At 71.0% G+C, this 56,208-nt stretch carries 53 protein-coding genes (2 of these 53 cut by a window edge); 39 read left to right on the forward strand and 14 right to left on the reverse strand.

The features are described 5' to 3' along the window. Positions 1–2,743, forward strand: partial view of a nitrate- and nitrite sensing domain-containing protein gene (locus K4B79_RS06110; protein WP_374208427.1) — the 3' portion only. It extends 26 nt beyond the left edge of the window; only the last 2,743 of its 2,769 coding nucleotides appear in the window; its start codon lies off the left edge, out of view; its stop codon occupies positions 2,741–2,743. Positions 2,744–2,891: 148 nt separating this feature from the next. Here K4B79_RS06110 and K4B79_RS06115 read toward each other — a convergent pair whose 3' ends face one another. Next, positions 2,892–3,050: a hypothetical protein gene (locus tag K4B79_RS06115; RefSeq protein ID WP_232025215.1), complete on the reverse strand. Its 159-nt coding sequence runs from the start codon at positions 3,048–3,050 to the stop codon at positions 2,892–2,894. A gap of 196 nt (positions 3,051–3,246) precedes the next feature. On the opposite strand from K4B79_RS06115, the gene K4B79_RS06120 reads away from it, so the two are divergent. The 13 genes from K4B79_RS06120 (at position 3,247) to pgi (ending at position 19,758) form a co-directional block, all read left to right on the forward strand. Continuing rightward, positions 3,247–3,918, forward strand: a complete 672-nt coding sequence (locus tag K4B79_RS06120; protein ID WP_232025216.1) for a response regulator transcription factor — start codon at positions 3,247–3,249, stop codon at positions 3,916–3,918. Between the two features lie 75 nt (positions 3,919–3,993). Then, the gene (uvrC, locus tag K4B79_RS06125; RefSeq protein WP_232025217.1) at positions 3,994–6,168 is read left to right on the forward strand and encodes an excinuclease ABC subunit UvrC; all 2,175 of its coding nucleotides are present in this window, start codon (positions 3,994–3,996) and stop codon (positions 6,166–6,168) included. Beyond that, positions 6,165–7,169: an RNase adapter RapZ gene (rapZ, locus tag K4B79_RS06130; protein ID WP_232025218.1), complete on the forward strand. Its 1,005-nt coding sequence runs from the start codon at positions 6,165–6,167 to the stop codon at positions 7,167–7,169. The genes uvrC and rapZ overlap by 4 nt, the downstream gene beginning before the upstream one ends. Beyond that, a complete protein-coding gene (locus K4B79_RS06135) occupies positions 7,166–8,233 on the forward strand; it encodes a gluconeogenesis factor YvcK family protein (protein ID WP_232025219.1) in 1,068 nt (355 codons plus the stop codon). The genes rapZ and K4B79_RS06135 overlap by 4 nt, the downstream gene beginning before the upstream one ends. Continuing rightward, positions 8,224–9,213, forward strand: a complete 990-nt coding sequence (whiA, locus tag K4B79_RS06140; RefSeq protein WP_232025220.1) for a DNA-binding protein WhiA — start codon at positions 8,224–8,226, stop codon at positions 9,211–9,213. Before K4B79_RS06135 ends, whiA begins: the two co-directional genes overlap by 10 nt. A 149-nt stretch (positions 9,214–9,362) precedes the next feature. Beyond that, the gene (locus K4B79_RS06145; protein ID WP_232025221.1) at positions 9,363–12,314 is read left to right on the forward strand and encodes a M14 family metallopeptidase; all 2,952 of its coding nucleotides are present in this window, start codon (positions 9,363–9,365) and stop codon (positions 12,312–12,314) included. A 251-nt stretch (positions 12,315–12,565) separates the two neighbouring features. After that, positions 12,566–13,573 carry a type I glyceraldehyde-3-phosphate dehydrogenase gene (gap, locus tag K4B79_RS06150; protein ID WP_067430529.1) on the forward strand — a complete coding sequence of 336 codons (1,008 nt, stop codon included), beginning with the start codon at positions 12,566–12,568 and terminating at the stop codon, positions 13,571–13,573. Between the two features lie 134 nt (positions 13,574–13,707). Continuing rightward, the gene (locus K4B79_RS06155; protein WP_232025222.1) at positions 13,708–14,919 is read left to right on the forward strand and encodes a phosphoglycerate kinase; all 1,212 of its coding nucleotides are present in this window, start codon (positions 13,708–13,710) and stop codon (positions 14,917–14,919) included. A 5-nt stretch (positions 14,920–14,924) separates the two neighbouring features. Next, on the forward strand, positions 14,925–15,701 hold the full coding sequence (gene tpiA, locus K4B79_RS06160) for a triose-phosphate isomerase (RefSeq protein WP_232025223.1): 777 nt from the start codon (positions 14,925–14,927) through the stop codon (positions 15,699–15,701). A 101-nt stretch (positions 15,702–15,802) separates the two neighbouring features. Then, positions 15,803–16,033 (forward strand): preprotein translocase subunit SecG, encoded by a 231-nt coding sequence (gene secG, locus K4B79_RS06165; protein WP_067430519.1) that lies wholly within the window; start codon positions 15,803–15,805, stop codon positions 16,031–16,033. A 213-nt stretch (positions 16,034–16,246) separates the two neighbouring features. Beyond that, positions 16,247–16,582, forward strand: a complete 336-nt coding sequence (locus K4B79_RS06170; RefSeq protein WP_003976875.1) for an RNA polymerase-binding protein RbpA — start codon at positions 16,247–16,249, stop codon at positions 16,580–16,582. Positions 16,583–16,769: 187 nt separating this feature from the next. Continuing rightward, complete coding sequence (locus tag K4B79_RS06175) at positions 16,770–18,038, forward strand: MFS transporter (protein ID WP_232025224.1); 1,269 nt, start codon at positions 16,770–16,772, stop codon at positions 18,036–18,038. A 64-nt stretch (positions 18,039–18,102) separates the two neighbouring features. Then, positions 18,103–19,758, forward strand: a complete 1,656-nt coding sequence (pgi, locus tag K4B79_RS06180) for a glucose-6-phosphate isomerase (RefSeq protein ID WP_232025225.1) — start codon at positions 18,103–18,105, stop codon at positions 19,756–19,758. Positions 19,759–19,816: 58 nt separating this feature from the next. Here the strand turns inward: pgi and pgl are convergent, their stop codons facing one another. From pgl to tkt, 5 genes are read right to left on the reverse strand one after another with little or no spacing between them, the layout of a single operon-like run. Then, positions 19,817–20,599: a 6-phosphogluconolactonase gene (gene pgl / locus K4B79_RS06185; RefSeq protein ID WP_232025226.1), complete on the reverse strand. Its 783-nt coding sequence runs from the start codon at positions 20,597–20,599 to the stop codon at positions 19,817–19,819. Next, positions 20,596–21,774, reverse strand: coding sequence for a glucose-6-phosphate dehydrogenase assembly protein OpcA (opcA, locus tag K4B79_RS06190; protein WP_232025227.1), 1,179 nt, complete (start codon positions 21,772–21,774; stop codon positions 20,596–20,598). Before opcA ends, pgl begins: the two co-directional genes overlap by 4 nt. Next, complete coding sequence (gene zwf / locus K4B79_RS06195; RefSeq protein ID WP_232025228.1) at positions 21,771–23,309, reverse strand: glucose-6-phosphate dehydrogenase; 1,539 nt, start codon at positions 23,307–23,309, stop codon at positions 21,771–21,773. Before zwf ends, opcA begins: the two co-directional genes overlap by 4 nt. 4 nt (positions 23,310–23,313) lie before the next feature. Then, a complete protein-coding gene (gene tal / locus K4B79_RS06200; protein WP_232025229.1) occupies positions 23,314–24,432 on the reverse strand; it encodes a transaldolase in 1,119 nt (372 codons plus the stop codon). Positions 24,433–24,466: 34 nt separating this feature from the next. Then, positions 24,467–26,554: a transketolase gene (gene tkt / locus K4B79_RS06205; RefSeq protein ID WP_232025230.1), complete on the reverse strand. Its 2,088-nt coding sequence runs from the start codon at positions 26,552–26,554 to the stop codon at positions 24,467–24,469. Between the two features lie 354 nt (positions 26,555–26,908). Here tkt and K4B79_RS06210 point away from each other — a divergent pair, with 354 nt between their 5' ends. From K4B79_RS06210 to K4B79_RS06220, 3 genes are all read left to right on the forward strand, one after another. Further along, positions 26,909–27,865, forward strand: coding sequence for a heme o synthase (locus K4B79_RS06210; RefSeq protein ID WP_232025231.1), 957 nt, complete (start codon positions 26,909–26,911; stop codon positions 27,863–27,865). A 93-nt stretch (positions 27,866–27,958) separates the two neighbouring features. After that, on the forward strand, positions 27,959–28,315 hold the full coding sequence (locus K4B79_RS06215; protein WP_232025232.1) for a hypothetical protein: 357 nt from the start codon (positions 27,959–27,961) through the stop codon (positions 28,313–28,315). Between the two features lie 82 nt (positions 28,316–28,397). Continuing rightward, a complete protein-coding gene (locus K4B79_RS06220) occupies positions 28,398–29,504 on the forward strand; it encodes an amidohydrolase family protein (protein ID WP_232025233.1) in 1,107 nt (368 codons plus the stop codon). Between the two features lie 16 nt (positions 29,505–29,520). Here K4B79_RS06220 and K4B79_RS06225 read toward each other — a convergent pair whose 3' ends face one another. Next, complete coding sequence (locus K4B79_RS06225; RefSeq protein WP_232025234.1) at positions 29,521–30,528, reverse strand: COX15/CtaA family protein; 1,008 nt, start codon at positions 30,526–30,528, stop codon at positions 29,521–29,523. Between the two features lie 103 nt (positions 30,529–30,631). After that, entirely contained in the window at positions 30,632–31,531 is a 900-nt protein-coding gene (locus K4B79_RS06230; RefSeq protein ID WP_232025235.1) for a hypothetical protein, read from the reverse strand. A 147-nt stretch (positions 31,532–31,678) separates the two neighbouring features. Here K4B79_RS06230 and K4B79_RS47675 point away from each other — a divergent pair, with 147 nt between their 5' ends. Beyond that, positions 31,679–35,041 (forward strand): ABC transporter substrate-binding protein, encoded by a 3,363-nt coding sequence (locus tag K4B79_RS47675; RefSeq protein ID WP_269463102.1) that lies wholly within the window; start codon positions 31,679–31,681, stop codon positions 35,039–35,041. On the opposite strand, the gene K4B79_RS06250 is transcribed toward K4B79_RS47675, so the two are convergent. The 3 genes from K4B79_RS06250 to K4B79_RS06260 are packed head-to-tail and all read right to left on the reverse strand — an operon-like array spanning position 35,042 to position 37,572. Then, on the reverse strand, positions 35,042–35,758 hold the full coding sequence (locus tag K4B79_RS06250; protein WP_232025442.1) for an ABC transporter permease: 717 nt from the start codon (positions 35,756–35,758) through the stop codon (positions 35,042–35,044). A 47-nt stretch (positions 35,759–35,805) separates the two neighbouring features. Beyond that, the gene (locus K4B79_RS06255; protein ID WP_232025236.1) at positions 35,806–36,729 is read right to left on the reverse strand and encodes an ABC transporter ATP-binding protein; all 924 of its coding nucleotides are present in this window, start codon (positions 36,727–36,729) and stop codon (positions 35,806–35,808) included. A 30-nt stretch (positions 36,730–36,759) separates the two neighbouring features. Continuing rightward, the gene (locus K4B79_RS06260; protein WP_232025237.1) at positions 36,760–37,572 is read right to left on the reverse strand and encodes an aminoglycoside N(3)-acetyltransferase; all 813 of its coding nucleotides are present in this window, start codon (positions 37,570–37,572) and stop codon (positions 36,760–36,762) included. A 161-nt stretch (positions 37,573–37,733) separates the two neighbouring features. Here K4B79_RS06260 and K4B79_RS06265 point away from each other — a divergent pair, with 161 nt between their 5' ends. Genes K4B79_RS06265 through K4B79_RS06300 form a run of 8 tightly spaced genes read left to right on the forward strand, consistent with a single transcriptional unit; the run spans position 37,734 to position 44,360 of the window. After that, a complete protein-coding gene (locus K4B79_RS06265; RefSeq protein WP_232025238.1) occupies positions 37,734–38,486 on the forward strand; it encodes a helix-turn-helix transcriptional regulator in 753 nt (250 codons plus the stop codon). Further along, positions 38,483–39,904, forward strand: a complete 1,422-nt coding sequence (gene sufB / locus K4B79_RS06270; protein ID WP_232025239.1) for a Fe-S cluster assembly protein SufB — start codon at positions 38,483–38,485, stop codon at positions 39,902–39,904. The genes K4B79_RS06265 and sufB overlap by 4 nt, the downstream gene beginning before the upstream one ends. A gap of 56 nt (positions 39,905–39,960) precedes the next feature. Continuing rightward, positions 39,961–41,178, forward strand: coding sequence for a Fe-S cluster assembly protein SufD (gene sufD, locus K4B79_RS06275; RefSeq protein ID WP_232025240.1), 1,218 nt, complete (start codon positions 39,961–39,963; stop codon positions 41,176–41,178). Further along, on the forward strand, positions 41,178–41,495 hold the full coding sequence (locus K4B79_RS06280) for a non-heme iron oxygenase ferredoxin subunit (protein ID WP_123988415.1): 318 nt from the start codon (positions 41,178–41,180) through the stop codon (positions 41,493–41,495). The genes sufD and K4B79_RS06280 overlap by 1 nt, the downstream gene beginning before the upstream one ends. Positions 41,496–41,502: 7 nt before the next feature. Beyond that, on the forward strand, positions 41,503–42,294 hold the full coding sequence (gene sufC / locus K4B79_RS06285; protein WP_232025241.1) for a Fe-S cluster assembly ATPase SufC: 792 nt from the start codon (positions 41,503–41,505) through the stop codon (positions 42,292–42,294). Continuing rightward, complete coding sequence (locus tag K4B79_RS06290) at positions 42,291–43,547, forward strand: cysteine desulfurase (protein ID WP_232025242.1); 1,257 nt, start codon at positions 42,291–42,293, stop codon at positions 43,545–43,547. Before sufC ends, K4B79_RS06290 begins: the two co-directional genes overlap by 4 nt. A 16-nt stretch (positions 43,548–43,563) precedes the next feature. Then, on the forward strand, positions 43,564–44,031 hold the full coding sequence (gene sufU / locus K4B79_RS06295; protein ID WP_232025243.1) for a Fe-S cluster assembly sulfur transfer protein SufU: 468 nt from the start codon (positions 43,564–43,566) through the stop codon (positions 44,029–44,031). Then, a complete protein-coding gene (locus K4B79_RS06300; RefSeq protein WP_232025244.1) occupies positions 44,028–44,360 on the forward strand; it encodes a metal-sulfur cluster assembly factor in 333 nt (110 codons plus the stop codon). Before sufU ends, K4B79_RS06300 begins: the two co-directional genes overlap by 4 nt. A gap of 94 nt (positions 44,361–44,454) precedes the next feature. On the opposite strand, the gene K4B79_RS06305 is transcribed toward K4B79_RS06300, so the two are convergent. Then, entirely contained in the window at positions 44,455–45,288 is an 834-nt protein-coding gene (locus K4B79_RS06305; RefSeq protein WP_232025245.1) for an AbfB domain-containing protein, read from the reverse strand. 226 nt (positions 45,289–45,514) lie between these two features. On the opposite strand from K4B79_RS06305, the gene K4B79_RS06310 reads away from it, so the two are divergent. The 6 genes from K4B79_RS06310 (at position 45,515) to K4B79_RS06335 (ending at position 49,962) form a co-directional block, all read left to right on the forward strand. Beyond that, positions 45,515–45,835 carry a DMT family transporter gene (locus K4B79_RS06310; RefSeq protein WP_232025246.1) on the forward strand — a complete coding sequence of 107 codons (321 nt, stop codon included), beginning with the start codon at positions 45,515–45,517 and terminating at the stop codon, positions 45,833–45,835. Beyond that, positions 45,835–46,380, forward strand: coding sequence for a TetR/AcrR family transcriptional regulator (locus K4B79_RS06315; RefSeq protein WP_232025247.1), 546 nt, complete (start codon positions 45,835–45,837; stop codon positions 46,378–46,380). Before K4B79_RS06310 ends, K4B79_RS06315 begins: the two co-directional genes overlap by 1 nt. Before the next feature lie 284 nt (positions 46,381–46,664). After that, positions 46,665–47,654, forward strand: coding sequence for a 2,3,4,5-tetrahydropyridine-2,6-dicarboxylate N-succinyltransferase (gene dapD / locus K4B79_RS06320; RefSeq protein WP_232025248.1), 990 nt, complete (start codon positions 46,665–46,667; stop codon positions 47,652–47,654). 113 nt (positions 47,655–47,767) lie between these two features. After that, on the forward strand, positions 47,768–47,992 hold the full coding sequence (locus K4B79_RS06325) for a hypothetical protein (RefSeq protein WP_232025249.1): 225 nt from the start codon (positions 47,768–47,770) through the stop codon (positions 47,990–47,992). 186 nt (positions 47,993–48,178) lie between these two features. Continuing rightward, positions 48,179–48,739, forward strand: coding sequence for a SigE family RNA polymerase sigma factor (locus K4B79_RS06330; RefSeq protein ID WP_232025250.1), 561 nt, complete (start codon positions 48,179–48,181; stop codon positions 48,737–48,739). After that, positions 48,736–49,962 (forward strand): WD40 repeat domain-containing protein, encoded by a 1,227-nt coding sequence (locus tag K4B79_RS06335; protein ID WP_232025251.1) that lies wholly within the window; start codon positions 48,736–48,738, stop codon positions 49,960–49,962. Before K4B79_RS06330 ends, K4B79_RS06335 begins: the two co-directional genes overlap by 4 nt. Here K4B79_RS06335 and dapA read toward each other — a convergent pair whose 3' ends face one another. Continuing rightward, positions 49,963–50,889, reverse strand: coding sequence for a 4-hydroxy-tetrahydrodipicolinate synthase (dapA, locus tag K4B79_RS06340; protein ID WP_232025252.1), 927 nt, complete (start codon positions 50,887–50,889; stop codon positions 49,963–49,965). 166 nt (positions 50,890–51,055) lie between these two features. Between dapA and K4B79_RS47680 the strand changes: the two genes are divergently transcribed. The 4 genes from K4B79_RS47680 to K4B79_RS06355 are packed head-to-tail and all read left to right on the forward strand — an operon-like array spanning position 51,056 to position 52,904. Further along, positions 51,056–51,184 carry a hypothetical protein gene (locus K4B79_RS47680; protein WP_269463105.1) on the forward strand — a complete coding sequence of 43 codons (129 nt, stop codon included), beginning with the start codon at positions 51,056–51,058 and terminating at the stop codon, positions 51,182–51,184. Further along, a complete protein-coding gene (locus K4B79_RS06345) occupies positions 51,181–51,867 on the forward strand; it encodes a hypothetical protein (protein ID WP_232025253.1) in 687 nt (228 codons plus the stop codon). The genes K4B79_RS47680 and K4B79_RS06345 overlap by 4 nt, the downstream gene beginning before the upstream one ends. Positions 51,868–51,921: 54 nt before the next feature. After that, positions 51,922–52,347, forward strand: a complete 426-nt coding sequence (locus K4B79_RS06350) for a phage holin family protein (RefSeq protein WP_232025254.1) — start codon at positions 51,922–51,924, stop codon at positions 52,345–52,347. Further along, entirely contained in the window at positions 52,344–52,904 is a 561-nt protein-coding gene (locus K4B79_RS06355) for a DUF3618 domain-containing protein (RefSeq protein WP_232025255.1), read from the forward strand. Before K4B79_RS06350 ends, K4B79_RS06355 begins: the two co-directional genes overlap by 4 nt. Before the next feature lie 484 nt (positions 52,905–53,388). On the opposite strand, the gene K4B79_RS06360 is transcribed toward K4B79_RS06355, so the two are convergent. Continuing rightward, entirely contained in the window at positions 53,389–54,378 is a 990-nt protein-coding gene (locus tag K4B79_RS06360) for a YihY/virulence factor BrkB family protein (RefSeq protein ID WP_232025443.1), read from the reverse strand. A gap of 119 nt (positions 54,379–54,497) precedes the next feature. On the opposite strand from K4B79_RS06360, the gene K4B79_RS06365 reads away from it, so the two are divergent. The 3 genes from K4B79_RS06365 to K4B79_RS06375 all read left to right on the forward strand — a co-directional run. Then, positions 54,498–55,199, forward strand: a complete 702-nt coding sequence (locus K4B79_RS06365; protein ID WP_232025256.1) for an antibiotic biosynthesis monooxygenase — start codon at positions 54,498–54,500, stop codon at positions 55,197–55,199. A gap of 72 nt (positions 55,200–55,271) precedes the next feature. Further along, on the forward strand, positions 55,272–55,889 hold the full coding sequence (locus K4B79_RS06370) for an ArsR/SmtB family transcription factor (RefSeq protein WP_232025257.1): 618 nt from the start codon (positions 55,272–55,274) through the stop codon (positions 55,887–55,889). Positions 55,890–55,892: 3 nt separating this feature from the next. Continuing rightward, positions 55,893–56,208, forward strand: partial view of an SRPBCC family protein gene (locus tag K4B79_RS06375; RefSeq protein WP_232025258.1) — the start only. The gene runs 428 nt beyond the window's last position; the window shows 316 of its 744 coding nt (coding positions 1–316); it begins with the start codon at positions 55,893–55,895; the stop codon falls past the right edge of the window.

The following is a 56,208-nucleotide window of genomic DNA, read 5'->3' on the forward strand; positions in this document are numbered from 1 at the left end:
CGTTCCGGCCCCGCTCCGCTTCCTGACGGGACGCCCGGGGCGTCCCCCGCTCCTGGCCCGGCTGCGGGTCGGCCGGAAGCTGATGCTCCTCGTGCTGCTGCCGGTGACCGGACTGCTGGCCTTCACCGCCTTCAGCGGTGTGGGGCAGTGGCAGGAGGCGCGGACGCTGCGGGAGTTCCACACCGCGACCGAGGTGTCCTTCGCGACGACCGAGGTCTCCGACGCCGTCGCACGGGAGCGGAACGCCGCCGTCCAGGTCCTGCTGCGGCCCGGACCGGCCGCCCTGGCGGAGCGGACCGAGGCCGAACGGGCCACCGGCCGGACGCTGGAGCGTGCCGTCGACCGGGCCGGCGCCCGGACCGGGCCCGATGTCGCCGGCACGCTCGACGCCGTCGGCCGTCGACTGCACGCCCTCCGGGTCCAGACGGGCACCGGCTCGCTCGGCACGCGCGCGGTGACGGACAGGTACGCGACCATCGAGGACACGCTGCTCGACACCGTCGCCGTCCTCGAGTCCGGCCGCCCCACCAGGGCCTCCGGTCGCGCGGCCGACGCCCATGTGGCGCTCCTGCGGGCCGTCGAGGCCGCCGAACGGGAGCGGGTGGAGCTGGCGGTCCTGCTCGACGCCCCCGCCGCCGAGCGGCCCACCGGGGCGGGCCGCTGGCCCGCGCTGGAGGACGCCCAGCTCAGGACGTTCCAGCAGAACACCACGGACGAGCTGCGGGCCGCGGTGTACGCCACGAAGTTCCAGGCTCCGGGGCGGGCCGTCCGCCGGGTCCGCGACATGCTCGCCACCGCGGACCCCGCCACCGCCCACTGGCCCTCGTACGAACGCTGGACGGCCGACTCCGCGGCCCGCGTCGACGCGCTGCGCGGCATCCAGGACCGGGCCGCGCGCGACCTCGCCGACACGGCGGGCAGGGACCGCCGCACCGCCGAGACCCACGCCGAGCGCGACCTCGCCGCCTCCCTGGCCGTCCTGGCCGTCGTCACGGTCCTCGCGCTGACGCTGCGACGGTCGATCACCCGCCCCCTCGGCGAGGTCTCCGCGGGCGCCCGGGCCCTGTCGTCCGGCGATCTCTCGTACGACATCCGGTACGCCGGGCGCGACGAACTCGGCGATGTCGCCGACACCTTCCGCGAGCTGCGGGTGACCACCGAGCGGCTGGCCGGCGAGATCCGCGCCATGAACAAGGCGATCGACGACAACCGGCTCGAACACCGTGCCGACGTGGCCTCCTTCGACGGCACCTGGGCCCAGCTGCTCGGTGGCATGAACGGCACCATGGCGTCCTTCTCGGCGGCGCACGGGCGGCGCCGGAAGGCCGAACAGGAGCTGGAGAGCATCTTCAACCTCTCCCTGGACCTGCTGTGCATCAGCGGACTCGACGGGTACTTCAAGCGGGTCAATCCGGCTTTCCAACGCACCCTGGGGTACCCGGTCGACGCCCTCCTGGCCAAGCCGTTCGTGGCGTTCGTGCACGAGGAGGACCGGGCGGGCACCCGCGAGACCTTCCTGCGCCTGGAGAGCGGCGCCGACGTGATCGAGTTCGAGAACCGCTATCTGCGCGCGGACGGCACCGAGTGCTGGCTCCAGTGGAGCGCGCGGCCGGTCCCCGAGGAGGGCCTCATCTACGCCGCCGCCCGTGACGTCACCGAGAGCCGCCGGACCGCCCGGGAGCAGGCCGCGCTGCGCCGGGTCGCCACCCTGGTCGCCCGTGGCGCCCCGCCGTCCCAGGTGTTCGCGAGGGTGGCGGAGGAGGTCGGCGGCCTGCTGGACACCACCGCCGCCGTCCTCAGGCACGAGCCCGACGGCAGTCGTACGGTGCTCGGGACCGCGCACGGGATCTCCCGGGAGGTCGAGTCGGCCACGCGCGAGGCGCGCCGTGCGGCGGGACAGAAGGTGGTCCAGGAGGTGGCGCGGACCCGGCGCGCGGCCCATGTGGGCCACGCCGTGGGCGCGCCGATCGTCGTGGACGACCGGATCTGGGGCTTCGTCGTCGCGGCCTCCCCGCTCAAGGTCCTGCCGGCCGGGACCGAGGCGAGACTCGCCGACTTCACCGAACTCGTCGCCACCGCCATCGCCAACGCGGACAGCCGTGCCCAGCTGACGGCCTCACGCGCGCGCGTGGTGGCCGCCGCCGACGCCTCCCGCCGGCGCATCGAGCGCGATCTGCACGACGGCGTCCAGCAACGGCTCGTCGCGCTCCAACTGGACCTGCGGCTGGCCGAGTCCCTGGTGCCCGACCCGTCCTCGGAACTCGCCCGGCAGCTCGCCCATGTCGCCAAGGGCCTCGACGACTCCTTCCAGGACCTGCTCCAGGTGGCCCGCGGCATCCACCCGGCCATCCTCTCCAAGGGCGGCCTCGGCCCGGCCCTGCGCTCCCTGGCCCGTCGCTCCGCGATCCCGGTGGCGCTCGATCTGCGGCTTCCCGGGACCCGGTTGCCGGAACAGCTGGAGGTGGCCGCCTACTACGTGACCTCCGAGTCCCTCACCAACGCCGCCAAGCACGCGCACGCGCGCGAGGTGAGCGTCCGGGCCGGGATCCGGGACGGCCACCTGGAGCTGACCATCCACGACGACGGCGGCGGAGGCGCCGAGCCGGGCCGCGGCTCCGGACTGATCGGCCTGATCGACCGCGTCGAGGCGATCGGCGGCAAGCTCGTCGTCAGCAGCCCGCCGGGGGACGGCACGACCCTGGACGTGCGGCTGCCGCTGGAGGGTCCCGGAACACAGAGGTGACCGCCCGGGGTGTACGCCGGGGAGTTGTCCGGACGGGGGAGTTCCGGACGCGGTGACGTGGCGCACACCTCGGGCGGTCGTGGCGGACGGAGAGGCAACCGTCCGGTTCCGGGGGAGGGGCGGAACGCACCGCCGCCTTCCTGTCCTGCTACGGGCAGGCAGTCCCGCTCCGACCCCGGGCCGCGCGCTTGGCGCGCACGATGTCGGAGTCCCGCGGGTCGAGCAGGTCGCGCAGCGTGGACGTCTCGTCGGTGGCCCGGCCGGCCCGCGCCGGTCCGCGTCGCTTCTCGATCCGTGTCCGCCGCATGTCCCGCAGCCCTTCGACCGATGACCACCGCCTCACTGCCGAAGCGCCGGTCCCTTCGTATCCGCAGTGGGTCGAGCATCCCTCGCCCACGTCCCCAAGTCGTCACGGCAGGCCCCCAATTCCGCTTCCGGCTAGCCGTACCCCCGCTCCTCCGGCAGGCTGTTGGGGGCGCACCGCAGGGGACGGGGGCCGGATCATGCAGGCATCGCAGCAGTCCGTACGGGGACGGGTCGTCCTCGCCGACGACGACGTCCTGCTCAGGGAGGGCCTGGCCAGTCTCTGCGAGGGCGTCGGATACGAGGTGGCGGGCCAGGCGGGGGACGCGGCCGGGCTCCTGGCCCTGGTGGCCGAGCAGCACCCGGATCTCGCGATCGTGGACATCAGGATGCCCCCGGACCACTCCACCGAGGGACTGAAGGCGGCCCGCACGATCCGTGAGCGCCATCCGGACACCGGCATCCTCGTGCTGTCGGCGTACGTCGAGGTCGAGGACGCGCTGGAGCTGCTGGCGGGCGGCCGCGGGGTCGGCTACCTCCTCAAGAGCCGGGTCACCGTCGTGGACGAGTTCATCGAGGCCCTGGACCGGATCGGCAGGGGCGGCTCGGTCGTCGACCCCTCGCTGGTGCAGGAGTTGTTCTCGGCCCAGCGGCGCGACGACCCACTGTCCCACCTCAGCGCCCGCGAGCGCGAGGTCCTCGCTCTCATGGCGGAGGGCCGCTCGAACGCGGGCATCGGCCGCCGCCTGTGGGTCACCGAGGGCACCGTCGAGAAGCACGTCCGCAGCATCCTGGGCAAGCTCGGCCTCCAGGAGGACACCGACGCGCACCGCAGGGTGCTCGCCGTGCTCACGTTCCTGGAGTCCCGGTAACGACTCCCGGCGGGCCCTGGGACGGTTGTCCACAGGCTCGCCGCGCTGTCAGCCCTCGCCAGTAGGGTGTGAGACATGGCCGACCCCTCCAGCTACCGCCCCAAGCCGGGACAGATCCCCGACTCTCCCGGGGTGTACAGGTTCCGTGACGAGCACCGCCGGGTGATCTACGTCGGGAAGGCGAAAAGCCTGCGCCAGCGCCTGGCGAACTACTTCCAGGACCTGGCGGGCCTGCACCCGCGCACCCGCTCCATGGTCACCACGGCCGCGTCCGTGGAGTGGACGGTGGTCTCCACCGAGGTCGAGGCCCTCCAACTGGAGTACTCCTGGATCAAGGAGTACGACCCCCGGTTCAACGTCAAGTACCGCGACGACAAGAGCTACCCGTACCTCGCGGTGACGATGAACGAGGAGTATCCGCGCGTCCAGGTGATGCGCGGTCACAAGAAGAAGGGGGTCCGCTACTTCGGGCCGTACGCGCACGCGTGGGCCATCCGCGACACCGTCGACCTGCTGCTGCGGGTCTTCCCGGTCCGCACCTGCTCGGCCGGCGTCTTCAAGAACGCCGCCCGCACCGGACGCCCCTGCCTCCTCGGCTACATCGGCAAGTGCTCGGCACCCTGCGTCGACCGTGTCTCCGCCGAGGAGCACCGCGAACTCGCCGAGGAGTTCAGCGACTTCATGGCCGGCCGCACCGGCACGTATCTGCGCCGCCTGGAGAAGCGGATGACGGAGGCGGCCGAGGAGATGGAGTACGAGCGGGCGGCCCGCCTGCGCGACGACATCGAGGCCCTGAAGAAGGCCATGGAGAAGAACGCGGTCGTGCTCGCCGACGCCACCGACGCCGACCTGATCGCGGTCGCCGAGGATGAGCTGGAAGCGGCCGTGCAGATCTTCCACGTCCGCGGCGGGCGGGTGCGCGGCCAGCGCGGCTGGGTCACCGACAAGGTCGAGGAGATCACCACCGGCGCCCTGGTGGAACACGCCCTCCAGCAGCTCTACGGCGAGGAGACCGGCGACTCGGTCCCCAAGGAGGTGCTCGTCCCGGCCCTGCCCGACCCGGTGGAGCCCGTACAGGAGTGGCTCACCGTCCGCCGCGGCTCGAACGTCTCGCTGCGCATCCCGCAGCGCGGCGACAAGAAGGCCCTCATGGAGACCGTGCAGCGCAACGCCCTCCAGGCGCTCGCCCTGCACAAGACCAAGCGCGCCTCCGACCTGACCACCCGCTCGCGCGCCCTGGAGGAGATCGCCGAGGCCCTCGACCTGGACAGCGCCCCGCTCAGGATCGAGTGCTACGACATCTCCCACCTCCAGGGCGACGACGTGGTGGCCTCCATGGTCGTCTTCGAGGACGGCCTCCAGCGCAAGAGCGAGTACCGCCGCTTCCAGATCAAGGGCTTCGCGGGCCAGGACGACGTGCGGTCCATGCACGAGGTGATCACCCGCCGCTTCCGGCGCTACCTCGCGGAGAAGGAGCGCACGGGGGAGTGGGCCGACGGCGAGACCCCCGTCACCGACGGCACCGGCACCGGCCTCCCCGACGGCAACGGCACCGGCCTCCCCGACGGCAACGGCACCCGCCTCCCCGAGGGCACCGGCACCGGCCTCCCCGACGACTCCGCGGCCGGCCTCGGCGCACTCAAGGACGACGACGGCCGCCCCAGGCGCTTCGCCTACCCGCCCCAGCTCGTCGTGGTCGACGGCGGGCAGCCCCAGGTCGCCGCGGCCAAGAGGGCGCTCGACGAGCTCGGCATCGACGACATCGCCGTGTGCGGTCTGGCCAAGCGCCTGGAGGAGGTCTGGCTGCCCGGCGAGGACGACCCGGTGGTCCTGCCCCGTACCAGTGAGGGCCTCTACCTGCTCCAGCGGGTCCGGGACGAGGCCCACCGCTTCGCGATCACCTACCAGCGCGTCAAGCGCGCCAAGCGCTTCCGGTCGAGCCCCCTGGACGACGTGCCGGGCCTCGGTGAGACTCGGAAGCAGGCGCTGATCAAGCATTTCGGTTCGGTGAAGAAGCTGCGGTCCGCGACGATCGAGCAGATCTGCGAGGTCCCGGGGATAGGCCGCAAGACGGCCGAGACCATCGCCGTGGCCCTCGCCCGGACGGCCCCGCCCGCGCCCGCCGTCAACACGGCGACAGGCGAGATCATGGAAGACGATGAGACAGGGGCACCCGAGACGACGGCGGATGCCCCTGGGGAGCCCGTGTCCGCGGGCGCCCCGGACGAACGACGGGGGCAGGAGAGATGAACGAGCACGACGAGCAACCCACGGCACAGCGAGATCAGACGCACCAGGAAACCGGCGACGATCCCGCCGAGCAGGACGCACACCACGACGACGGAGCACAGGTGAGTACGGGCAGCGAAACAGCCGCGGTCCCCGAGGCGGCCATCCCCGAGCTGGTGATCATCTCCGGCATGTCCGGGGCCGGCCGCTCCACGGCCGCCAAGTGTCTGGAGGACCTCGGCTGGTTCGTGGTCGACAACCTCCCGCCCGCGCTGATCCCCACCATGGTGGAGCTCGGCGCCCGCTCCCAGGGCAACGTGGCGCGGATCGCGGTCGTCGTCGACGTCCGCGGACGCCGCTTCTTCGACAACCTCCGGGAGTCCCTCGCCGACCTCGACAGCCGGCACGTCACCCGGCGGATCGTCTTCCTGGAGTCCTCCGACGACGCCCTGGTGCGCCGCTTCGAGTCGGTGCGCCGCCCGCACCCCCTCCAGGGCGACGGCCGTATCGTCGACGGCATCGCCGCCGAGCGCGAACTGCTGCGCGAGCTGCGCGGCGACGCCGACCTGGTGATCGACACCTCCAGCCTGAACGTGCACGAGCTGCGCGCCAAGATGGACGCCCAGTTCGCCGGCGAGGAGGAGCCCGAGCTGCGGGCCACCGTCATGTCCTTCGGCTTCAAGTACGGCCTCCCGGTCGACGCCGACCTGGTCGTGGACATGCGCTTCCTGCCCAACCCGCACTGGGTCCCGGAGCTGCGCCCCTTCACCGGCCTGAACGAGGAGGTGTCGGCGTACGTCTTCAACCAGCCCGGCGCCAAGGAGTTCATCGACCGCTACTCCGAGCTGCTGCAGCTCATCGCGGCCGGATACCGCCGCGAGGGCAAGCGGTACGTGACCATCGCGGTCGGCTGCACCGGCGGCAAGCACCGCTCCGTCGCCACATCGGAGAAGCTCGCCGCCCGTCTCGCCTCCCAGGGCGTGGAGACGGTGGTCGTGCACCGGGACATGGGACGCGAATGACCGGACGTTCTCCGCGGCTGAGCAGGCTGCGCCGGACGGTGCCCGAGGGCCGGGCGAGCAGGCCCGTCGAGGCCCGCGGCGCCCGGCCGCGCCGCCGGGGCGCCCAGCCCAAGGTGGTCGCCCTCGGCGGCGGCATGGGCCTGTCCGCCTCGCTCGCCGCCCTGCGCCGGATCACCGGCGACCTCACCGCCGTCGTCACCGTGGCCGACGACGGCGGCTCCAGCGGCCGGCTCCGTGACGAGCTGGGGGTGCTGCCGCCCGGTGACCTGCGCAAGGCGCTGGCCGCGCTGTGCGGGGACGACGACTGGGGCCAGACCTGGGCCCGAGTGATCCAGCACCGCTTCGAGTCCAAGGGCGACCTGCACGAACACGCGGTCGGCAACCTGCTGATCGTGGCGCTGTGGGAGCAGCTCGGCGATCATGTCCAGGCCCTGGACCTGGTCGGCAAGCTGCTGGGCGCGCACGGCCGCGTGCTGCCCATGTCCGCCGTACCGCTGGAGCTCCAGGCCCTGGTCAGGGGCCACGACCCGGCGCGGCCCGCGGACGTGGACACCGTGCGGGGGCAGGCGACCGTGGCCCTCACCCCCGGTGAGGTGCAGTCGGTGCACCTGGTGCCGCACGACCCGCCCGCCGTGCCGGAGGCGGTGGCGGCCGTCCTGGACGCGGACTGGGTGGTGCTCGGCCCCGGGTCCTGGTTCTCATCCGTCATCCCGCATCTGCTCGTGCCCGAACTCCTGGACGCCCTCACGCAGACGAAGGCGCGCCGGGTACTCTCCCTGAACCTCGCGCCGCAGCCCGGAGAAACCGAGGGCTTCTCCCCGCAGCGTCATTTGGAGGTTTTGGGACGACACGCCCCTAAACTCGCCCTGGACGTGGTGCTGGCCGACGAGGCCGCCGTGCCCGACCGCGATGTGCTCACCGAGGCCGCCAAGCGGTTCGGTGCCGCGGTCGAGCTGGCCCCGGTCGCCCGGAGGGACGGATCTCCCCGGCATGACCCGGAGCTGCTGGCCGCCGCGTACGACCGTATTTTTCGGATGCATGGAAGGATCGGCCCATGGCGATGACGGCAGCGGTGAAGGACGAGATCTCCCGGCTCCCCGTCACCCGGACCTGCTGCAGAAAGGCGGAGGTCTCCGCCATTCTGCGGTTCGCCGGCGGCCTTCACCTGGTGAGCGGGCGCATCGTGATCGAGGCGGAGCTGGACACCGCGATGGCGGCCCGCCGCCTCAAGCGGGACATCCTGGAGATCTTCGGCCACAGCTCCGAACTGATCGTGATGGCACCGGGCGGACTGCGCCGCGGCTCGCGTTATGTGGTCCGGGTCGTGGCCGGCGGTGACCAGCTGGCCCGCCAGACGGGTCTGGTCGACGGGCGGGGTCGTCCGATCCGTGGTCTGCCCCCGCAGGTCGTCTCCGGGGCCACCTGTGACGCCGAGGCCGCCTGGCGCGGGGCCTTCCTGGCGCATGGCTCGCTGACGGAGCCCGGCCGTTCCTCCTCCCTGGAGGTGACCTGCCCGGGCCCGGAGGCCGCGCTCGCCCTGGTCGGCGCCGCCCGCCGGCTCTCCATCGCCGCCAAGGCCCGCGAGGTGCGCGGCGTGGACCGCGTGGTCGTCCGGGACGGTGACGCGATCGGCGCCCTGTTGACCCGGCTCGGCGCTCATGAGTCCGTGCTGGCCTGGGAGGAGCGGCGGATGCGCCGCGAGGTCCGGGCCACGGCGAACCGTCTCGCCAACTTCGACGACGCCAACCTGCGCCGCTCGGCGCGCGCGGCCGTGGCCGCCGGTGCCCGGGTCCAGCGGGCCCTGGAGATCCTGGGCGACGACGTCCCCGAGCACCTCGCGGCCGCCGGCCGGCTGCGCATGGACCACAAGCAGGCCTCCCTGGAGGAGCTGGGCGCGCTCGCCGACCCGCCGCTGACCAAGGACGCGGTGGCCGGCCGGATCCGCCGGCTGCTGGCGATGGCCGACAAGCGCGCCTCCGACCTGGGCGTCCCGGGCACGGAGGCCAACCTCAGCGAGGAGCTGGCCGACAACCTGGTGGGCTGACCCGCACGGTCCAACACGCCGGTGCCGAGAACCACTTGGGTGATCGGCACCGGCGTTTGCGTGTCGTTGAGGCGCCCTTGACTCGATCATGAACTGTCATGAGCCTGGCATCTGTTCGCCACTGTGGCGAACCCACGCAAGGGGGGTTCATGAGACGAAGAGCGAGACCGATCCTCGCTGTCGGCGCACTCCTGCTGGGCGGAGCGGGCATTGCGCCCCTCGCCCAGGCAGCGGAAGGCCCCGCCTCCACCGATCCGAACGAGGTCAAGGTCTTCCGGGCCGACGTCACGCAGAAGCAGGTACCCCTGCTGCTGGCGGCCGGCCAGGACGCCCACGAACTCGGTGAGCAGGTACCCGAGAAGGGCGAGGCCACGGTCGAGGTGTACCTCACCGACCAGCAGGCCGAGAAGCTGCAGGACCAGGGCGTCGACCTCACCGAACACAAGCTCTCCGCCAAGGCGGAGAACCGTGTCGAGGCCGCCGCCGAGGGCGTCTTCCGCCCGTACAGCGGAAAGGGCGGCCTGAAGGAGGAGATCGTCCGGACGGGGCAGCAGAACCCCGACCTGACCAAGGTCGTCTCCATCGGCAAGACCGTGAACGGGCAGGACATCCTGGCCCTGAAGATGACCAAGGGCGCCAAGAAGTCCAAGGACGGCTCCAAGCCCTCCGTGCTGTACCTGTCCAACCAGCACGCGCGCGAGTGGATCACGCCGGAGATGACCCGCCGGCTGATGCACCACTACCTGGACAACTACAAGACGGACAAGAAGATCAAGAAGCTCGTCGACACGACCGAGCTGTGGTTCGTCCTCTCGGCCAACCCCGACGGCTACGACTACACCTTCCAGAGCACCGACAACCGCCTGTGGCGCAAGAACCTGCGCGACAACAACGGCGACGGCGTCATCGCCACCGGCGACGGCGTCGACCTCAACCGCAACTTCTCCTACAAGTGGGGCTACGACGACGAGGGTTCGTCGCCCAACCCCACCAGCCAGACCTACCGCGGCACCGCGCCCGGCTCCGAGCCCGAGACCCAGGCCCTGGACGCCTTCGAGAAGCGCATCGGCTTCACCTACGGCATCAACTACCACTCCGCCGCCGAACTCATCCTCTACGGGGTCGGCTGGCAGGTCGCCACCGAGACCCCGGACGACGTGCTCTACGAGGCCCTCGCCGGCACTCCGGAGAACCCCGCGGTCCCCGGCTACCACCCACAGGTCTCCTCCGAGCTGTACACCACCAACGGCGAGGCCGACGGCCACGCGGCCAACGTCAACGGCATGGCGATGTTCACCCCGGAGATGTCGACCTGCGAGACCGCCTCGAACGTCGACCCGAACGACGCCTGGAAGCCCGAGGACTGCCTGTCGATCTTCACCTTCCCGGACGACGAGAAGCTGATCCAGCAGGAGTTCGCCAAGAACATCCCCTTCGCGCTCTCCCTCGCCGAGTCCGCCGCCAAGCCCGACCAGCCGAAGTCGGCGGTCGGCCTGAGCGCGGCCGACTTCACCCCGGCCCCCTTCACCACGTCCTACTCGCGCGGCGCCGACCAGGAGGTCTCCGTCGTCGTACGCAAGTCCGTGCGCGACAAGGAGCTCAAGTACCGCGTCAACGGCGGCCGTACGGAGGACATGGCGCTCAAGGCATGGAAGGGCGGCGAGACCTACGGCGGTGAGGACAACATCTACTTCGACGAGTACCGGGCGAAGGTCGCCGACGGCGATCCCGGCGACAAGGTCGAGGTGTGGTTCACCGGCGAGACGAAGGCCGGGAAGCCGGTCTCCAGCAAGCGCTTCACCTACACCGTGGCCCAGCGGCCCCGCGCGGACGTCCTCGTCGTCGCCGAGGAGGGCGCGGCCGCCACACAGGCGCAGACCTACGTCGACGCGCTGAAGGCCAACGGCCGCAGGGCACTCGTCTGGGACGTCGCCACCCAGGGCGCCCCCGACGCGCTCGGCGTGCTGAGCCACTTCGACACGGTCGTCCACTACACCGGGGCGAGCACCCCGGGCATCGCCACCCAGCTCCAGATCCGCGCCTTCCTCAACGAGGGCGGCAAGCTGCTGGAGGCCGGTGAACTGGCAGGCGGCAGCGTCACCCTCGCCGACGGCACCCCGACGAACGACTTCAGCCAGTACTACCTGGGCGCCTACTCGCGTACGTCGACGCCCGGGGCCACCGGCTTCACCGGCTCCGGCGAACTGGCCGGCTTCATCGGAGCGCTCGGCCACGCGGGCGGCAACCCGCTGGACCGGGCGGGGACCTACGGCGTGACGTCCGACGAACTGCCGGTCGAGAAGTTCCCGCAGTTCGCCAGCGCGGGCGCGGGCAAGTTCGCCGGGACCGTCAATCCCTACGGCCCCTACGCGGGCTCCTTCATGGCGGCCGCCGTCCACACCGACGACGCCTACAAGCGGCTCACCCGGACCGTCGACCTCACCGGAGTGACCGCGGCCGACGCGCCCACCCTGCGCAGCCGGCTGCTGTGGGACACCGAGCCCGGCTACGACAACGTGATCGTCGAGGCGCACACCACCGGGGCCGACGACTGGACCACGCTCCCCGAGAAGGGCGGCGCCACCGGCACCGCCGTACCCGCGGAGTGCTCGGCCGGGTACTACGTGAACGAGCACCCGCAGCTCAGGCACTACCTGACCCTGGGCGCCGACGGCTGCACCGCGACCGGCACCACCGGCGCGTGGAACGCCCTCACCGGCGCCTCCAGCGGCTGGGAGCAGGTCGAGTTCGACCTGAGCGCCTACGTCGGCAAGTCCGTCGAGATCTCGATCAGCTACGTCAGCGACCCCGGCACCGGTGGTCACGGCGTCCTCGCCGACGACGCCTCGCTGGTCGTGGGCGGCACCGCCACCCAGGCCGAGGGCTTCGAGACCTCGCTCGGCGCCTGGAGCGTCGCCGGACCGCCCCCGGGCAGCCCGGCCGTCCTCAAGGACTGGGCGCGCACCGGGGCGCTGTTCCAGACCTACGGCGCGGTCACCACGGACGACACCGTGCTGCTGGGCTTCGGCCTGGAGCACGTCACCGCGGCGGCCGACCGGACGGCTCTCATGAAGAAGGCGCTGGCGGCGCTCGAAGAGTGAGGGCTCCGGTGCCGCTCGAAGGGTGATGTCCCTGGTCAACCCGGTCTGACCCTTCGTAGTCATATCGGGTGATCAGGCCTTCGGGTCGGGGCGGTCCGTACCCCTACTGGCGGGTACGGACCGCCCTGCCGTGTATGGGGCATCTCGATGTCACCCCGGCGGCCTCAGGGAGGTAGGGTCGTAGGCGGTCGGGGACATCCCAATACAGCTCGCCGGTCTCACAGCCGGCGTACCAACGAGGAGATCGGTTCGTGACGATCCGCGTAGGCATCAACGGCTTTGGCCGCATCGGTCGTAACTACTTCCGCGCGCTGCTGGAGCAGGGTGCTGACATCGAGATCGTGGCTGTCAACGACCTGGGTGACACCGCGACCACCGCTCATCTGCTCAAGTACGACACCATCCTGGGCCGCCTCAAGGCCGAGGTGTCGAACACCGCCGACACGATCACCGTCGACGGCAAGACGATCAAGGTGCTCTCCGAGCGCAACCCCGCCGACATCCCGTGGGGCGAGCTGGGCGTCGACATCGTCATCGAGTCGACCGGCATCTTCACCAAGAAGGCCGACGCGGAGAAGCACCTGGCCGGCGGCGCCAAGAAGGTCCTCATCTCGGCTCCGGCCAAGGACGAGGACATCACCATCGTGATGGGCGTCAACGAGAACAAGTACGACGCGGCGAACCACCACGTCATCTCGAACGCCTCCTGCACCACCAACTGTGTGGCGCCGATGGCCAAGGTTCTCGACGAGAACTTCGGCATCGTCAAGGGCCTGATGACCACGGTCCACGCCTACACGAACGACCAGCGCATCCTGGACTTCCCGCACTCCGACCTGCGCCGCGCCCGCGCCGCCGCGGAGAACATCATCCCGACCACCACCGGTGCCGCCAAGGCCACCGCCCTGGTGCTCCCGAAGCTCAAGGGCAAGCTCGACGGCATCGCGATGCGCGTCCCGGTCCCCACCGGTTCCGCCACCGACCTGGTCGTGGAGCTGGAGCGCGAGGTCACCAAGGACGAGGTCAACGCCGCGTTCAAGAAGGCCTCCGAGGGCGAGCTCCAGGGCTACCTGTCCTACACGGAGGACCCGATCGTCTCCTCCGACATCGTCGGCGACCCGGCGTCCTGCACCTTCGACTCCTCCCTGACCATGGTCCAGGAGGGCAAGTCGGTGAAGATCCTCGGCTGGTACGACAACGAGTGGGGCTACTCCAACCGCCTCGTCGACCTGACGGTCTTCGTCGGCAACCAGCTCTGATCCACAGAGCAGGCACTTTGATGTGAGAGCAGGGCTCGGGCGGCGCAGCGACGCGCCGACCGGGCCCTGACTCGCGTACAGACCGGCCCTCCTACGATCACGAGCACCACCAGTCCACTCGGGAGTCCCTTCCAATGAAGACGATCGACGAACTGCTCGCCGAAGGCGTCGCGGGCAAGCGGGTCTTCGTCCGCGCCGACCTGAACGTGCCGCTGGACGGCACCACCATCACCGACGACGGCCGTATCCGTGCGGTGCTGCCGACCGTGAAGGCCCTCGCCGAGGCGGGCGCCCGCGTGGTCGTCGCCTCCCACCTGGGCCGCCCCAAGGGCGCCCCGGACCCCGCCTTCTCCCTCGCCCCGGCCGCCGCGCGCCTCGGTGAACTCCTGGACGCCTCCGTGGCGTTCGCTACCGACACGGTGGGCGAGTCCGCCACCGCCACGGTCGCGGGCCTCGCCGACGGCCAGGTCGCGGTCGTCGAGAACCTGCGCTTCAACGCCGGCGAGACCTCCAAGGACGACGCCGAGCGCGGCGCCTTCGCCGACCTGCTCGCCGCCCTCGCCGACGTCTACGTCGGCGACGGCTTCGGCGCGGTGCACCGCAAGCACGCCTCGGTCTTCGACCTCCCGGCCCGGCTGCCGCACTACGCCGGGTACCTCATCGCCACCGAGGTCGGCGTCCTGAAGAAGCTCACCGACGACGTCCAGCGGCCCTATGTGGTCGCGCTCGGCGGTGCCAAGGTCTCCGACAAGCTCGCCGTCATCGACCAGCTGCTCGGCAAGGCCGACCGCATCCTCATCGGCGGCGGCATGGCGTACACCTTCCTCAAGGCGAAGGGTTACGAGGTCGGCGCGTCGCTCCTCCAGGAGGACCAGATCCCGGCGGTCCTGGAGTACATCGAGCGCGCGGAGAAGACCGGCGTCGAGCTGGTCCTGCCGGTCGACGCCGTGGTCGCGCCCGCGTTCCCGGACCTGAAGACCAAGGCCCCGGCCGACGCCACCACCGTCGCCGCGGACGCCATCCCGGCCGACCGGATGGGCCTGGACATCGGCCAGGCGTCCGGCAAGCTGTACGCCTCGAAGATCACCGACGCCGCCACCGTCTTCTGGAACGGCCCGATGGGCGTCTTCGAGCACCCCGATTTCGCCGAGGGCACCAAGGCGGTCGCCCAGGCCCTCCTCGACTCCCCGGCCTTCACGGTCGTCGGCGGTGGCGACTCCGCCGCGGCCGTGCGGATCCTGGGCTTCGACGAGACCGCATTCGGCCACATCTCGACCGGCGGCGGCGCCTCCCTCGAATACCTAGAGGGCAAGACGCTCCCCGGCCTCGCCGCACTGGAGGACTGAACCGCATGACCGTGCGTACGCCGCTGATGGCGGGCAACTGGAAGATGAACCTCAACCACCTCGAGGCCATCGCCCACGTCCAGAAGCTCGCCTTCGCCCTGGCCGACAAGGACTACGACGCCGTAGAGGTCGCCGTCCTGGCGCCCTTCACCGACCTGCGCTCCGTGCAGACCCTGGTCGACGGCGACAAGCTCAAGATCAAGTACGGCGCCCAGGACATCTCGGCGCACGACGGCGGTGCCTACACCGGCGAGATCTCCGGCCCGATGCTGGCCAAGCTGAAGTGCACCTATGTGGCCATCGGCCACTCCGAGCGCCGCCAGTACCACAACGAGACCGACGAACTGGTCAACGCCAAGGTCAAGGCCGCCTACAAGCACGGCCTGACCCCGATCCTGTGCGTCGGCGAGGAGCTGGACGTCCGCGAGGCGGGCAACCACGTCTCCCACACCCTCGCCCAGGTCGAGGGCGGTCTGAAGGACCTCCCGGCCGAGCAGGCCGAGACCGTCGTGATCGCCTACGAGCCCGTCTGGGCCATCGGCACCGGCAAGGTCTGCGGCGCCGAGGACGCCCAGGAGGTCTGCGCCGCCATCCGCGGCAAGGTCGCCGAGCTGTACACCCAGGAGCTGGCCGACCAGGTCCGCATCCAGTACGGCGGCTCCGTGAAGTCCGGCAACGTCGCCGAGATCATGGCGCAGGCCGACATCGACGGTGCTCTCGTGGGCGGTGCGTCCCTCGATGCCGACGAGTTCGTCAAGATCGTGCGCTTCCGCGACCAGTGAGTGTGCGGTAGGCGGGATCCGTCGTACCCTTGCGGGGGCACGGCCCTGAGCTGTGCCCCTGTCGTCCATCCAGATCCGAGGAAGTTGGTCCAGCCGTGGTTATGGGGTTCTCGATCGCCCTGATCGTCTTCAGCGGGCTGATGATGCTGCTGGTGCTCATGCACAAGGGCAAGGGCGGCGGCCTGTCCGACATGTTCGGTGGTGGTATGCAGTCCTCCGTCGGCGGCTCCTCGGTCGCCGAGCGCAACCTCGACCGCATCACCGTGGTGGTCGGTCTGCTGTGGTTCGCGTGCATTGTCGTGCTCGGCCTCCTGATGAAGGTCAACAACTGATCGGCGTCGCACACGCAGCACGTCCATTCCGCACGTAAGGCCCCATGTTCGGTACGCGCAGCTGAGCGCGGCCTATCATGGGGCTTGCGTCTGTGTATGGGGGTTGTAACTCCAATCACTGGACGCGCGTTGGGCCTTACGTAGACTGAGGCGCTCGCAGTGAAGCGAAACGCCGACTCGCTTTGCGGCACCATCACGCAGGGAGTTACGACCGTGGCAAGTGGCAACGCGATCCGAGGAAGCCGGGTCGGGGCGGGGCCGATGGGCGAGGCCGAGCGGGGCGAGTCCGCGCCCCGGCTGCGCATCTCCTTCTGGTGCTCCAACGGGCACGAGACGCAGCCCAGCTTCGCCAGCGACGCGCAGGTTCCCGAAACCTGGGACTGCCCGCGCTGCGGCTTTCCGGCGGGGCAGGACCGGGACAACCCCCCGGACCCGCCACGCACCGAGCCCTACAAGACACACCTCGCCTACGTGCGGGAGCGGCGCAGCGACGCGGACGGCGAGGCGATCCTCGCCGAGGCGCTCGCCAAACTGCGGGGCGAAATCTAGGAGTCGAGACCGGCCGGGCGTCCGCGGATGCCCGGCCGGATCCGTTCCGGCCCTGTGCCGGACTGGTTCGCGACCCGGGCGGCGGACCGCCCCGAGCCCTGTTCCGAGCTGCCCGGCCGCTGCTCGCGGACCGATTGTCAGTGGTGCCCTCTACGGTTTGCACATCGGGGAATCGTGAGGGGGAGCAGTGGCGGCGGTCGAGTCGGTGGACGGGCGTGCGCCCGCGTGGCGCGGGGGATTCGGGCGGTTGTGGGGTGCCGCGGTGCTCTCCAGCTTCGGCGACGCGCTGCGCAACTCCTCGCTGCCCCTGCTCGCCGCAACCCTGACGAACCGCCCGCTGCTCGTCGCCGCGGTCACCGCCTGCGGCTATCTGCCCTGGATCGTCTTCGGGCTGCTCGGCGGAGCCGTCGCCGACCGCGTGGACCAGCGGCGCGCGATGTGGACCGTGGACGCGCTACGAGGGCTGCTGGTCGCCTGCTTCGCAGTGGCCGTCGCCCTCGGACACGCCTCGATCGGCCTGCTGATCGCGCTGGCCTTCGCCCTGACCACCCTGCAGACCCTCTTCGACAACGCCTCCACCGCCCTGCTGCCCGCCCTTGTGGACCGCGCCGTGCTGGGCAGCGCGAACGCCCGCCTGATGACCGGCCAGCAGATCGCGGGCGGCCTGCTGGGCGCCCCCCTCGTGCCGCTGCTGCTGACGGCCGGCGCCGCCATGCCCTTCGTGGCCGACGCGGCGACCTTTCTCGCGGCCGCCGCCCTGATCGCGTCGCTGCGGACCGCCGGACCCGAGCGGAAGCCCCGACCGGCCGGGAGCACCCTGCGCCGCGAGATCGCCGAAGGACTGCGGGTCCTGGGACGGGACCGGGCCCTGCGCGGGCTGTGCGCCGCCACGGCCCTGTGCAATGTCGGCATGGGCGCCCTCATCGCCTGCCTGGTGCTCCTGGTCACCGGCTGGCTGGACGCCGGCACGGCGGGATACGCGGCCGCCCTGACCGCGTACACGAGTGGTGGCCTGGCCGGGGGAGTGGCCGGCGGCCGGCTCGTCGCCCGGCTCGGGCGGGTGCGCGCGGTGCTGTTCGCCGGGACGGTGCAGATCGGTGCGCTGGTGGTCATGGGATCGGTGCGGCACATCGTCGCGCTGGTCGGGGCCATGGCCGTCTTCGGATTCATGGGCATGGTGTGGAACGTCAACACCAGGACGCTGATGCAGGAACGCGGTCCCGCCGAGATGCTGGGCCGGGTCAGCGCCGCCTTCCGGACCCTGGCGGTCGCCGGAGCACCGGTGGGGGCCCTGCTGGGCGGTGTGGTCGCCACCGGCTGGGGGCTGAACACGCCGGCCCTGCTCGCGGCGGTCTTCTTCGTCCTGTCCGTCGCCTCGCTGATACCCGTGCTCCGGGCGGACGTATCTGTGGGTGCGTCCGAAGAGGGCACCACGACAGCTCAGGTCCCGCAGTGATCAACTACGTTGGGAACCGCAGCGGGACAGCAGGCACGGGTACGAAAGAAGGCTGAAGTCCGACATGAACGCAGACGGCCGTACCAGGCTCAACCAGACGCCCGAGTGGACCGCTCTGGCGAAGCACCGTGAGGAACTCGGCGAGGTGCGGCTGCGGGAGCTGTTCGCCGCCGATCCCGGGCGCGGTACCGGATACACCCTGCGGGTCGGCGACCTGCGGATCGACTACTCCAAGAACCTGGTCACCGACGAGACCCTGCGGTTGCTGCGCGAGCTGGCCGCCGCCACCGACGTGTTCGGGCTGCGGGACGCCATGTTCGCCGGCGAGAAGATCAACATCACCGAGGACCGGGCCGTCCTGCACACCGCGCTGCGTGCCCCGGCCAACGCGGTCATCGAGGTCGACGGCGCGAACGTGGTGCCCGAGGTGCACACCGTCCTGGACCGGATGGGCGCCTTCGCCGACCGGGTGCGGTCGGGCGAGTGGACCGGCCACACCGGCCGGCGGATCAGGAACGTCGTCAACATCGGCATCGGCGGTTCCGACCTGGGCCCGGCGATGGCCTACGAGGCCCTGCGGGCCTACACCGCACGGGAGTTGACCTTCCGGTTCGTGTCCAACGTGGACGGCGCCGACCTGCACGAGGCCATCCGCGACCTGGACCCGGCGGAGACCCTGTTCATCGTCGCGTCCAAGACCTTCACCACCATCGAGACCATCACCAACGCGACCTCGGCACGCTCCTGGCTGCTGGACGGGCTCGGCGGCGACGAGAAGGCCGTCGCCCGGCACTTCGTGGCGCTGTCGACCAACGCGCAGAAGGTCACCGGGTTCGGCATCGACGCGGACAACATGTTCGAGTTCTGGGACTGGGTCGGCGGCCGCTACTCCTTCGACTCGGCGATCGGTCTCTCCCTGATGATCGCCATCGGCCCGGACCGCTTCCTGGAGATGCTCGACGGGTTCCGTATCGTCGACGAGCACTTCCTCAACGCCCCCGCCGAGGACAACGCCCCGCTGCTGCTGGGCCTGCTGGGCATCTGGTACGGCAACTTCTTCGGCGCCCAGTCGCACGCGGTGCTGCCCTACAGCCACTACCTGTCCAAGTTCACCGCCTACCTCCAGCAGCTGGACATGGAGTCCAACGGCAAGTCGGTGGACCGGGACGGCAACCCGGTGGAGTGGCAGACCGGCCCGGTGGTGTGGGGCACGCCCGGCACCAACGGCCAGCACGCCTACTACCAGTTGATCCACCAGGGCACCAAGCTCATCCCGGCCGACTTCATCGGCTTCGCCCGCCCCGTCGACGACCTCCAGCCCGCGCTGGTGGCCCAGCACGACCTGCTGATGGCGAACTTCTTCGCCCAGACACAGGCCCTGGCCTTCGGCAAGACACCGGACGAGGTACGCGCCGAGGGTGTCCCGGAGGAACTCGTCCCCCACAAGACGTTCCGGGGCAACCACCCCACGACGACGATTCTGGCCAAGGAACTCACCCCGTCCGTCCTGGGCCAGCTCATCGCCCTCTACGAACACAGGGTCTTCGTCCAGGGCGCCGTGTGGAACATCGACTCCTTCGACCAGTGGGGCGTCGAACTCGGCAAGGTCCTCGCCAAGCGCGTCGAACCCGCCCTCACCCAGGGCGCGGAGGTGCCGGGGCTGGACGCGTCCACCAAGGCGCTGGTCGGTGCCTACCGGGAGCTGCGCGAGCGGCAGTGACGACGGGAGCCCGTACGGTCAAGGACCGTACGGGCTCCGCGGCCGGACATCCGGTGCGTCAGGACGACGCCGGTGGATACAGCGAGCGCGGCAGTTGGGAGGCCGCCGCCGTGTCCAGGAGCCACAGGGTGCGGGCGCGGCCGCGGGCGCCTGCTGCGGGGGCCTGGATCTCGCCCGCGCCGGAGAGGGCGATGGCGGCGGCGTTGGCCTTGTCCTCGCCGGCCGCGAGGAGCCAGACCTCGCGGGCGGCGCGGATCGCCGGGAGGGTGAGGGTGACGCGGGTCGGCGGGGGCTTGGGGGCGCCGTGGACGCCGACCACCGTGCGCTCGGTCTCCCGTACCGCGGGGAGCTCGGGGAAGAGCGAGGCCACGTGGGTGTCGGGGCCGACGCCCAGCATCAGCACGTCGAAGGTCGGCACCGCGCCATGGTTCTCGGGGCCCGCCGCCCGGGCCAGCTCCTCCGCGTAGGCGGCCGCGGCCGCGTCCACGTCGTCGCCGTGGGGACCGTCCGAGGCGGGCATGGCGTGCACGCGCTTGGGGTCCAGGGGCACCGCGTCCAGCAGGGCCTCGCGGGCCTGCGTGACATTGCGGTCCGGGTCGCCCTCCGGGAGGAAGCGCTCGTCGCCCCACCACAGGTCGAGGCGGCTCCAGTCGACGGCGTCCCGGGCGGGCGCAGCGGCCAGGGCGGCCAGCAGGCCGTTGCCGTTGCGGCCGCCCGTGAGGACCACCGACGCCGAGCCCCGGGAGGCCTGCGCGTCCACGATCTTGGTGATCAGACGGGCCGCGGCGGCCTGGGCCATCAGCTCCTTGTCGTGGTGCACGACCAGCTGGGGAGTGTTCACTTCGCCGCCGCCTTCTTCAGCGGGGCCGGCGCCGTCGCTTCCTTCGCGGGAGCTTTCGCAGCGGCTTCGACGGGAGTGTCGACCGCTTCTCCTCCGGCCGCTTCTCCTTTGGCCGGCGGTCCCTCCGGGGCCGGTTCGTCCGACGCCGGTGACTCCTCGGCCCTGGCCACGGCGGCATCGGCCAGGGCGACCGCCTGCGCCGCCTTGGCGATCGCGGCCTCGGCGCCCCGGACCGCCGGAGCGGCACCGCTGGAGTTCAGCCGGTCCACTCCGAAACGCAACGCCGACGCGTACGTGTCGTCCGGGTCCAGCCGCCGCAGCTCCTCCGCGATCAGCTCGGCCGTCTCACGGCGCTTGAGCGCCACCGCACGGTCCGGCTGACCCTGGATGGACAGCGTGGCCAGCGAGCCGTCGGCACGGTCCAGGACGATCGGACCGCAGTCCGTGTCCATGCGGACGGCCGTAAGGCCGGGACCGCCGGACAGGGAGCGCTTGACCGGCACGTCCAGCCGGTCCGCGAGCCACATCGCGAGCAGCTCGCAGCTCGGGTTGAACTCCTCGCCCTCCACCTCGACGGCCTCGACCTCGCAGGTGACCTGGTCGAGAGCGGCCGCCAGCATCGAACGCCAGGGGGTGATCCGGGTCCAGGACAGATCCGTGTCCCCGGGCGTGTACGCGTCCGCGCGGGCACCGAGCTCCCGTACCGGCTGCTCGGAGGCGTAGGTGTCGGTGACCCGGCGCTGGGCCAGCGCGCCCAGCGGATCCTTCGCGGGGTCCAGGGGCGCGTTCACCGGCCACCAGACCACCACCGGGGCGTCCGGCAGCAGCAGCGGCAGGACGACCGACTGGGCGTGGTCGGCGACCTCGCCGTAGAGCCGGAGCACCACCGTCTCGCCGGTGCCCGCGTCCGCGCCGACCCGCACCTCGGCGTCCAGCCGGGACTGCGTACGGTCGCGGGGGGAACGCGAGACCCGCTTGATGACCACGAGCGTGCGCGAGGGGTGCTCGTGCGAGGCGTCGTTCGCGGCCTTCAGGGCGTCGTACGCGTTCTCCTCGTCCGTGACGATGACCAGCGTGAGCACCATGCCGACGGCGGGTGTGCCGATGGCGCGGCGGCCCTTCACCAGCGCCTTGTTGACCTTGCTGGCCGTGGTGTCCGTGAGGTCTATCTTCATGGCCGGCGCCAGCTCCGTCCGTCTCGCTCAAGCATTTCGTCGGCCTCGACGGGACCCCAGGTACCGGACTGGTACTGGGCGGGCCTGCCGTTCTTGTCCCAGTACTCCTCGATCGGGTCGAGGATCTTCCAGGACAGCTCGACCTCCTCCGTGCGCGGGAAGAGGTTCGAGTCGCCGAGCAGCACGTCGAGGATCAGGCGCTCGTACGCCTCGGGCGAGGACTCCGTGAACGACTCGCCGTAGGCGAAGTCCATGGACACGTCCCGGATCTCCATCGAGGTGCCAGGCACCTTGGAGCCGAAGCGGACCGTGACGCCCTCGTCGGGCTGGACGCGGATGACGATCGCGTTCTTGCCCAGCTCCTCCGTCGCCGTGTGGTCGAACGGGGAGTGCGGCGCCCGCTGGAAGACGACCGCGATCTCGGTGACCCGGCGGCCGAGCCGCTTGCCGGTGCGCAGGTAGAAGGGGACGCCCGCCCAGCGGCGGTTGTCGACCTCCAGCTTGATCGCGGCGTAGGTGTCGGTCTTGGAGCTGGCGTTGATCCCCTCCTCCTGGAGGTAGCCCACCGCCTTCTCGCCGCCCTGCCAGCCCTCCGCGTACTGGCCGCGCACGGTGTCCCGGCCCAGGTCCTTCGGCAGCCGCACCGCGCCGAGCACCTTGGTCTTCTCCGCCGCCAGCGCGTCCGCGTCGAAGGAGGCGGGCTCCTCCATCGCGGTGAGCGCCATCAGCTGGAGCAGGTGGTTCTGGATGACGTCACGGGCGGCGCCGATGCCGTCGTAGTAGCCGGCCCGGCCGCCGATGCCGATGTCCTCGGCCATGGTGATCTGCACGTGGTCCACGAAGGACCGGTTCCAGATCGGCTCGAACATCGTGTTGGCGAAGCGCAGCGCCAGGATGTTCTGGACCGTCTCCTTGCCCAGGTAGTGGTCGATGCGGAAGACCTGGTCCGGGGCGAAGACCTCTTCGACGGTGGTGTTGAGCTCCTCGGCGGACTTCAGGTCGTGGCCGAAGGGCTTCTCGATGACCGCGCGCCGCCAGGAGCCGCTCGACTGGTCGGCCAGCCGGTGCTTCTTCAGCTGCTGGATGACCACGGGGAACGCGGACGGCGGCACGGACAGGTAGAAGGCGAAGTTGCCGCCGGTGCCCTGCGCCTTGTCGAGCTCGTCGATGGTGTCGCGCAGCCGCTCGAAGGAGTCGTCGTCGTCGAAGGTGCCCTGGACGAAGCGCATCCCCTGGATGAGCTGCTGCCAGACCTCCTCGCGGAACGGCGTGCGGGCGTGCTCCTTGACGGCGTCGTGGACCACTTCCGCGAAGTCCTCGTTCTGCCACTCGCGCCGGGCGAAACCGACCAGCGAGAAGCCCGGTGGCAGCAGGCCCCGGTTGGCGAGGTCGTACACCGCGGGCATCAGCTTCTTTCGGGACAAATCGCCCGTGACGCCGAAGATGACCAGGCCCGACGGCCCCGCGATACGCGGGAGCCGTCGGTCTGCGGGGTCACGGAGCGGATTCGCTCCGGCACCGGAAAGGGGGGACAAGAGATCAGCCCTCCGAAGGGGCGAGGCGCTGAAGCTCGGCCTCGGTCGACTTGAGCAGGTCGTTCCAGGACGCCTCGAACTTCTCGACGCCCTCGTCCTCCAGGAGCTGCACCACGTCGTCGTACGAGATCCCGAGCTTCTCGACGGCGTCGAGCTCGGCACGGGCCTGCTCGTAGGTGCCGGCGACGGCGTTGCCGCGGATCTGGCCGTGGTCCTCGGTGGCGAACAGGGTCGCCTCCGGCATGGTGTTCACCGTGTTCGGCGCCACCAGCTCGTCGACGTACAGCGTGTCCTTGTAGGCCTTGTCCTTGACGCCGGTCGAGGCCCACAGCGGACGCTGCTTGTTCGCGCCCGCGTTCTCCAGCGCCGACCAGCGAGGACCGGCGAAGACCTCCTCGTACGCCTGGTAGGCGAGACGGGCGTTGGCGACGCCGGCCTTGCCGCGGGCGGCCTTGGCCTCGTCGGTGCCGAGCTTGTCGATCCGCTTGTCGATCTCGGTGTCCACCCGGGACACGAAGAAGGACGCCACGGAGTGGATCTTCGACAGGTCGAGACCCTTCTCCTTGGCCTTCTCCAGGCCGGACAGGTAGGCGTCCATGACCTCGCGGTAGCGCTCCAGCGAGAAGATCAGCGTGACGTTGACGCTGATGCCGAGGCCGATGGTCTCGGTGATCGCCGGCAGGCCCGCCTTGGTGGCCGGGATCTTGATGAGCGTGTTGGGGCGGTCGACCAGCCAGGCGAGCTGCTTGGCCTCGGCGACCGTCGCCTTGGTGTTGTGGGCCAGGCGCGGGTCGACCTCGATCGACACGCGGCCGTCCTGGCCGCCGGTGGCGTCGAAGACCGGCCGCAGGATGTCGGCGGCGTCGCGGACGTCCGCCGTGGTGATCATGCGGATGGCCTCTTCGACCGTGACCTTGCGGGCGGCGAGGTCGGAGAGCTGCTGGTCGTAACCGTCGCCCTCGGAGATCGCCTTCTGGAAGATCGACGGGTTGGTGGTGACGCCCACGACGTGCTGCTGGTCGAGCAGCTCGGCGAGGTTGCCGGACGTGATCCGCTTGCGCGACAGGTCGTCCAGCCAGATCGCGACGCCTTCTTCGGAGAGGCGCTTGAGTGCGTCTGTCATGGAAAATGCATCTCCTACGTGTCGTGTATCAGCGTCAGCGCTGGGCTGCGGCGATCGATTCCCGCGCCTGGGCGGCCACGTTCTCGGCAGTGAAGCCGAACTCGCGGAAGAGGACCTTGCCGTCGGCCGAAGCACCGAAGTGCTCCAGGGAAACGATGCGACCGGCGTCCCCGACGTACTTGTGCCAGGTGAGACCGATACCGGCCTCGACCGCGACACGGGCCTTCACGGACGGCGGCAGGACGCTGTCCCGGTACCCCTGGTCCTGCTCCTCGAACCACTCCACCGACGGCATGGACACGACGCGCGTGGGCACACCGTCGGCCTCCAGGGCCTCGCGCGCCGCTACGGCTACGTGCACCTCGGAACCGGTGGCGATCAGGATCACCTCGGGCGTACCCGAGGAGGCCTCGAACAGGACGTAACCGCCCTTGGCCGCGTTCTCGTCGGGCTCGTACGTCGGCACGCCCTGACGGGTCAGCGCCAAGCCGTGCGGGGCGCCCTTGCCGAACTCCTTGGTGTATCGCTTGAGGATCTCGCGCCAGGCGATCGCCGTTTCGTTGGCGTCGGCCGGGCGGACCACGTTCAGGCCCGGGATGGCGCGCAGCGAGGCGAGGTGCTCGACGGGCTGGTGGGTGGGGCCGTCCTCGCCGAGGCCGATCGAGTCGTGCGTCCACACGTACGTCACCGGCAGGTGCATGAGGGCCGACAGGCGGACCGCGTTGCGCATGTAGTCGGAGAACACCAGGAAGGTGCCGCCGTAGATACGGGTGTTGCCGTGCAGCGCGATGCCGTTCATCTCCGCGGCCATGGAGTGCTCGCGGATGCCGAAGTGGATCGTGCGGCCGTACGGGTCCGCCTCCGGCAGCGGGTTGTCCGCCGGGAGGAACGACGAGGTCTTGTCGATCGTCGTGTTGTTCGAGCCGGCCAGGTCGGCCGAGCCGCCCCACAGCTCGGGGACGACCGCGCCGAGCGCCTGGAGCACCTTGCCGGAGGCGGCACGCGTGGCCACGCCCTTGCCGGTCTCGAAGACCGGGATCGCGGACTCCCAGCCCTCGGGCAGCTCACCCGCGTTGATGCGGTCGAACTCGGCGGCGCGCTCGGGGTTGTTGTCGCGCCACAGCTGGAACGACTTCTCCCACTCCGCCTTCGCCTGCGCACCGCGCTCCAGGGCCTGGCGGGTGTGGGTGATGACCTCGTCGGACACCTCGAAGCTCTGCTCCGGGTCGAAGCCCAGGACCCGCTTGGTGGCCGCGACCTCGTCGTCGCCCAGCGCCGAGCCGTGCGCGGCCTCGGTGTTCTGGGCGTTCGGGGCCGGCCAGGCGATGATCGAGCGCATCGCGATGAAGGACGGCTTGTCCGTGACGGCCTTGGCCTGCTGGATCGCCTCGTAGATGGCGGCCGGGTCGAGGTCGCCGTTGGCCTGCGGCTCGACGCGCTGCACGTGCCAGCCGTACGCGGCGTACCGCGCGACGACGTCCTCGGAGACGGCCGTCTCGGTGTCGCCCTCGATCGAGATGTGGTTGTCGTCCCACAGCAGGACCAGGTTGCCGAGCTTCTGGTGGCCGGCCAGGGAGGACGCCTCGCCGGAGATGCCCTCCTGGAGGCAGCCGTCACCGGCGATGGCGTAGACGAAGTGGTCGAAGGGGGACTCGCCCGGCGCGGCCTCCGGGTCGAACAGGCCGCGCTCGTAGCGGGCGGCCATCGCCATGCCCACGGCGTTGGCGACACCCTGGCCCAGCGGGCCGGTCGTCGTCTCGACGCCCGTGGTGTGGCCGTACTCCGGGTGGCCGGGGGTCTTCGAGCCCCAGGTCCGGAACGCCTTCAGGTCGTCCAGCTCCAGGCCGAAGCCGGCCAGGTAGAGCTGGGTGTAGAGGGTCAGGGACGAGTGGCCCGCGGACAGCACGAAGCGGTCGCGGCCGACCCAGTCGGCGTCCGCCGGGTCGTGCCGCATCACCTTCTGGAAGAGGGTGTAGGCGGCGGGAGCCAGGCTCATCGCCGTACCGGGATGGCCGTTGCCGACCTTCTGTACGGCATCGGCGGCCAGGACGCGGGCCGTGTCGACGGCCCGCTGGTCCAACTCGGTCCACTCGAGGTCTGTGGTGGTCGGCTTGGTGCTCACCCTGGGTCAGGGCTCCTCTCCACATGTCACGCATGTCGAATGCCGGTGCACGGGGCGCAGCGGCCGTTGTCGAGCCTACCCCCGTCGGTACGTGCGTTTTTTCGAGTCGTTCCAGAGTGCCGGGAGTGTCGGGGATCCGCCTCCCCACCGGGTCGTTCCGTGTTCGGCAACTGAATACGGTGCTGCTCGTTCGAGTGCTCAATCGAGTGCCGGCGGGCTCTTGTCGCGGTGCCTGCCAACACGACCCCACCCCCGCGAATGTCGGGGTATGGGCAACGTCTACAGTGGCGTGGTACGCGCGAGCCTTTACCGGGACTTCACACGGGCGAGGCTTGCTGGGATGTCTCTGTAGGGGTGTGCGTGACGGCCGTCGAATCCCGTCCAGCCGGTGTGCTGGGGGAGAAGAGCAGGAGCTCGAGTCACCGGCCGTTCGGGGCCCGTGTCAAGGCGTTCGTGGAGCTGACGAAGCCGCGGATCATCGAACTGCTGCTCATCACCACCGTTCCGGTGATGTTCCTGGCGCAGCAGGGCGTGCCCGACCTGAAGCTGGTGCTGCTCACCTGCCTCGGCGGTTACCTCTCCGCGGGCGGGGCCAACGCGCTGAACATGTACATCGACCGCGACATCGACGCGCTGATGGACCGCACCTCGCAGCGCCCGCTGGTCACCGGCATGGTCAGCCCGCGCGAGTGCCTGGCCTTCGGCATCACCCTCGCGGTCGTCTCCACGCTGCTGTTCGGCCTCACCGTCAACTGGCTGTCGGCCTGGCTGTCGCTCGGCGCGCTCCTCTTCTACGTCGTCGTCTACACGATGATCCTCAAGCGCCGCACCTCGCAGAACATCGTGTGGGGCGGCATCGCCGGCTGCCTCCCGGTGCTGATCGGCTGGTCGTCCGTCACGAACTCCATGTCGTGGGCGCCGGTCATCCTCTTCCTCGTCATGTTCTTCTGGACGCCGCCGCACTACTGGCCGCTGTCCATGAAGGTGCGTGAGGACTACGCGCGCGTGGGCGTGCCGATGCTGCCGGTCGTCGCCTCCAACAAGGTGGTCGCCAAGCAGATCGTGCTCTACAGCTGGGTGATGGTCGCCGTCTCGCTGCTGCTCCAGCCGCTCGGCTACACCGGCTGGTTCTACACGGCGGTCGCGCTGCTGGCCGGCGGCTTCTGGCTGTGGGAGGCGCACGGGCTCCAGAACCGCGCCAGGGCCGAGGTCACCGGCGCCAAGCTGAAGGAGATGCGGCTGTTCCACTGGTCGATCACCTACGTGTCGATCCTGTTCGTGGCGGTCGCGGTGGACCCCTTCCTGCGGTAGCCGGTCCCGTACGCGTATACGGCCGGGGTGCGTGGTCAAGGCCACGCACCCCGGCCGTCGCCGTTTGATCTACCCGTCGGTAGCATCCTGGCCATGGCAGACACGCAGCAGGTTGACGAGGGCACCGACGCCAAGAAGGCCGCGCGGGCCGAGCGCAGGGTGGCCCGCCTGGCCAAGCAGATCGGCGCCTTCTCCAAGAAGCACGGCGGAGCCGAGGGCCAGGTGGCCTACCTCGGCGAGCGCGGCGCCCGGATCGTCCTGGTCGGCGAGGACGGCGGCTGGGGCGACCTGGTGGCCCCGTCGTACGAGATCGCCGAGCAGGCGGTCGCGAAGTCCGGCATCACTGTTCACGAGGAGTTCGACGGGGAGTTCGCCGCCAAGGTGCGGACCGGGCCGTACGAGTGGACGCGGATGGCCGGAATCCAGGTGGGCGGGCCGAGCAACACCTGACACCGGGTTCACCCGTTAGGCCCCGTGGAGGACCGTAGGAGAACACGGTCCTCGGACGTGGTCCGCTGCACGGGGAGCCCGGATGATCGAAACGCCGTCCCTCGTGGACCAGTACTGCCACGGCGTACTGAGGACGGAGCTGGGCCTCGGCACCTTCGAGGCCCAGCTGGCCCGCACCGAGGGCCCGCCCGCGGCCGGGACGACGCTGTTCGACACCCAGACCGGGTTCGCGGTACGCCGCTGGTGCCCCCCGCTCCTCGGGCTTGAACCGCACTGCCCGCCCGCCCGCTATCTCGCCCGGCGCCGTGAACTCGGCGTACTGGAATCGGGCCGCCGGCTCCTCAGGGGCAGCGGAATCACGACGTATCTGGTCGACACCGGACTGCCCGGAGACCTCACCGGGCCCGACGAGATGGCCTCGACGGCGGGCGCCGAGGCCCGCGAGATCGTGCGGCTCGAACTCCTGGCCGAGCAGGTCGCCGACACCTCCGGCACGGTCGAGTCCTTTCTCGCCAACCTCGCCGAGTCCGTCCACGGCGCCGCCGCCGGAGCCGTGGCCTTCACCTCCGTGGCGGGCGTACGGCACGGACTCGCGCTCGCCCCCGAGCCGCCGGGGCCGGGGGAGGTGCGGGGTGCGGCGGGCCGCTGGCTGGCGGGGCGCCGGGTCGGCGGGGAGCTGAGCGACCCGGTTCTGCTGCGCCACCTGCTGTGGATCGCGATCGCCTCCGGCCGACCTCTCCAACTGCACGCCGGCCTCGGCGAGCCCGGCCTGCGGATCGACCGCACGGATCCCGTGCTCCTGACGGACTTCGTCCGCGCCACGGCCGGCCTGGGCACGGACCTCGTCCTCCTGCACGGCTACCCCTACCACCGCCACGCCGCTCATCTCGCGGGCGTCTTCCCCCACGTCTACGCCGACTCCGGCGCCGCCCTGGTCCGCACCGGCGCCCGGGCCGCGACCGTCCTCGCCGAGATCCTGGAGCTGGCCCCCTTCGGCAAGATCCTCTTCTCCAGCGGAGCGCAGGGTCTGCCCGAGCTGCACGTGGTGGGCGCCCGCCTGTTCCGCGAGGCGCTCGGACGCGTCCTGGGTGGCTGGGTCGCCGACGGGGCGTGGTCGCTGACGGACGCGCAGCGCGTGGCGGGTCTGATCGCGGAGGGGAACGCGCGGCGGGTCTATGGCTTGCGCTGAGCCACGGCTCAGGTGTTCACGCCCGGGTCAGCGTCGCCTCGCTGGAAGGGCCCGGTACGTCGGCCACCAGCTCCGGCCGCTCCCGCAGGGACAGGTGCACACGCACGACCGCGATCCACACCAGGGCGGAGCCGAGCATGTGCAGGCCGACCAGGATCTCCGGCAGGTCGGTGAAGTACTGGACGTACCCGATGACGCCCTGGGCGAGCAGGATCAGGAAGAGATCACGGGTGCGGGCCAGCGGCACCTTGGGGGAGTCGACCGCCTTGAGGACGAACCACAGGGCGAAGGTCAGCGACACCACGATCCAGGCCAGCACCGCGTGCACCTTGCTGACGGTCTCCCAGTCCAGCGGCATCCGCTCGACCTCGCTGGAGTCACCCGCGTGCGGGCCCGCGCCGGTCACCACCGTGCCGACCAGGATCAGCAGCACCGAGGCCGCGACCAGGAACCACACCAGCTGCCGCACGGCCTTGCCGACCAGCGGCCGGGGCTCCCCGTCGCCCTCCCGGGCGCGCTGCCACATCACCGTGGCGATGGCGATCAGCGCCGACGTCGCCACGAAGTGCGCGGCGACCGTGTACGGGTTGAGGCCGACCAGCACGACGATGCCGCCGAGGATCGCGTTGCTCATCACGACCCAGAACTGCGCCCAGCCCAGCCGCGTCAGACTCCGCCGGTACGGCTTCTCCGAGCGCGCGGCGATGATGGCCCAGCCCACCGCGGCACACAGCACGTACGTCAGCATGCGGTTGCCGAACTCGATGGCACCGTGCACGCCCATCGCGCTCGTCGCGGTGAGCGAGTCGTCGGTGCACTTCGGCCAGGTCGGGCAGCCGAGCCCGGACCCGGTCAGCCGCACCGCGCCACCGGTGACCACGATGACCACCGACATCACGAGCGCGGCGAGCGCCGCCCGCCGGACCGTCCTCGGGGTGGGCGTCCAGCGTGCGGCGATGAAGGCGAGCGGGTTGCGGACGGCTGCTACGACGTCGGCGCGGGTCACGTTTGGCACGCCGTCCATCGTAGGGGGCCGCTTGTGCACGCTTTCACGAGGGGGCGTCGAAGGGGGCGGGGCGCTCCCTCGGGCGCCCCGCCCCTGTCCTCCGGACCCCCGTGCCGGAGGGTCAGCGGACGCAGATGACCTGGGCCTTGAGGTGCCAGTGGGACAGCATTCCGGAAGCTAGTTCGGACACGGTTGTCCGTGCCCCGGACGGTGCCAGGGTCGGGCGCACTTCCACCGGGACGAGCCGGTTGAAGGCGGCCTCGATCGCGGAGACGCGGACGCCCGCGCCGAACGCCTTGGTGCCGCGCGGGCAGACGGCGAGGGCCGTGCCCGCCTGGGCGGGGCTGGGGACCGTCTTCCAGTCGGTCTCCTGGTACGTCTGGCCGAGTTCCGCACAGACGATGTGAGTCCGCACGCGCCACCGCAGCGATGTGGCCAGTGCCTCACTGGCCCGGACGGAGGCGGAGCGACTGGAGGTGACGGTGATGGCGTTGATGCCGATGGGGTGGTTGACACCCGCAACGCTGGCGCCGAGACCGATGAGGCGTGTGCCGCGCGGGCAGACGGCACTCGACGGGGACTTGGGGCTCTTGGAGTCGGACCCCGAACTGACGGTGCGGTACTGGAGCCCGAGCGGCCTGTTGGCGCACACCGCATAGGCCCGCACGGACCACCTGGCCGAGTTGAGGGCACCGAGCTCCTCCGCCGACACGGCCCAGCCGTGCCCGCGGTGGGAACGGACCGGATACGAGCCGCGCAGCAGTACCCGGTTTCCTCCGTCCACGATTCGCGCCCCGCCTGCGAGGATCACCTTCCCGCGAGGGCAGGAAGCACGGACGCTGCGCGAGGGGGTGGAGTTGGTCGCACTGGCTCGCTCCACGTAGGTGTAGCCGGAGACGGCGACCGGCCGTGCGTCCGACGCGGCCGGCGCTGCCATCAGTCCCTGTCCGCCGAGGGCCGCGCCGAGGGCCATCGCGGTGCCCCACAGGAGGGGACGGCGGGACGCAGGTGCCTGGATCATGGTGAATCTCCCTGGGATCGGGCCGCGACGCCCGTCCGGCGAGCGGCTGTTACGTGAACTGGGTCACACTTCACCGCGTTGCGGCGCTACGCTCCTCGACGGGCGCTTGGAACGCCTTGGCACCGGCTTGGAACGAGGCGATGTGCCATGTCAGCCACGGAGACGGTCACGGAGTTCGGGCTGCTCGGTCCGCTCAGGGTGCTGCGTTCCGGCTCCGCACTGCCGCTCGGCGGGCCGCGCCAGCGCGCGGTGCTGGCCCTGCTGCTGATCGAGGCGAACCGGGCCGTCCCGCTGGACCGGCTGGTGGACGAGGTGTGGGACGGTGACCCGCCGGACGGGGCGATCACCTCGGTACAGACGTACGTCTTCCACCTGCGCCGGATCCTGGAGCCGGGCCGGGCCCGTGGCGCCACCGCCGAGGTGCTGATGACCCAGGGCCGCGGCTATCTGCTGCGCACCGATCCCGCCGCCACGGACGCCGGACGCTTCGAGGCGGCGGTCCGGGAGGGACGGGCGGCACTGGACGCGGGCCGGCATGCCGAGGCGGCCCGGATCCTCCGTGAGGCCCTCGGGCTGTGGCGCGGAGCGGTCCTGGAGGACCTGGGCGACTACGGCTTCGTACGGCGTGAGGCGGCGCGCCTGGAGGGCGTACGGCTGTCCGCGATCGAGGCGCGGGTCGAGACGGACCTGGCGTCGGGACGGCACGTGGCCGTCGTGGGCGAGTTGGAGCAACTGGTCGCCGCCCACCCCCTGCGGGAGCAGCTGTGCGCGCAGTTGATGCTCGCGCTGTACCGCTGCGGACGGCAGGCCGAGGCACTGGCGTACTACCGGCGGTTACGGGACCGGCTGGCGGACGAACTGGGCCTGGATCCGGACGAGTCGGTGCAGCGCGTGCATCAGGCGGTGCTGGCCCACGACCCGACCGTCGCCGCGCCCCACCGCACGGCCGTACCGGTCACCGCAGCACGACGACGGCTCCGGGGCACGGTCGTCTCCTTCACCGCGATCGCCGCTCTGTGCGCGGGACTTCTCTCCGGCGCGAGTGTGCCCCGGTCGGTTCCCGTCTCCCTGGAGGCCAACAGCGTGGGTGCCGTGCACGGTGGCGGTGGTCCCGCCGTGCCCGTCGGACAGAGCCCGGACGGACTCGCCTGGGGCGCCGGGTCGGTGTGGGCGGCCAACAGCGGGGACGACTCGGTCAGCCGTATCGATCCGCGCACCCGCGCCGTGCAGTTGATCCCCGTCGGCTCCGGTCCGGTCGCCGTCGCGGTGGACGGCGACGACGTCTGGGTCGCCAACAGCGGCGACGGCACGGTCTCGCGGATCAACGCCTCCGTCGACCGGGTCGTCGACACCGTGCCCGTCGGCAACCTGCCCTCGGCGGTGGCCACCGGTCCCGGCGGGGTGTGGGTCGCGCTCAGCGGGGACCACGCGGTGCGGCGTATCGACCCCGACTCGGGGCGCGTCGGCCGGCCCGTCCCGGTGGGCCGGGCGCCCACCGGCATCGGCGTCGGCGCGGACACCGTCTGGGTGGCCAACAGCCTGGACGGCACGGTGACCCCGGTCGACGCCGCCTCCGGGCAGGCCCGGGGGCCGATTCCGGTCGGCACCGGACCCCGCAGCGTCTCCGTCACCGAGGACGCGGTCTGGGTCGCCAACGGGCTCTCGCTCACCGTCTCCCGCATCGACACGCGTTCTGGTGTCGTCACCTCGCACGAGGTCGGCGACGGGCCCCGCACGGTGGCGGCGGGGGCGGACGGGGTGTGGGTGAGCAACGAGTACGACGCGACGGTGGTCCGGTTGGATCCCCGTACGGGGCAGCCGGTACGCACGGTGCGGACCGGGAGCTCGCCGCGGGGGCTGGCGTTGGCGGGGGAGACGGTGTGGGTGGGGGCGCGGGCGTTCGCCTCGCCGGGGCATCGGGGTGGGACGTTGACGGTGCTGGGGCTGGGAGGGGCCATCGAGCACGGCATCGATCCGGCGAACGCCTATCTCGGCGAGACATGGCTGGCGCTCAGCGTCGTCTACGACCATCTCGTCGGCTGGCGGCAGGTGCCCGGCGGGCCGGAGCTCACCCTCATCCCGGACCTGGCGACCGAGCTCCCGCGGCCTTCCGACGGCGGCCGGATCTACACCTTCACGATCCGGAAGGGGATCCGCTACTCCGACGGCAGAGCCGTCAGGGCCTCCGACTTCCGCCGAGGGGTGCAGAGGGCGCTGACCGTGGGTGGAGGGAATCCTCTGCTCTTCACGCGGATCGTCGGCGGGGCCGCGTGCTTCGAGCACCCCGAACGCTGCGATCTGTCACGGGGGATCACGACCGACGACGCCCGGGGCACCATCACCTTCCATCTCACCGAGCCCGACTCCGACTTCCTGGGCAAGCTCACCCTGTTCGTCGTGCCGACCCCGCCGGGCACCCCGGCCGACAACGTGGGCAGCCGTCCCGTTCCGTCGACCGGCCCGTACCGCATCGCGGAGTTCCGCAAGGGCAAGCGGCTCGTCCTCGAACGGAACCCGTACTTCCGGCAGTGGTCCCACGTGGCCCAGCCGGTCGGCTACCCCGATGTCATCCACTGGCGGAACGTCCCGACGGCCGAGCAGCAGATAGCGGAGGTGAACGCCGGCCGCGCGGACCTAGCGATCCACCTCAACAGCCACCCCCGCCTCCCCGACCTGCGCCGGCTCGCCGTGAGCCACCCGACCCAGCTGCACACGGACCCGTCGTTCCTCATGATCTACGAGGCACTCAACACCCGGGTGGCTCCTTTCGACGACAGGCGGGTCCGCCAGGCCTTGTCCTACGCCGTCGACCGCAACCGGCTGGTCGGCCTGATGGGCGGGCCCGAGATCGCGACGATGACCTGCCAGGCCCTGCCGGAGGGGTATCCCGGCTACCGTCCCTACTGCCCGTACACCCGTACTCCGAGGGCTGACGGCCGCTGGTCCGGCCCCGACATCGACCGGGCCAGGAAGCTGATCGAGGCGTCGGGCACCGCCGGTATGGACGTGGGGGTGTGGACGTGGGAACTGGCGGCGTCCCGCCGTGTCGCCTCCTACTTCGTGGGCCTCCTGGAGGACCTCGGCTATCGGGCACGGCTGCACGTGCGCCCGCAGGACGAGAACTGGTGGCCCACGATCGCGGACTCGCGTACGCGGGCACAGCTGATGTTCCTCGGGTGGTGGCCCGACCACCCGTCGCCCTCCACGTACTTCACGCCCATGCTCACCTGCGACGGATTCCTGCCCGCCGACGGCGACAACAGCGCGAACATCTCCGGGTACTGCTCCCCCACCTTCGACCGTCTCGTCGCCTCCGCCCAGAGCGCCGAGGCCTCCGACCCGGCACGGGCAGGCCGGCTGTGGGAGCAGGTCGACCGCATGACCATCGACGAGGCCGTCTGGATCCCCGTCGCCAACATCAAACAGGTCTCCTTCACCTCGACCCGCCTCGGCAACTACCAGACCACCCTCGGCTTCGGCCCCCTCGTCTCCCAGATGTGGGTCCGCTGATCACTCCCAGCGGAAGAACCTGCCGGCGGCCGCGAGTCCCAGAACCGCCCACACGCTCAGAATTCCCAGGTCCCCCCACGGCATCCCCGCCCCGTGCTGGAGCACGTCCCGCAGGCCGTCCGACAGGGCCGTGATGGGCAGCAGGCCGAGCACGTCCTGAGCGCCCGGCGGGAACTTGTCCAGGGGGACGATCACGCCGCCGCCGACGAGGAGCAGGATGAAGACGAGGTTGGCGGCGCCGAGGGTGGCCTCGGCCTTCAGCGTGCCGGCCATCAGCAGGCCGAGGCCGGAGAAGGCGGCCGTGCCGAGGACCAGGAGGAGCAGGACGGCGAAGGGGTTGCCCTGGGGGGACCAGCCGAGGGAGAAGGCGATCACCGTCAGAAGGATGATCTGGAGGACCTCCGTGGCCAGCACGGAGATCGTCTTGGCGGTCATCAGGCCCCAGCGGGGGAGCGGCGAGGAGGCGAGGCGCTTGAGGACGCCGTAGCGGCGTTCGAAGCCCGTGGCGATGGCCTGGCCGGTGAAGGCGGTGGACATGACGGCGAGGGCGAGGATGCCGGGGGCGAGGAAGTCCACGGCCTCGCCCTTGCCCGTGTCCACGATGTCCACCGTACTGAACAGCACCAGCAGCAGCGTGGGGATGACGACCGTCAGCAGCAGCTGTTCGCCGTTGCGCAGGAGCATCTTCGTCTCCAGCGCGGCCTGCGCCGTGATCATGCGGCCCAGGGGCGCCGCGCCCGGGTTCGGCGTGAAGGTACCTACGGTCACGAACGCAGCTCCTTGCCGGTCAGTTCCAAGAACACGTCTTCGAGGGTGTGCCGTTCGACCGAGATCCGTTCCGGCATCACGCCGTGCTGGGCGCACCAGGAGGTGACCGTCGCGAGCAGTTGCGGGTCGACCTTGCCGACGACCCGGTAGGAGCCCGGGGTCAGTTCGGCCGCCGTGCAGTCCGCGGGCAGGGCCTTGAGCAGGGAGCCCACGTCCAGGCCAGGGCGGCCGGAGAAGCGGAGGGTGTTCTCGGCGCCGCCGCGGCACAGCTCCTCCGGGGAGCCGTGGGCGATGACCCGGCCCGCGTCGATGATCGCCACGTCGTCGGCGAGCTGCTCGGCCTCGTCCATGTGGTGCGTGGTGAGGATGACGGAGACGCCGTCGGCGCGCAGGTCGCGGACCAGGTCCCAGGTGGCGCGACGGGCCTGCGGGTCCAGCCCGGCGGTCGGCTCGTCGAGGAACACCAGCTCCGGGCGGCCGACCACGGCCATCGCCAGCGAGAGGCGCTGCTGCTGGCCGCCGGAGAGGCGGCGGTACGTCGTCCGGCCGCAACCGCCCAGTCCCAGGCGCTCGATGAGCATGTCCACGTCGAGCGGATGCGCGTGCAGTTTCGCGACGTGCCGCAGCATCTCGTCCGCCCGCGCGCCCGAGTAGACCCCGCCGGACTGGAGCATCACGCCGATCCGGGGCCGCAGTTCGCGGGACTGTCTCACCGGGTCCAGGCCCAGCACCCGCACCGTGCCGGAGTCGGGCCTGCGGTATCCCTCGCAGGTCTCCACCGTGGTCGTCTTGCCCGCCCCGTTGGGACCGAGTACGGCGGTCACACCCGCTTCGGCCACCAGGTCGAGGCCGTCCACCGCGGTCTTCGTGCCGTACCGCTTCACCAGGGCCTGGACCTGGACCACGGGCTCACTTCGCATGGGCCCGAGTCTAGGTTCGGGTCCGGCGCCTCAGAGCGGCGGGTGCGCGATCTCCTCCTCACGGGGCCGGTGCACCGCCAGCCACCGCTCGGCGTACGCCACCGCGTCGGCCACCGGGAACAGCCGTACGTCGGCCGCGCCCACCCGGCCCCGTACCACGGGACGGTCCCGCTCGAAGTCCCAGCCCAGCTCGTCGAACCGGTCCGAGCTGATCGACACCTCGGTCACCACCTCCCAGCCCGCCGGGCCCGGCCGGCCCACCTTCACCAGCGGCGAGGGGATGCGGTACTCGGCGAGGTGGAAGCTGGTGCAGGTGTCGTAGCCCGCGCCCAGGAGCAGCACCCGGGCGTCGAGGGCCTCCAGCCGGGCCAGCGGGCTCCGCTCGCCGAGCCGGCAGTCGGTCGCGTGCCCGTCGACGATCTCCGCCGCGCGCGGGCCCACGGCGGCGAACGAGGTCTGCGGGTGCGCGCTGCGCCGGGCGCCCGGCCAGGTCCTCACGGTCTCCGGGATCACGCCGACGCCCCGGGAGGGCGTGACGAGGGGGTCGTAGGCGGGCATCGAGGCCCGGATCGGCTCCCACCACTCCTGGGGCACCGGCGGACTGCTCCACAGGGCCGGGTCCGAGAGGTCGCCGGTCTGGGTGGGGACCACGAGTGTGCCCTGGTGGCCCAGTGCGTCGAGGATTCCCCGGACGACCGCGACGGATCCTCCGCAGACCCAGCCGAGCGCGCTGAGGGAGGAGTGGACGAGGAGGGTCTCACCGGGGCGGACGCCGAGCTCGCGCAGTGCGGAGGCGATGGTGTCGCGAGTGACAAGTGGGCCGGTCGGAGGGGGTGTGGGCATGCTTCCGGAGTGTCCCGGACGTGGCCGGGCGATGCCACCCATTTGATCGATCAAAGATCGTTCTCGCAGGTCAGATTAGGTAAACCTAAGTGACGCAGGGCACCGCCCGGTGGGCGGGACGCGGCTTGCCTGGCTCAGAGGAATTACGCAACAATGGCGTTGTGAAAAACGTCGGCGAGGCTCGGGAGACCCCCACGGGGACCCCTCAGGAGGAGCTGGCGACCGGTGAGCGCTCCACGCGCAACCGCGTCGCGCGGTCCATCCTGGACCACGGGCCGTCGACCGTGACCGAGCTGGCCGGACGCCTCGGGCTCACCCCCGCGGCCGTACGCCGGCATCTGGACGCACTGGTCGCCGACGACGTCGTGGAGGCACGCGAGCAGCGGGTCTACGGAGCGCGTGGCCGAGGCCGCCCCGCCAAGGTCTTCGCGCTGACCGACTGCGGCCGGGACGCCTTCGACCAGTCCTACGACAAGCTCGCCGCCGACGCCCTGAACTGGATCCGGGACCGGCTCGGCGGGGACGAGGCCGTCGTCGCCTTCGCCCGCGCGAGGATCGCCGAGCAGGCGGCCGCGTACCGCGAGGCGATCGAGGCCGCCCCGCCGGAGCGGCGCACCGAAGCCCTGGCCAAGGCCCTGAGCGCGGACGGGTACGCTGCTACGGCGCGCAGCGCCCCCCTCCCGCACACCGGCGAGCAGCTCTGCCAGCACCACTGCCCGGTGGCGCATGTCGCGGAGAAGTTCCCGCAGCTCTGCGAGGCGGAGACCGAGATCTTCTCCCAGCTGCTCGGCACCCACGTCCAGCGGCTGGCGACCATCGCGCACGGCGACGGCGTCTGCACGACGTTCATCCCAAAGATTTCCACAACCACACATCACGCATCCGCAAGCACGGCCGGGAGGAACCCCGCATGACTCTCCCCACGGAGACTGCCCACCCCGAACTCGAGGGTCTGGGTACGTACGAATACGGCTGGGCCGACTCCGACGTAGCCGGCGCCTCTGCGAAGCGCGGTCTGAGCGAGGATGTCGTCAAGGACATCTCCGCGAAGAAGTCCGAGCCGGAGTGGATGACCAAGCTCCGCCTCAAGGGCCTGCGCCTGTTCGACAAGAAGCCCATGCCGAACTGGGGCTCGGACCTCTCGGGTATCGACTTCGACAACATCAAGTACTTCGTACGTTCCACGGAGAAGCAGGCGGAGTCCTGGGAGGACCTGCCCGAGGACATCAAGAACACGTACGACAAGCTCGGCATCCCGGAGGCGGAGAAGCAGCGCCTCGTCGCCGGTGTCGCGGCCCAGTACGAGTCCGAGGTCGTCTACCACCAGATCCGCGAGGACCTGGAGGAGCAGGGCGTCATCTTCCTCGACACCGACACGGCCCTGAAGGAGCACCCGGAGCTCTTCAAGGAGTACTTCGGGACCGTCATCCCGGTCGGCGACAACAAGTTCGCCTCCCTGAACACCGCCGTGTGGTCGGGCGGCTCCTTCATCTACGTGCCGCCGGGCGTGCACGTCGAGATCCCGCTCCAGGCCTACTTCCGCATCAACACGGAGAACATGGGCCAGTTCGAGCGGACCCTGATCATCGTCGACGAGGGTGCCTACGTGCACTACGTCGAGGGTTGTACGGCCCCGATCTACAAGTCGGACTCGCTGCACAGCGCCGTGGTCGAGATCATCGTCAAGAAGAACGCCCGCTGCCGGTACACGACCATCCAGAACTGGTCGAACAACGTCTACAACCTGGTCACCAAGCGCGCCGTGGCGTACGAGGGCGCGACCATGGAGTGGATCGACGGCAACATCGGCTCCAAGGTGACGATGAAGTACCCGGCCGTCTACCTGATGGGCGAGCACGCCAAGGGCGAGACCCTGTCCATCGCCTTCGCGGGCGAGGGCCAGCACCAGGACGCCGGCTCCAAGATGGTCCACATGGCGCCGAACACCTCCTCCAACATCGTCTCCAAGTCGGTGGCGCGAGGCGGCGGCCGTACCTCCTACCGCGGTCTCGTCGAGATCGGCGAGGGCGCCCACGGCTCCAAGTCGAACGTGCTGTGCGACGCGCTGCTGGTCGACACCATCTCCCGCTCCGACACGTACCCCTACGTGGACGTCCGCGAGGACGACGTGTCCATGGGCCACGAGGCGACCGTCTCCAAGGTCTCCGAGGACCAGCTCTTCTACCTGATGAGCCGTGGTCTGAGCGAGTTCGAGGCGATGGCGATGATCGTGCGCGGCTTCGTCGAGCCGATCGCGAAGGAACTGCCCATGGAGTACGCCCTCGAGCTCAACCGGCTGATCGAGCTCCAGATGGAAGGCGCGGTCGGCTAAGCGACCGCCCGTCCCCATCAAGCCACTCACGCAAGAAAGCGAGCAGACCGACAGCCATGGCTGAGGCTCAGAACTCCCCCACCCTCGAATCCGCTCGGGCGGGGGGACCCCTACCGGTGGGCAGCACCACCGCCGGCCAGATCGCGGTGGCCGCCGAGTCGACCGTCGCCACGCGCATGAGCGCGCCCCCGTCCTTCGACGTGGCGGACTTCCCGGTCCCCCACGGCCGCGAGGAGGAGTGGCGGTTCACCCCGCTGGAGCGGCTGCGCGGCCTGCACGACGGCACCGCGGTCGCCACCGGCGACGGCCTGAAGGTCGCCATCGACGCCCCCGAGGGGGTCGTGATCGAGACCGTCGGCCGTGACGACGCCCGGATCGGCCGGGCCGGCACTCCGGTGGACCGCATCGCCGCCCAGGCGTACTCGGCGTTCGAGAAGGCCGGCGTGGTCACCGTCCCCAAGGAGACGGTGCTCACCGAGCCGATCCGGATCGCCGTGCACGGCGAGGGCGGCACCGCCTTCGCCCACCAGGTCGTCGAGCTCGGTGCCTTCGCCGAGGCCGTCGTCGTCCTCGACCACACCGGTGACGCCGTACTCGCCGCCAACGTCGACTACGTCCTCGGGGACGGCGCCAAGCTGACCGTCGTCTCCGTCCAGGACTGGGACGACAAGGCCGTGCACGTGGCCCAGCACAACGCGCTGATCGGCCGGGACGCCACGTTCAAGTCGTTCGTGGTCACCTTCGGCGGCGACCTCGTACGTCTCCACCCGCGCGTCGCCTACGCCGGTACCGGCGGCGAGGCCGAGCTCTTCGGCCTGTACTTCACGGACGCCGGCCAGCACCAGGAGCACCGCCTCCTGGTCGACCACAACACCCCGCACTGCAAGTCGAACGTCGCCTACAAGGGCGCGCTCCAGGGCGAGGGCGCCCACGCGGTGTGGATCGGCGACGTGCTCATCGAGGCCAAGGCCGAGGGCACGGACACGTACGAGATGAACCGGAACCTCGTCCTGACGGACGGCGCCCGGGTCGACTCCGTGCCGAACCTGGAGATCGAGACCGGCGAGATCGTCGGCGCGGGGCACGCGAGCGCCACCGGCCGCTTCGACGACGAGCAGCTCTTCTACCTGATGGCCCGCGGCATCCCCGCCGACGAGGCCCGGCGCCTGGTCGTGCGCGGCTTCTTCGCGGAGCTGGTCCAGCAGATCGGCGTCGACGACATCGAAGAGCGCCTTCTCGTGAAGATCGACGAGGAGCTGGAGGCCACCGTCTGATGGCCTACGTACGCGCCTGTGGGCTGAGCGAGCTGGAGGAGGACACCCCCAAGCGGGTGGAACTCGACGGCACGCCGGTCTCGGTCGTGCAGACCGAGGGGGAGGTGTTCGCCATCCACGACATCTGCTCCCACGCGAACGTCTCGCTCTCCGAGGGCGAGGTGGAGGACTGCCAGATCGAGTGCTGGCTGCACGGCTCCAGCTTCGACCTCCGCACCGGCAAGCCGTCCGGCCTTCCCGCGACGCGCCCCGTCCCCGTATACCCCGTAAAGATCGAAGGGGACGACGTGCTCGTCTCCCTCACCCAGGAGTCCTGAGGCACCCATGGCAACGCTTGAAATCCGAGACCTGCACGTCACCGTCGAGGCCGACAACGCCACGAAGGAGATCCTCAAGGGCGTCGACCTCACCGTGAAGCAGGGCGAGACGCACGCCATCATGGGCCCGAACGGCTCCGGCAAGTCGACCCTCGCCTACTCCCTCGCGGGTCACCCGAAGTACACGATCACCGGCGGCACGGTGCTGCTCGACGGCGAGGACGTCCTGGAGATGGAGGTCGACGAGCGCGCCCGCGCCGGCCTCTTCCTGGCGATGCAGTACCCGGTCGAGGTCCCCGGTGTCTCCGTCTCCAACTTCCTGCGCACCTCCGCCACCGCCATCCGCGGCGAGGCCCCCAAGCTGCGCACCTGGGTCAAGGAGGTCAAGGAGGCCATGGAGCGCCTCAACATGGACTCCTCCTTCGCCGAGCGCAACGTCAACGAGGGCTTCTCCGGCGGTGAGAAGAAGCGCCACGAGATCCTCCAGCTGGAGCTGCTCAAGCCGAAGATCGCGATCCTCGACGAGACCGACTCCGGCCTCGACGTCGACGCGCTGCGGGTCGTCTCCGAGGGCGTCAACCGCGTCCGCGAGACCGGTGAGGTCGGCACCCTGCTGATCACGCACTACACGCGCATCCTGCGCTACATCAAGCCCGACTTCGTCCACGTCTTCTCCGGCGGCCGGATCGTCGAGTCCGGCGGCGCCGAGCTCGCCGACAAGCTGGAGAACGAGGGCTACGAGGCATACACGAAGGGTGGCCCCGTGAGCGGAGCGAACTCAGGAGAGGATGTCGCGTGACATTGCTGCCGGGCCTCCTCGACACAGAGGCGATCCGTAAGGACTTCCCGATCCTGGACCGCCAGGTCCACGACGACCGGAAGCTCGTGTACCTGGACAACGCGGCGACCTCGCAGAAGCCGCGCCAGGTGCTCGACGCCCTGAACGAGTACTACGAGCGCTACAACGCCAACGTCCACCGTGGCGTGCACGTCCTCGCCGAGGAGGCCACGGCGCTGTACGAGGGCGCGCGCGACAAGGTCGCCGCGTTCATCAACGCGCCCAGCCGCGACGAGGTGATCTTCACCAAGAACGCCTCCGAGTCGCTCAACCTCGTGGCGAACATGCTGGGCTGGGCCGACGAGCCCTACCGGGTGGACTCCGAGACCGAGATCGTCATCACGGAGATGGAGCACCACTCCAACATCGTGCCGTGGCAGCTGCTGTCGCAGCGCACGGGCGCGAAGCTGAAGTGGTTCGGCCTGACCGACGACGGCCGGCTCGACCTGTCCAACATCGACGAGATCATCACGGAGAAGACGAAGATCGTCTCCTTCGTGCTGGTGTCGAACATCCTGGGCACGGTCAACCCGGTCGAGACGATAATCCGCCGCGCGCAGGAGGTCGGCGCGCTGGTCTGCATCGACGCCTCGCAGGCCGCGCCGCACATGCCGCTGGACGTCCAGGCCCTCCAGGCCGACTTCGTGGCCTTCACCGGCCACAAGATGTGCGGTCCGACCGGCATCGGCGTGCTGTGGGGCCGCCAGGAGCTGCTGGAGGACCTGCCCCCGTTCCTGGGCGGCGGCGAGATGATCGAGACGGTGTCGATGCACTCGTCGACGTACGCTCCCGCCCCGCACAAGTTCGAGGCGGGCACCCCGCCGATCGCGCAGGCGGTCGGTCTCGGCGCGGCGATCGACTACCTGTCCGCGATCGGCATGGACAAGATCCTCGCCCATGAGCACGCGCTCACCGAGTACGCGGTCAAGCGGCTGGCCGAGGTCCCGGACCTCCGGATCATCGGCCCCACCACGGCCGAGGACCGGGGCGCGGCGATCTCCTTCACGCTCGGCGACATCCACCCGCACGACGTGGGCCAGGTCCTCGACGAGGAGGGCATCGCGGTCCGTGTGGGCCACCACTGCGCGCGGCCCGTCTGCCTGCGTTACGGAATTCCTGCGACCACGCGAGCGTCGTTCTATCTGTACTCCACGCCGGCCGAGATCGACGCACTGGTCGACGGCCTGGAGCACGTACGGAACTTCTTCGGCTGAGGGGCGTGCTGACAAGGTGAAACTGGACTCCATGTACCAGGAAGTCATCCTGGACCACTACAAGCACCCGCACGGGCGGGGCTTGCGGGATGGCGACGCCGAGGTACACCACGTGAACCCGACGTGTGGCGACGAGATCACCCTCCGTGTGAGGTACGACGGCACCACGATCGAGGACGTCTCGTACGAGGGCCAGGGCTGCTCCATCAGCCAGGCCTCGGCCTCCGTACTGAACGACCTCCTCGTCGGCAAGGACCTGGCCGACGCGCAGAAGATCCAGGAGACCTTCCTGGAGCTGATGCAGTCCAAGGGGAAGATCGAGCCCGACGACGCGATGGAGGAGGTGCTGGAGGACGCGGTCGCGTTCGCCGGCGTCTCCAAGTACCCGGCCCGGGTCAAGTGCGCCCTCCTGAGCTGGATGGCGTGGAAGGACGCGACGGCCCAGGCCCTGGGCGGAGCCGACGCCGAAAGGAAGACGGCATGAGCGAGACCCTTGAGATGAAGCCGGCCTCGGAGGAAGAACTCCGCGAGGCCCTGTACGACGTCGTCGACCCCGAACTCGGCATCGACGTCGTCAACCTCGGCCTGATCTACGGCATCCACATCGACGACGCGAACATCGCGACGATCGACATGACCCTGACCTCGGCGGCCTGCCCGCTGACCGATGTCATCGAGGACCAGGCCAAGTCCGCCACGGACGGCCTCGTCAACGAACTGCGCATCAACTGGGTCTGGATGCCGCCGTGGGGGCCCGACAAGATCACGGACGATGGGCGGGAGCAGCTTCGGGCGCTCGGGTTCAACGTCTGAGATCCGTACGTGAGCCACGTCGAAGCGGCGGTGCCCCTCGGGGCGCCGCCGCTTTCGTGTGCTCGGGGCGGCTCCTGCTCAGGCCAGCCCCTGCTCAGGCCAGCCCCGCCACCAACCTGAACGCCGAGTCCGCCTGGTAGACGCCGCTGTGCTGGTAGGGGTCCAGGCGGAGTTGGAAGTCCTTGTGGCGGAGGAAGCGGCCGGGGTAGTTCACGGACTCGAGCATGACCGCGCCGGAGTGGGCGGAGCCGCGGGGGCAGAAGGTGGCGTCCTGGGCGAAGAGGGAGGAGCCGTCGTTGCGCTCGGAGCGGAGGATGAAGCTGCGGTGGCGCAGGTAGGTGCCGTCGGAGGTGGCGAAGGAGTAACAGGAGCTGTCGGCGAGGCCCTTGACCAGCTTGAAGGTGGAGTCCTCGCGGGACTCCGAGCCGCCGACGGGGTCGAGCCTCACCAGGCCGCGGCTGATGTGCCAGTAGCGGTCGGGGTAGTTGACCGAGCGGACCGAGCGCCAGGTCGTCGACGGCTTGGCGGGGGGTGAACCGGGCTGCGCGGTCGGGGACTTGGCCGGGGCGGTGGGCTTCGACGCGGAGGGCGAGCCGTGCGGGGTGGGGGTCTCGCCGGTGGGCGGGGCGGACGGCGTGGCGCGCTTCGTGCCCGGTGACGTGGTCGGCGTCGGGGAGTCGCTGGCGTAGGAGATGAGGCCGGGGCCGGTCGGTGACGCGGAGGTCGTCGGGTTCGGGGCGGCCGACTCGTCGTTGCCGCCGTCGTGCCGGTCCGTCACGACGATGGCCGTCACGCACGCGGCGACGGTGGCTATCGCCATCGCGCCGGCCAGCCACAGCCGTCGCGTACCCGGCACCCGGGTGCTGTCCGGTGACCAGCCGTTCTCCCATGGCTGGTTCTGCGGGGTGCGGGACGGGCGTTTTGGCATGCGCGGTTCCTCCAGCGGCACCGGGCGGGACACGGTTCCGGCTGTGATGGGGAGTGGTGGGGAAGTAGGTGAACGGTGAAACACTAGTGGAGGCAGGGAGTTGGCGGCAGGCGTTTGAAACGAGCGATCCCGGATCTTGGCCGACCCGGTGCCCCCTCGTCATCCCCGCCTTCCGGCCACCCGCCGTCCCTCGCCCGCGAGAGCGCCGTTATGTACGCTCGTACACATGGGATATCTGTTGCTCGCCGGCGCCATCGCCGCCGAGGTCGCCGCGACGACGGCGATGAAGTACACCGACGGTTTCAGCAGGCTGCTGCCCTCGCTGCTGACCGTCGCCGGCTACCTCGTCTCCTTCGCGCTGCTCGCCCAGACGCTGAAGACCGTCAACGTCGGCACCGCGTACGCGATCTGGGCCGGCATCGGCACCGCGGCCATCGCCACCATCGGCATCGTGTTCCTGGGGGAGGGGGTGACCGCCGCCAAGGCCGCCGGGATCGCGCTGATCATCGCCGGGGTGGTGGTGCTGAACCTCGGCGGGGCGCACTGATGCCCCGGCGCCATGACCCCGGGCGACGGCAGCGGATCATCGACGCGGCGATCCGGGTGGTGGGGGAGAAGGGCCTCGCGGGACTGACCCACCGCACCGTCGCCGCCGAGGCCGACGTACCGCTCGGCTCCACGACGTACCACTTCGCCACCCTCGACGAGCTGATGGTCGCCGCGCTGCGGCAGAGCAACGAGTCCTTCGCCAAGGTCACCGCCGCGCACGGCGGCCTGACCGATCCGGACACCGACCTGGCCGCCGAACTCGCCGCCCTGCTCGGCGAGTGGCTGTCCGGCGAGCGCGCCGGTGTCGAGTTGGAGTACGAGCTCTACCTCGCCGCCCTGCGCCGCCCCGCCCTGCGCCCGGTCGCCGCCGAATGGGCCGACGACCTCGCCGAACGCCTCGCCCACCGCACCGACCCGGTCACCGTACGGGCGCTGATCGCGCTGCTGGACGGCATCTGCCTCCAGGTACTGCTGACCGGGACGTCGTACGACGAGGCGTACGCCAGGGAGGTGCTGAGCCGGGTGATCCCCGCGGGGCCGTGAGCCCTGCGGGGGCGTGAGGGAGGTGCCGCGCCGGGTGATCCCCGCGCGGTGCGAAGCCTGCGCGGGCGTCAGAGAGGTAGTGAGCCGGGTGATCCCCACGGGGCCGTGAGCCCTGCGGGGGTGTCGGGGAGGAGCTGCACCGGGTGGTCCCCACGCGGCGTGCACCCTGCGCGGGCGTCGTCGTGTGCCGCCCGTCGCCGCCTCGGGTGCGAGGTCCGCCCGGCACCTGAGACGCCCTCCGTGCTGGTTGGCCTCGGTGGCCTCCCGGCGGTTAGGTTGCCCTCATGACCGACACGACTGCTCCTCGTACCACCGGCGCTGTTGCCGCCGGCCTCGCCACCGTCGCCGCCGACGGCACCGTTCTCGACACCTGGTTCCCCGCGCCGGAGCTCACCGCCGAACCCGGCCCGGCCGGCAGCGAGCGGCTGGACGCCGAACGCACCCGTGAACTGCTCGGCGAGCACGGCGTGGCCGCCCTGGGCACGGACGAGGTGCGCGGTGTGGAGGTCGTCGCGGTCCGTACGGTCATCTCCTCGCTCGACGACAAGCCGCTGGACTCCCACGACGTCTGGCTGCGCCTGCACCTGCTCTCGCACCGTCTGGTCAAGCCGAACGAGCAGAACCTCGACGGCATCTTCGGCCACCTCGCCAACGTCGCCTGGACCTCCCTCGGCCCGGTCGCCGTGGACACCCTGGAGACCGTCCGGCTCGCCGCCCGCGCGCGCGGCCTGCACGTCAGCGTCTTCGGGGTCGACAAGTTCCCCCGGATGACGGACTACGTCGCCCCGGCCGGCGTCCGCATCGCCGACGCCGACCGCGTCCGCCTCGGCGCCCACCTCGCGGCCGGCACCACCGTCATGCACGAGGGCTTCGTCAACTTCAACGCCGGCACGCTGGGCACCTCCATGGTCGAGGGCCGTATCTCCCAGGGCGTCGTCGTCGGCGACGGCTCCGACATCGGCGGCGGCGCCTCCACCATGGGCACCCTCTCCGGCGGCGGCACGGAGCGCGTCTCCATCGGCGAGCGGTCGCTGATCGGCGCCGAGGCGGGCGTCGGCATCGCCCTCGGCAACGACTGCGTGGTCGAGGCGGGCCTCTACCTCACCTCCGGCACCAAGGTCACCCTCCCCGACGGCCAGATCGTCAAGGCCCGCGAGCTCTCCGGCGCCGACAGCATCCTCTTCCGCCGCAACTCGGTCACCGGCACGGTCCAGGCCGTCCCGAACAACGCCGAGTGGGGCGGGCTGAACGAGATTCTGCACAGCCACAACTGAGGCCCGTTGATCACGTACGGGTTGCTCGGCGTGACCTTCTGGTGCTTTCGGCAGATGAACGGGTGGACGCAGAGTCCGATCAGACGCCGAAACGACGAACGAGGGGCCGAGCGATGAGGAACGAGCGGGCGAGCACCGTGGCGCGTTGGCTGACCGGGACGCTGACGTTGGCAACGGTGTGCTGGCTGCCGACCGGGACCGCGTACGCCGACGAGACCAACAGCCACGCGCACAACGGCCCGCGGGTCGGGCTGGTCAACATCGGGCAGGTGGACGATCCGATGGAGGACGTGCTGGAGCACGTGCTGCTGTTCGGCGACGGATACTCCTGGAGCTGATCGATCCCGCCGTGGGCCGGGGCCCGTATCGCATGTGTGTGCGGTACGGGCTCCGGCCTTTTGCGCGCCCTCCTTCGTGGTCGGCGGAAACCTTTTCCGGACGGCCGGCATAGCGGCGCGGGGCCGCACGCGTCACAAGGGGCACAGGGGCGGGACACAGGGGCCGCCGGGGAAGAGAAGGTGACGATGGATGCCGCGGAGCTGGACGGTTTCCGGGAGTTCGTGGAGAACAGATCGTCGGCGCTGCTGAGGACGGCCGTGCTGCTCTGCGGGGGAGACCGGCACGCCGGCGAGGATCTGCTGCAGAACGCGCTGGTCAGGGCGGCCGGCAAGTGGCAGCGGATCGACGAGCCCGAGGCCTACGTCCGGCGGATCCTCTACCGGCAGCAGGTCGGCCGCTGGCGGCTGAAGTGGCCGCGCCGGGAGGTCAGCGTCGCCGAGCCGCCCGAGGCGGGCACCGCCGGTGCCGACACGGTCGCCGCGGCCGAGCTGCGCGTGGTGATGCGCCAGGTGCTCTCCCGGCTCACCGCTCGCCAGCGCACCATGCTGGTGCTGCGGTACTTCGAGGACCTGCCCGAGTCGGAGGTGGCCCGCCTGCTGGGCTGCTCGGTCGGCACCGTACGGTCCACCACCCACCGCTCCCTCGCCCGGCTGCGCTCCCTCGCGCCGGAACTGGCCGCCCTGGACCCGGCGCGGACCGAGCCACGCCCGTCCCGTGACTTCTCACCCATGGAGGTGCGTCCATGAACGTCGAGGAACTCGTCCGCGAGACGTTGCGGGAGCAGGCCGCCGCCCAGGGCCCGGCCGCCCCGGGCCTCGCCGACCGGGTGCTGGCCGTGCGCCGGCGCCGCCGTGTCCGCCGCCTCGCGAGCGTCGCCGCGGCCACCGCCGCCGTGGTCGCCGTCGTGGTGGCCGTGCCGATGCTGGACACCGGCAAGGGCGACGTACATCCCGTCGGCACCGTCGGCCGGGACGGCATCCACGCCCACCCGGACCAGACACCGCCGAAGGACATGATCGCCGCGGGGCGGTCGGCGCTCGCCGCGTACTACACGGAGAGCTTCGTGGCGCGGACGAAGGACGAGGGAACCTCCGAGCGGACGTACCGGCTCCTCGACACCCGCACCGGCACCTACCGGAAGGACGGCCGGTGGTCCCACGTCGCGGTGGCGCCCGGGTTGCGGACCGCCGCCGTGCTGGAGCGGAGCCTGCCCGCCCGGCGGATCGGGCTGCTCGACCTCGCGACGGGGGAGGTCGAGCGGTGGATCCCGGTCGACCACGGGGTGGGCGGGCTCGCGTTCTCCGGTGACGGCAGGAGGCTGGTCGCGACGACGTACGCCGAGAATCCCGACGCCCAGTTCAAGAAGCGGAACCCCCTCACCGGCAAGGACGGCTGGGTGGGCGTGCACGCGTCGCCCCGCACCGGGTTCCTCCTGGTCGACCCGGCCGCCGGCACGGCCACCTGGTCGCGGGTCACGAACGGCCCCGGGGTCCTCGGCCGCGCGGACTTCGCCTTCACCCGCGACGACCGCCTGCTCTTCGCACGGATCGTCGGCTCGAAGGACGGCATGGAGCAGTTCTACGACCTCGCGGGCAAGCCGGTCACCGCGCCCGCCGACGAGCGGCACCTGCGCTGGGACGTCGGCGCGCGACTCTCGCCGAACGGCAGGCTGGCCGCCCTCGGTCTGGCCAGGGAGGTCGACGGCTCGCCGGGCAGGTCGTACTCCTCGATCCGCGACCCCCGCACCGGCAAGGAGATCACCAAGGTCCGCGGGGCCCAACTGCTCGCGTGGGCCGATGACAAGCGGCTCATCGCCTGGGAGCGGGTCAGCGGCCTGGAGGAGCCCTACCGTGCCCGGCTCGTGCTGGTCACTCTCAGCAGCGAGAAGGTCGTCCCGCTCAGCGGCACGCGGATGTTCGACGACGACCGCGAGACCGTGGAGTGGGAGCCCGTCTTCGTCCGGCGCTGATCAGCCGGCCGTCGCCTCCGCGTACGCCGCCAGCAGCCCGTCGACCGCCTCGCGGCCGGCGGGCCGGAGCGGTGCGCGGACCGGGCCCGCGGGCAGGCCGAGTGCGGTGAGCAGGGCCTTCGTGGTGACCGCGCCGGGCAGGCCCGCGGACATCATCGCCTCGATGAGCGGGGTGGCGCGCTGCTGGAGGCGGGCGGCCCGAGCCGTTTCGCCCGCGTCGAACGCGTCCAGGACGGCGCGGAGTTGGGCCGGCACCACGTTGGCGACCGTGCTCACGTACCCCGTGCCGCCCACCGCGTACAGCGCGAGGTTGTGCTCGTCGCAGCCCGCGTAGTACGCCAACTCCGTGCGGGCCAGGACCTTCTGGGCTCCCAGGAAGTCGTAGGAGCAGTCCTTGACCGCGACGATCCGGGGGTGGGCGGCGAGCCGGATCAGTGTGTCGGGCTCGATGCGGGTGCCGGTGCGGCCCGGGATGTCGTAGAGGACGAGGGGGAGGCCGGAGGCGTCGGCGATCTCCCTGAAGTGTGCTTCCAGGGCGTCCTGCGGGGGCCTGCTGTAGTACGGGCTGACCACCAGCAGGCCGTCCGCGCCCGCCTTCTCGGCCGCCAGGGCCAGTTCGACCGTGTGCCGGGTGTCGAAGGTGCCCACGCCCGCCACGATCGACGCCCGGCCGCCCACCGCGTCCCGGACGGCCGCGACCAGCGCGGCCTTCTCCGCGTCCGTCGTCGTGGGCGACTCGCCCGTCGTGCCGGACAGGACGAGGCCGTCGCAGCCCTGCGCCACGAGCCGGTCGGCGAGCGCCCGCGCACCGTCGAGGTCCAGCGCGCCCGAGTCGGTGAAGGGCGTGATCATGGCGCAGAGGGCGCGGCCGAAGGGCGGGGCCGGGGGCGGCGGGGCCGGGGGTGCCGAGGATGGGGGTGTCGTCATACGGACAGTCTCGGCGGGATGACAGTGAAGCTCCACTTAATTCTTCTACGGTGTACCCCTAAGAGTTGCTGCGATGTTTTCTGGGGGAGAGGCCCTATGTCCAAACCGGGCTCCCATGGGCCACCATGGCGAGGACGGTCAACGACCCCTGGTCATGGGAGGCGTCATGAAGCTCGGGAAGGCACTCGCCACCGGAGTCGCGGAGGAGCGGCCCGAAGCCCACGACGAAGAACTCGAACTCCCCGAGGAGCTCAAGGAACTGAAGGCGCCCGAAGAGGCCCCGGCCGCCCGATGAGACTGCGGCTCCCCGAGGAACGCCCGACGGAGCCGCCGACCGGATACAAGATCGCCCACCCGGTGCTGTCCCACGACGGCACCGGGGCCGGGTTCACCGGTGTGTCGCTGGGCGGCGCGCTGCCGTACGGAGTGCTGGCCGACGCGTCCTGCGTGTACGGCCTGAGGCACAAGGCACCGCACCGCCGCTGCGACTGCGGCTTCCACTGCGTGCACGACCGCACGACGGCCGAGGCACTGCTGTGCACGGCCGAGCACCGGACCGCCGCCCTGCTGGAGGTCTCCGTCCTCGGCCGCTACATCCGCTTCGAGCGCGGCTTCCGCTACGCCCGTCAGCGAGTCCGCACCGTCACCGTCGGCCCCTGCGCCTGCGGCACGGTCGCGGCGGCGCTGGCCGACGCCGGCTGGGGCCGGCCGGGGTGGCGCGCGCTGGTCCCCTCCTGCGCCGGCTGTGTCCGCGGCCGTACGTCCCTCTCGCTCGCCGACTTCGCCCGGCTGGCCGGGGACCGGCTGCGCGTGGTGGCCGGCGCCGGGAGCACGATCGCCGGGTTCGACCCGCCCGAGGGGCTCGGGGTGCCCGAACTCACCGCGGAGGCCGCCCTGTTGCAGGCCCGGCTCGACTGGTTCCAGGCCCAGCTGGCCCGCCTCGGCGGACACGGCCCGGGTGGGGCGCCGCAGGGGTAGCGGGGGCCGGCCAGGGTACCCGGGGGTTCCGGAACCGAGAGGAGGCGGAACATCGTGACCGGTACCACGGCCCCCAGGCCGACCCAGACCCACGACGAACACCATTCGGTGGGCGAACTCGTCGGACAGGCCAGCGAACAGCTCTCCCGGCTCGTACGGCAGGAAGTCGCCCTCGCCAAGGAGGAACTGGCCGAGAAGGGACGCCGGGCGGGACGCGGCGGCGGACTGATCGGCGCGGCGGGTGCCGTCGCCTACGCCGGTTTCCTCGCCCTGGCCGCCACGGCCGCCGCCGCACTCTCGCTGACGCTGCCCGTCTGGGCCGCGGCGCTCATCGTGACGGGCGTGCTGTTCGCGCTCGCCGGTCTGCTCGCGGTGACGGGCCGCGCCCAGCTGCGGCGCGCCACACCGCCCACACCCGAGGAGGCCCTCGGGAGCGTCAGGGCCGATGTCGAGGAGATCAGGGAAAGGGCGCACCGATGACGGACAAGGCGGCACAGGGACAGGGAACGGGTGGCGGGGCCGCGCAGGAGCTCGGCGCCAAGGGGCCCGACGAGCTGCGGCGGCAGATCGAACGCACCCGTAGTGAACTCGGCGACACGGTGGAGGAGTTGGCCGGAAAGATGGATGTCAAGGGACGCGCCCGGGCCCGGGCGGCCGACCTCCGGGACAAGGCCGGCGCGATGACGGTCCAGCTCCGCAGCAGCGCCGCACACGCCGGCCACCTGATGCAGGAGAGGGCCTCGCACGCCGGGCACGCGGTACAGGACAAGGCCTCGCACGCCGGACACCTCGTGCAGGACAGGGCGACCCACGCCGGGCACCTCGTGCAGGACAGGGCCGCGCGAAGCGGTCACACCGCCCAGGACAGGGCGGCCCGGGCGGGCCACACCCTGGAGCACCGCGCGGAGCACGCGGTCCCCTGGCCCGCCCGCCCCGTAGTCCAGGCGGCGATACGACACCCCCGCCCCGCACTCGCCATCGGCGCGGCCGTCGGATTCGTCGTGGTCGTGGCCTGGCGGTATCCCCGAAAGCGATAGCGGCGGTACGCGTTGTGGGCCGCGTCCCGTCGAGAACGGGCCGCGGCCCTCGGCTTGCCCGGGCATGCTTCCGCGCCTGAGCACGGCGGCATGCTTCCGTTCCGGGCGGGCAGCCTCCGTTCTTCCGCACCCCCGCACGCCCGCCCCCCCCGGCTGCGCTCCGCGCTGCGTGGTGTGGGCCGACCGCAGATCGCCGACCGCCGATCGCCGTCGGGTTCGGTTCCGCGCCGGCGGCTCACCACTGAGCGGCCGACGGCTTACCACTGAGCGCGGCCGGCGCCCGCCTCCCGCCGCCTGTTCGCCACCGCGGTCCAGGCGCCGCACGTTCGGTTCCGTGGCGTCGCCGACTGTCTCTCCGTGGAGCGCGGTGCGACCGACCGGCCTTCTCGCTCGGCTCCGCGTGGACGCGGAATGCGCGGGCCGGTCCGATGGCCGCGCCGGTCCTGCCGGACGCCGCCCCGCCGCCCCCGCCCCGCCGCCCCGCTCACTTCCCCCGGGCCGCCCTCAGACGTGGGGGCCACTTGCGGGTGTCGCGGGGTTCGACGTACGGCTCCTGAGAGGGCGGCTGTCCGTCGCTGATGGCGCGCTCGCGGGCCAGTTCCGCGTCGAACTCGAGGCCCAGGAGGATGGCGAGGTTGGTGAGCCAGAGCCAGACGAGGAAGACGATGGCGCCGGCGAGGGTGCCGTAGGTCTTGTTGTAGGAGCCGAAGTTGGCCGCGTAGAGGGCGAAGCCGGCCGAGGCGGCGAGCCAGATCAAGGTGGCGAGGACGCTGCCGGGGCTGATCCAACGGAAGCCGCGGCCACGGACGTTGGGGGCCGCCCAGTACAGCAGGGCGATCATCAGGATCACCAGGAGCAGCAGGACGGGCCACTTGGCGACGTCCCACACCGCGATCGCCTCGTCGCCGAGCCCGATCGTCGTGCCGGCCCGCTCGGCCAGCGGGCCCGTGAACACCACGATCAGCGCGCTCGCGGCCAGCATCAGCATCAGGACCACGGTGAGCGCCAGCCGCAGCGGGGTCAGCTTCCACACCGGGCGCCCCTCGGGCAGGTCGTACACGGCGTTGGACGTACGGATGAACGCGGCGACGTAGCCGGACGCCGACCACAGCGCGGCGAGCAGGCCGATGATCGCGAGCACACTGCCCGTTCCGCCGCTGTCGCCCAGCTGGACCACCGCGTCGCGCAGGATGTCCCGGGCCGGACCGGGGGCGAGGTCCCCGATGTTGTCGAGGATCTTGTCCGTCGCCCGCTGTCCCACCACACCCAGCAGGGACACCATCACCAGCAGCGCCGGGAACAGGGACAGGACGCCGTAGTACGTCAACGCGGCGGCCCGGTCGGCCAGTTCGTCGTCCAGCAGTTCCTTGAACGTGCGCCGCAGCACCGCCCGCCACGACCGTGCGGGCAACTCGGAAGGACTGTCCACCTCGGGCTCCTCGGCCCGACCTGCCTTTTCGGCCTTCTCGTCCATGGACAGGCGGGTCACCCGAATCCGCCGCTCGAATCGGCTGCTTGACCTGAATCTTGGTTGAGGTTGAAGGGTGGTGGCTGCACGTAGTCCGCGATCCGCGCCGAGTGACGGAGGCAGCCATGACCCGCCGTACCGAGACCCACCCCGACCTCACCCGCACCGATACCGAGGCCCGCTTCTTCAGCACCTGGCGGGTGGGCACCCCGCTGCGGCAGCGGCAGACCGTGGAGGCGATCGCCCGTGCCTGGGAGCGCCGCCCCTGGCCGTCCGACGGGCTGCTCGGCTACCACGTCTACACCGGCCAGGACGCCTCCAGCCTGCTCCACCACTCGCAGTGGCGGGACGAGCAGGCCTACGAGGCCTTCGCGCGGACCCGCCGGCAGGAGCGCAACGACGAGATCGACACCGCCGTACCCGGCATCGAGCGGCTCTGGCTCGGCCGCTACCGGCACTACCGCAGCGCCGTCCGGGAGGGCGACACCCGCGTCCCGGGCTGCGTCGTGATCGTCGACGTCGAGTTCGAGAGCTCCGACGCCGACCGGCAGCGCGCCTGGGTCGACGCCGTCTTCGAAGCGCTGGAGAGCGAGACCGACCTCCACCCCGGCGGGATGTCCGCCCACTTCCACCTCAGCACCGACGGCACCCGTGTCCTCAACTACGCCGAGTGGGAGAGCGCCCAGGCCCACATCGAGGCGCTCGCCGCCCCGGGCGACGGCATCGGTTCGGCCACCGAGATGTGGGAGCGCGTACAGACCTGGCCGGGCCTGAAGCACAGCACGGTCAGCCGCTACGACCACGCGCTCGGCCTGGTTCCGGACTAGGACCGGATCCCTCGCCGACCCGACAACTCTATCGGTCTGGACAAAAAAAGTTTTCGGTGAAACGGTGGACCCATGCTGGACGTCACCGTGATCGAGGACCCCGAGGCCGCAGCCGTCTCCCTGGACCCCATCAGGGCCAGGCTGCTCGCCGAGCTGGCGGCCGGCCCCGCGTCGGCCGCCATGCTGGCCGGTCAGGTCGGGCTGCCCCGCCAGAAGGTGAACTACCACCTCAAGGCACTGGAGCGGCACGGCCTGGTCGAGCTGGCCGACGAGCGCCGCAAGGGCAATGTCACCGAGCGGCTGATGCGGGCGACCGCGGCGTCGTACGTCATCTCACCGCTCGCGCTCGCCGCCGTGCAGCCGGACCCGGACCGCTTCCGGGACCAGCTGTCCGCGCGCTGGCTGCTCGCCCTCGGCGCCCGGCTGGTCCGGGACGTCGGCTCGCTGATCACCGGCGCGACGAAGGCGCGGCAACGACTCGCGACCTTCGCGCTGGACGGCGAGGTGCGCTTCGCCTCGGCCGCCGAACGGGCCGCGTTCGTCCAGGAGTTGACGGCGGGAGTCACCGCCCTGATCCGCAAGTACGACGCTCCGGACGCCGAGGGCGGCCGTGACCACCGGATCGTCGTGGCCGTTCATCCCACCCTCAAAGACGCTGAACCCTCGCTCAAGCAGACCGAGTTGGAGTAGATCATGTCCACTGAGCCCAAAGAGTTCGAGATCGCCCGCGAGTTCGAGGTCGACGCCACACCGGAGCAGGTGTGGGAGGCGATCACCACCGGAACCGGTGGCTATCTGTGGCCCATGGAGCCGCCGGAGCCCCGGGTCGGCGGCAGCGGGCCCTTCGGGTCCACCGTCACCGCCTGGGACCCGCCGCACCGCTACACCAACCGTGTCGAGAACGTCGAGGGCATCTCCGAGCAGACGATGAACCAGCTCGACTACACCGTCGAGCCCCGCGACGACGGCCGCCGCGCCTGGGTGCGGTACGTGCACAGCGGGATCTTCG

This window comes from Streptomyces lincolnensis, assembly GCF_021173675.1.
In the GTDB taxonomy this organism is placed as follows: Bacteria; Actinomycetota; Actinomycetes; order Streptomycetales; family Streptomycetaceae; genus Streptomyces; species Streptomyces lincolnensis_B.

What these genes read in the sequence shown, in the direction of transcription:
- K4B79_RS06250 (WP_232025442.1), bottom strand. Translation starts at nt 35,758, where the DNA reads ATGATCACGGCGCAGGCCGCGCTGGAGACGAAGATGCTCCTGCGCAAC.
- K4B79_RS06355 (WP_232025255.1), top strand. Translation starts at nt 52,344, where the DNA reads ATGACGGACAAGGCGGCACAGGGACAGGGAACGGGTGGCGGGGCCGCG.
- K4B79_RS06305 (WP_232025245.1), bottom strand. Translation starts at nt 45,288, where the DNA reads ATGCCAAAACGCCCGTCCCGCACCCCGCAGAACCAGCCATGGGAGAAC.
- K4B79_RS47675 (WP_269463102.1), top strand. Translation starts at nt 31,679, where the DNA reads ATGTCAGCCACGGAGACGGTCACGGAGTTCGGGCTGCTCGGTCCGCTC.
- K4B79_RS06300 (WP_232025244.1), top strand. Translation starts at nt 44,028, where the DNA reads ATGAGCGAGACCCTTGAGATGAAGCCGGCCTCGGAGGAAGAACTCCGC.
- sufB (WP_232025239.1), top strand. Translation starts at nt 38,483, where the DNA reads ATGACTCTCCCCACGGAGACTGCCCACCCCGAACTCGAGGGTCTGGGT.
- uvrC (WP_232025217.1), top strand. Translation starts at nt 3,994, where the DNA reads ATGGCCGACCCCTCCAGCTACCGCCCCAAGCCGGGACAGATCCCCGAC.
- dapA (WP_232025252.1), bottom strand. Translation starts at nt 50,889, where the DNA reads ATGACGACACCCCCATCCTCGGCACCCCCGGCCCCGCCGCCCCCGGCC.
- opcA (WP_232025227.1), bottom strand. Translation starts at nt 21,774, where the DNA reads ATGAAGATAGACCTCACGGACACCACGGCCAGCAAGGTCAACAAGGCG.
- whiA (WP_232025220.1), top strand. Translation starts at nt 8,224, where the DNA reads ATGGCGATGACGGCAGCGGTGAAGGACGAGATCTCCCGGCTCCCCGTC.
- K4B79_RS06360 (WP_232025443.1), bottom strand. Translation starts at nt 54,378, where the DNA reads ATGGACGAGAAGGCCGAAAAGGCAGGTCGGGCCGAGGAGCCCGAGGTG.
- pgi (WP_232025225.1), top strand. Translation starts at nt 18,103, where the DNA reads ATGAACGCAGACGGCCGTACCAGGCTCAACCAGACGCCCGAGTGGACC.
- K4B79_RS06255 (WP_232025236.1), bottom strand. Translation starts at nt 36,729, where the DNA reads ATGCGAAGTGAGCCCGTGGTCCAGGTCCAGGCCCTGGTGAAGCGGTAC.
- K4B79_RS06145 (WP_232025221.1), top strand. Translation starts at nt 9,363, where the DNA reads ATGAGACGAAGAGCGAGACCGATCCTCGCTGTCGGCGCACTCCTGCTG.
- K4B79_RS06310 (WP_232025246.1), top strand. Translation starts at nt 45,515, where the DNA reads ATGGGATATCTGTTGCTCGCCGGCGCCATCGCCGCCGAGGTCGCCGCG.
- sufD (WP_232025240.1), top strand. Translation starts at nt 39,961, where the DNA reads ATGGCTGAGGCTCAGAACTCCCCCACCCTCGAATCCGCTCGGGCGGGG.
- tpiA (WP_232025223.1), top strand. Translation starts at nt 14,925, where the DNA reads ATGACCGTGCGTACGCCGCTGATGGCGGGCAACTGGAAGATGAACCTC.
- K4B79_RS06225 (WP_232025234.1), bottom strand. Translation starts at nt 30,528, where the DNA reads ATGGACGGCGTGCCAAACGTGACCCGCGCCGACGTCGTAGCAGCCGTC.
- K4B79_RS06260 (WP_232025237.1), bottom strand. Translation starts at nt 37,572, where the DNA reads ATGCCCACACCCCCTCCGACCGGCCCACTTGTCACTCGCGACACCATC.
- tal (WP_232025229.1), bottom strand. Translation starts at nt 24,432, where the DNA reads ATGACAGACGCACTCAAGCGCCTCTCCGAAGAAGGCGTCGCGATCTGG.
- secG (WP_067430519.1), top strand. Translation starts at nt 15,803, where the DNA reads ATGGGGTTCTCGATCGCCCTGATCGTCTTCAGCGGGCTGATGATGCTG.
- K4B79_RS06135 (WP_232025219.1), top strand. Translation starts at nt 7,166, where the DNA reads ATGACCGGACGTTCTCCGCGGCTGAGCAGGCTGCGCCGGACGGTGCCC.
- K4B79_RS47680 (WP_269463105.1), top strand. Translation starts at nt 51,056, where the DNA reads ATGAAGCTCGGGAAGGCACTCGCCACCGGAGTCGCGGAGGAGCGGCCC.
- K4B79_RS06220 (WP_232025233.1), top strand. Translation starts at nt 28,398, where the DNA reads ATGATCGAAACGCCGTCCCTCGTGGACCAGTACTGCCACGGCGTACTG.
- K4B79_RS06115 (WP_232025215.1), bottom strand. Translation starts at nt 3,050, where the DNA reads ATGCGGCGGACACGGATCGAGAAGCGACGCGGACCGGCGCGGGCCGGC.
- K4B79_RS06315 (WP_232025247.1), top strand. Translation starts at nt 45,835, where the DNA reads ATGCCCCGGCGCCATGACCCCGGGCGACGGCAGCGGATCATCGACGCG.
- K4B79_RS06155 (WP_232025222.1), top strand. Translation starts at nt 13,708, where the DNA reads ATGAAGACGATCGACGAACTGCTCGCCGAAGGCGTCGCGGGCAAGCGG.
- dapD (WP_232025248.1), top strand. Translation starts at nt 46,665, where the DNA reads ATGACCGACACGACTGCTCCTCGTACCACCGGCGCTGTTGCCGCCGGC.
- K4B79_RS06370 (WP_232025257.1), top strand. Translation starts at nt 55,272, where the DNA reads ATGCTGGACGTCACCGTGATCGAGGACCCCGAGGCCGCAGCCGTCTCC.
- K4B79_RS06215 (WP_232025232.1), top strand. Translation starts at nt 27,959, where the DNA reads ATGGCAGACACGCAGCAGGTTGACGAGGGCACCGACGCCAAGAAGGCC.
- K4B79_RS06345 (WP_232025253.1), top strand. Translation starts at nt 51,181, where the DNA reads ATGAGACTGCGGCTCCCCGAGGAACGCCCGACGGAGCCGCCGACCGGA.
- K4B79_RS06230 (WP_232025235.1), bottom strand. Translation starts at nt 31,531, where the DNA reads ATGATCCAGGCACCTGCGTCCCGCCGTCCCCTCCTGTGGGGCACCGCG.
- K4B79_RS06325 (WP_232025249.1), top strand. Translation starts at nt 47,768, where the DNA reads ATGAGGAACGAGCGGGCGAGCACCGTGGCGCGTTGGCTGACCGGGACG.
- K4B79_RS06120 (WP_232025216.1), top strand. Translation starts at nt 3,247, where the DNA reads ATGCAGGCATCGCAGCAGTCCGTACGGGGACGGGTCGTCCTCGCCGAC.
- K4B79_RS06280 (WP_123988415.1), top strand. Translation starts at nt 41,178, where the DNA reads ATGGCCTACGTACGCGCCTGTGGGCTGAGCGAGCTGGAGGAGGACACC.
- K4B79_RS06335 (WP_232025251.1), top strand. Translation starts at nt 48,736, where the DNA reads ATGAACGTCGAGGAACTCGTCCGCGAGACGTTGCGGGAGCAGGCCGCC.
- sufC (WP_232025241.1), top strand. Translation starts at nt 41,503, where the DNA reads ATGGCAACGCTTGAAATCCGAGACCTGCACGTCACCGTCGAGGCCGAC.
- K4B79_RS06365 (WP_232025256.1), top strand. Translation starts at nt 54,498, where the DNA reads ATGACCCGCCGTACCGAGACCCACCCCGACCTCACCCGCACCGATACC.
- K4B79_RS06330 (WP_232025250.1), top strand. Translation starts at nt 48,179, where the DNA reads ATGGATGCCGCGGAGCTGGACGGTTTCCGGGAGTTCGTGGAGAACAGA.
- rapZ (WP_232025218.1), top strand. Translation starts at nt 6,165, where the DNA reads ATGAACGAGCACGACGAGCAACCCACGGCACAGCGAGATCAGACGCAC.